Origin of the sequence: Xanthomonas sp. LF02-5 (assembly GCF_034105325.1) — a bacterium.
In the GTDB taxonomy this organism is placed as follows: domain Bacteria; phylum Pseudomonadota; class Gammaproteobacteria; order Xanthomonadales; family Xanthomonadaceae; genus Xanthomonas_A; species Xanthomonas_A sontii.
In genome coordinates this window covers 55403-112288 of the sequence record NZ_JAXGGF010000001.1, presented here as the reverse complement: position 1 = coordinate 112288, position 56886 = coordinate 55403, and the positions used below count along the sequence as shown (strand labels likewise).

At 69.3% G+C, this 56886-nt stretch carries 52 protein-coding genes and 1 pseudogene (2 of these 53 only partly in view); 20 read left to right on the top strand and 33 right to left on the bottom strand.

Annotated features, from left to right (window positions below; all coding sequences use genetic code 11):
• Positions 1-727 carry the 5' end (the start) of a glutamine--fructose-6-phosphate transaminase (isomerizing) gene (gene glmS / locus SLW52_RS00550; RefSeq protein ID WP_043093370.1) on the bottom strand. Its footprint begins 1106 nt before the window's first position, so 727 of the gene's 1833 nt are visible here — the first part of the coding sequence; its start codon is at positions 725-727; its stop codon lies beyond the left edge, outside the window.
• 242 nt (positions 728-969) lie between these two features.
• Here glmS and SLW52_RS00545 point away from each other — a divergent pair, with 242 nt between their 5' ends.
• The 15 genes and pseudogenes from SLW52_RS00545 (at position 970) to SLW52_RS00475 (ending at position 20188) form a co-directional block, all read left to right on the top strand.
• Positions 970-2238: an efflux RND transporter periplasmic adaptor subunit gene (locus tag SLW52_RS00545; RefSeq protein WP_267100547.1), complete on the top strand. Its 1269-nt coding sequence runs from the start codon at positions 970-972 to the stop codon at positions 2236-2238.
• A gap of 128 nt (positions 2239-2366) precedes the next feature.
• Positions 2367-3092: an ABC transporter ATP-binding protein gene (locus SLW52_RS00540; RefSeq protein ID WP_017910317.1), complete on the top strand. Its 726-nt coding sequence runs from the start codon at positions 2367-2369 to the stop codon at positions 3090-3092.
• Positions 3093-3105: 13 nt separating this feature from the next.
• Positions 3106-4434 (top strand): ABC transporter permease, encoded by a 1329-nt coding sequence (locus tag SLW52_RS00535; protein ID WP_267102679.1) that lies wholly within the window; start codon positions 3106-3108, stop codon positions 4432-4434.
• Between the two features lie 10 nt (positions 4435-4444).
• A complete protein-coding gene (locus SLW52_RS00530) occupies positions 4445-5680 on the top strand; it encodes an FtsX-like permease family protein (RefSeq protein ID WP_026144633.1) in 1236 nt (411 codons plus the stop codon).
• A gap of 12 nt (positions 5681-5692) precedes the next feature.
• Entirely contained in the window at positions 5693-7015 is a 1323-nt protein-coding gene (locus SLW52_RS00525; protein ID WP_320739673.1) for an ABC transporter permease, read from the top strand.
• 15 nt (positions 7016-7030) lie between these two features.
• Positions 7031-8245 carry an FtsX-like permease family protein gene (locus tag SLW52_RS00520; RefSeq protein WP_152236489.1) on the top strand — a complete coding sequence of 405 codons (1215 nt, stop codon included), beginning with the start codon at positions 7031-7033 and terminating at the stop codon, positions 8243-8245.
• Between the two features lie 12 nt (positions 8246-8257).
• Positions 8258-9568: an ABC transporter permease gene (locus SLW52_RS00515; protein WP_267102678.1), complete on the top strand. Its 1311-nt coding sequence runs from the start codon at positions 8258-8260 to the stop codon at positions 9566-9568.
• Complete coding sequence (locus SLW52_RS00510) at positions 9565-10806, top strand: FtsX-like permease family protein (protein WP_320739674.1); 1242 nt, start codon at positions 9565-9567, stop codon at positions 10804-10806. The genes SLW52_RS00515 and SLW52_RS00510 overlap by 4 nt, the downstream gene beginning before the upstream one ends.
• Positions 10807-10819: 13 nt before the next feature.
• Complete coding sequence (locus SLW52_RS00505) at positions 10820-12115, top strand: ABC transporter permease (RefSeq protein ID WP_320739676.1); 1296 nt, start codon at positions 10820-10822, stop codon at positions 12113-12115.
• 46 nt (positions 12116-12161) lie between these two features.
• Positions 12162-13388 (top strand): FtsX-like permease family protein, encoded by a 1227-nt coding sequence (locus tag SLW52_RS00500; RefSeq protein WP_295936511.1) that lies wholly within the window; start codon positions 12162-12164, stop codon positions 13386-13388.
• 170 nt (positions 13389-13558) lie between these two features.
• Entirely contained in the window at positions 13559-14788 is a 1230-nt protein-coding gene (locus SLW52_RS00495) for an FtsX-like permease family protein (RefSeq protein WP_320739677.1), read from the top strand.
• Between the two features lie 48 nt (positions 14789-14836).
• Positions 14837-16138: an ABC transporter permease gene (locus SLW52_RS00490; RefSeq protein ID WP_267121418.1), complete on the top strand. Its 1302-nt coding sequence runs from the start codon at positions 14837-14839 to the stop codon at positions 16136-16138.
• Between the two features lie 37 nt (positions 16139-16175).
• Positions 16176-17396, top strand: coding sequence for an FtsX-like permease family protein (locus SLW52_RS00485; RefSeq protein WP_267121419.1), 1221 nt, complete (start codon positions 16176-16178; stop codon positions 17394-17396).
• A 102-nt stretch (positions 17397-17498) separates the two neighbouring features.
• Positions 17499-18413, top strand: a pseudogene (locus tag SLW52_RS00480) (sigma 54-interacting transcriptional regulator); the annotation flags it as partial.
• 419 nt (positions 18414-18832) lie between these two features.
• Positions 18833-20188, top strand: a complete 1356-nt coding sequence (locus tag SLW52_RS00475; RefSeq protein WP_320739678.1) for a HAMP domain-containing sensor histidine kinase — start codon at positions 18833-18835, stop codon at positions 20186-20188.
• Positions 20189-20358: 170 nt separating this feature from the next.
• Here the strand turns inward: SLW52_RS00475 and SLW52_RS00470 are convergent, their stop codons facing one another.
• The 3 genes from SLW52_RS00470 to glmU form a co-directional block, all read right to left on the bottom strand.
• Positions 20359-20673 (bottom strand): hypothetical protein, encoded by a 315-nt coding sequence (locus tag SLW52_RS00470; RefSeq protein ID WP_153752204.1) that lies wholly within the window; start codon positions 20671-20673, stop codon positions 20359-20361.
• 100 nt (positions 20674-20773) lie between these two features.
• Positions 20774-21295: a GNAT family N-acetyltransferase gene (locus SLW52_RS00465; protein ID WP_295936500.1), complete on the bottom strand. Its 522-nt coding sequence runs from the start codon at positions 21293-21295 to the stop codon at positions 20774-20776.
• Positions 21296-21298: 3 nt separating this feature from the next.
• Positions 21299-22666: a bifunctional UDP-N-acetylglucosamine diphosphorylase/glucosamine-1-phosphate N-acetyltransferase GlmU gene (gene glmU / locus SLW52_RS00460; RefSeq protein WP_295936498.1), complete on the bottom strand. Its 1368-nt coding sequence runs from the start codon at positions 22664-22666 to the stop codon at positions 21299-21301.
• A gap of 140 nt (positions 22667-22806) precedes the next feature.
• Here glmU and SLW52_RS00455 point away from each other — a divergent pair, with 140 nt between their 5' ends.
• Positions 22807-23190, top strand: coding sequence for a GtrA family protein (locus SLW52_RS00455; RefSeq protein ID WP_254461474.1), 384 nt, complete (start codon positions 22807-22809; stop codon positions 23188-23190).
• A gap of 365 nt (positions 23191-23555) precedes the next feature.
• Here the strand turns inward: SLW52_RS00455 and SLW52_RS00450 are convergent, their stop codons facing one another.
• From SLW52_RS00450 to SLW52_RS00405, 10 genes are all read right to left on the bottom strand, one after another.
• Positions 23556-24101: a chorismate mutase gene (locus SLW52_RS00450; RefSeq protein ID WP_320739739.1), complete on the bottom strand. Its 546-nt coding sequence runs from the start codon at positions 24099-24101 to the stop codon at positions 23556-23558.
• Positions 24102-24515: 414 nt separating this feature from the next.
• Positions 24516-24938, bottom strand: coding sequence for a F0F1 ATP synthase subunit epsilon (locus SLW52_RS00445; protein ID WP_019796279.1), 423 nt, complete (start codon positions 24936-24938; stop codon positions 24516-24518).
• A gap of 144 nt (positions 24939-25082) precedes the next feature.
• Entirely contained in the window at positions 25083-26489 is a 1407-nt protein-coding gene (atpD, locus tag SLW52_RS00440; protein ID WP_160969252.1) for a F0F1 ATP synthase subunit beta, read from the bottom strand.
• A gap of 122 nt (positions 26490-26611) precedes the next feature.
• On the bottom strand, positions 26612-27475 hold the full coding sequence (gene atpG / locus SLW52_RS00435; RefSeq protein WP_267116817.1) for a F0F1 ATP synthase subunit gamma: 864 nt from the start codon (positions 27473-27475) through the stop codon (positions 26612-26614).
• Between the two features lie 185 nt (positions 27476-27660).
• The gene (atpA, locus tag SLW52_RS00430; RefSeq protein ID WP_320739679.1) at positions 27661-29208 is read right to left on the bottom strand and encodes a F0F1 ATP synthase subunit alpha; all 1548 of its coding nucleotides are present in this window, start codon (positions 29206-29208) and stop codon (positions 27661-27663) included.
• A 147-nt stretch (positions 29209-29355) separates the two neighbouring features.
• Complete coding sequence (locus tag SLW52_RS00425; RefSeq protein WP_017910292.1) at positions 29356-29883, bottom strand: F0F1 ATP synthase subunit delta; 528 nt, start codon at positions 29881-29883, stop codon at positions 29356-29358.
• Between the two features lies 1 nt (position 29884).
• Positions 29885-30355: a F0F1 ATP synthase subunit B gene (locus tag SLW52_RS00420; protein ID WP_017910291.1), complete on the bottom strand. Its 471-nt coding sequence runs from the start codon at positions 30353-30355 to the stop codon at positions 29885-29887.
• Between the two features lie 114 nt (positions 30356-30469).
• The gene (gene atpE, locus SLW52_RS00415; protein WP_010340497.1) at positions 30470-30769 is read right to left on the bottom strand and encodes a F0F1 ATP synthase subunit C; all 300 of its coding nucleotides are present in this window, start codon (positions 30767-30769) and stop codon (positions 30470-30472) included.
• Between the two features lie 77 nt (positions 30770-30846).
• Positions 30847-31641 (bottom strand): F0F1 ATP synthase subunit A, encoded by a 795-nt coding sequence (atpB, locus tag SLW52_RS00410; RefSeq protein WP_017910289.1) that lies wholly within the window; start codon positions 31639-31641, stop codon positions 30847-30849.
• Positions 31642-31667: 26 nt separating this feature from the next.
• On the bottom strand, positions 31668-32033 hold the full coding sequence (locus tag SLW52_RS00405) for an ATP synthase subunit I (RefSeq protein WP_267108048.1): 366 nt from the start codon (positions 32031-32033) through the stop codon (positions 31668-31670).
• A 445-nt stretch (positions 32034-32478) separates the two neighbouring features.
• Between SLW52_RS00405 and SLW52_RS00400 the strand changes: the two genes are divergently transcribed.
• On the top strand, positions 32479-33291 hold the full coding sequence (locus tag SLW52_RS00400) for a hypothetical protein (RefSeq protein WP_017911696.1): 813 nt from the start codon (positions 32479-32481) through the stop codon (positions 33289-33291).
• A gap of 128 nt (positions 33292-33419) precedes the next feature.
• On the opposite strand, the gene SLW52_RS00395 is transcribed toward SLW52_RS00400, so the two are convergent.
• From SLW52_RS00395 to aceF, 3 genes are all read right to left on the bottom strand, one after another.
• Entirely contained in the window at positions 33420-33707 is a 288-nt protein-coding gene (locus SLW52_RS00395) for a hypothetical protein (RefSeq protein ID WP_150411109.1), read from the bottom strand.
• Positions 33708-33768: 61 nt separating this feature from the next.
• A complete protein-coding gene (lpdA, locus tag SLW52_RS00390) occupies positions 33769-35565 on the bottom strand; it encodes a dihydrolipoyl dehydrogenase (protein ID WP_267121423.1) in 1797 nt (598 codons plus the stop codon).
• Between the two features lie 132 nt (positions 35566-35697).
• Positions 35698-37467 carry a dihydrolipoyllysine-residue acetyltransferase gene (aceF, locus tag SLW52_RS00385; protein WP_320739681.1) on the bottom strand — a complete coding sequence of 590 codons (1770 nt, stop codon included), beginning with the start codon at positions 37465-37467 and terminating at the stop codon, positions 35698-35700.
• Between the two features lie 211 nt (positions 37468-37678).
• Between aceF and SLW52_RS00380 the strand changes: the two genes are divergently transcribed.
• Positions 37679-38422, top strand: coding sequence for a hypothetical protein (locus tag SLW52_RS00380; RefSeq protein WP_320739682.1), 744 nt, complete (start codon positions 37679-37681; stop codon positions 38420-38422).
• A 158-nt stretch (positions 38423-38580) separates the two neighbouring features.
• On the opposite strand, the gene SLW52_RS00375 is transcribed toward SLW52_RS00380, so the two are convergent.
• Positions 38581-39120, bottom strand: coding sequence for a DNA-deoxyinosine glycosylase (locus tag SLW52_RS00375; RefSeq protein WP_320739684.1), 540 nt, complete (start codon positions 39118-39120; stop codon positions 38581-38583).
• Positions 39121-39302: 182 nt separating this feature from the next.
• Between SLW52_RS00375 and SLW52_RS00370 the strand changes: the two genes are divergently transcribed.
• Positions 39303-39932 carry an OmpW family outer membrane protein gene (locus SLW52_RS00370; RefSeq protein ID WP_017907486.1) on the top strand — a complete coding sequence of 210 codons (630 nt, stop codon included), beginning with the start codon at positions 39303-39305 and terminating at the stop codon, positions 39930-39932.
• 117 nt (positions 39933-40049) lie between these two features.
• Here the strand turns inward: SLW52_RS00370 and SLW52_RS00365 are convergent, their stop codons facing one another.
• The 5 genes from SLW52_RS00365 to SLW52_RS00345 form a co-directional block, all read right to left on the bottom strand.
• Positions 40050-40613, bottom strand: a complete 564-nt coding sequence (locus SLW52_RS00365) for a DUF1453 domain-containing protein (protein WP_320739685.1) — start codon at positions 40611-40613, stop codon at positions 40050-40052.
• A gap of 13 nt (positions 40614-40626) precedes the next feature.
• Positions 40627-41430 carry a MetQ/NlpA family ABC transporter substrate-binding protein gene (locus tag SLW52_RS00360; protein ID WP_017907484.1) on the bottom strand — a complete coding sequence of 268 codons (804 nt, stop codon included), beginning with the start codon at positions 41428-41430 and terminating at the stop codon, positions 40627-40629.
• 179 nt (positions 41431-41609) lie between these two features.
• On the bottom strand, positions 41610-42305 hold the full coding sequence (locus SLW52_RS00355; RefSeq protein WP_152236506.1) for a methionine ABC transporter permease: 696 nt from the start codon (positions 42303-42305) through the stop codon (positions 41610-41612).
• Positions 42302-43309, bottom strand: a complete 1008-nt coding sequence (locus SLW52_RS00350; RefSeq protein WP_320739686.1) for a methionine ABC transporter ATP-binding protein — start codon at positions 43307-43309, stop codon at positions 42302-42304. Before SLW52_RS00350 ends, SLW52_RS00355 begins: the two co-directional genes overlap by 4 nt.
• 97 nt (positions 43310-43406) lie before the next feature.
• The gene (locus tag SLW52_RS00345; RefSeq protein WP_320739687.1) at positions 43407-44303 is read right to left on the bottom strand and encodes a DMT family transporter; all 897 of its coding nucleotides are present in this window, start codon (positions 44301-44303) and stop codon (positions 43407-43409) included.
• Positions 44304-44603: 300 nt separating this feature from the next.
• On the opposite strand from SLW52_RS00345, the gene SLW52_RS00340 reads away from it, so the two are divergent.
• Positions 44604-45086 carry a YajQ family cyclic di-GMP-binding protein gene (locus SLW52_RS00340; RefSeq protein ID WP_017913076.1) on the top strand — a complete coding sequence of 161 codons (483 nt, stop codon included), beginning with the start codon at positions 44604-44606 and terminating at the stop codon, positions 45084-45086.
• A gap of 365 nt (positions 45087-45451) precedes the next feature.
• Here the strand turns inward: SLW52_RS00340 and salA are convergent, their stop codons facing one another.
• The 10 genes from salA to SLW52_RS00290 all read right to left on the bottom strand — a co-directional run.
• On the bottom strand, positions 45452-46738 hold the full coding sequence (salA, locus tag SLW52_RS00335; protein ID WP_152236510.1) for a salicylate 1-monooxygenase: 1287 nt from the start codon (positions 46736-46738) through the stop codon (positions 45452-45454).
• Positions 46739-46760: 22 nt separating this feature from the next.
• Positions 46761-47480 carry an alpha/beta hydrolase gene (locus tag SLW52_RS00330; protein ID WP_017915018.1) on the bottom strand — a complete coding sequence of 240 codons (720 nt, stop codon included), beginning with the start codon at positions 47478-47480 and terminating at the stop codon, positions 46761-46763.
• 19 nt (positions 47481-47499) lie between these two features.
• On the bottom strand, positions 47500-48693 hold the full coding sequence (locus SLW52_RS00325; RefSeq protein ID WP_267085763.1) for an outer membrane protein transport protein: 1194 nt from the start codon (positions 48691-48693) through the stop codon (positions 47500-47502).
• 895 nt (positions 48694-49588) lie between these two features.
• The gene (locus tag SLW52_RS00320; RefSeq protein WP_017913080.1) at positions 49589-50716 is read right to left on the bottom strand and encodes an NAD(P)-dependent alcohol dehydrogenase; all 1128 of its coding nucleotides are present in this window, start codon (positions 50714-50716) and stop codon (positions 49589-49591) included.
• Between the two features lie 18 nt (positions 50717-50734).
• Positions 50735-52198 carry a benzaldehyde dehydrogenase gene (locus tag SLW52_RS00315; protein ID WP_320739688.1) on the bottom strand — a complete coding sequence of 488 codons (1464 nt, stop codon included), beginning with the start codon at positions 52196-52198 and terminating at the stop codon, positions 50735-50737.
• A 32-nt stretch (positions 52199-52230) separates the two neighbouring features.
• Positions 52231-53193: an alpha/beta hydrolase gene (locus tag SLW52_RS00310; protein ID WP_017908782.1), complete on the bottom strand. Its 963-nt coding sequence runs from the start codon at positions 53191-53193 to the stop codon at positions 52231-52233.
• A 109-nt stretch (positions 53194-53302) separates the two neighbouring features.
• Positions 53303-54076: a 1,6-dihydroxycyclohexa-2,4-diene-1-carboxylate dehydrogenase gene (locus tag SLW52_RS00305; protein WP_152238512.1), complete on the bottom strand. Its 774-nt coding sequence runs from the start codon at positions 54074-54076 to the stop codon at positions 53303-53305.
• The gene (benC, locus tag SLW52_RS00300) at positions 54073-55104 is read right to left on the bottom strand and encodes a benzoate 1,2-dioxygenase electron transfer component BenC (RefSeq protein ID WP_320739689.1); all 1032 of its coding nucleotides are present in this window, start codon (positions 55102-55104) and stop codon (positions 54073-54075) included. The genes SLW52_RS00305 and benC overlap by 4 nt, the downstream gene beginning before the upstream one ends.
• A gap of 26 nt (positions 55105-55130) precedes the next feature.
• Positions 55131-55619 (bottom strand): benzoate 1,2-dioxygenase small subunit, encoded by a 489-nt coding sequence (gene benB / locus SLW52_RS00295; RefSeq protein WP_017908779.1) that lies wholly within the window; start codon positions 55617-55619, stop codon positions 55131-55133.
• On the bottom strand, positions 55616-56886 hold the 3' portion of the coding sequence (locus tag SLW52_RS00290; RefSeq protein ID WP_320739690.1) for a Rieske 2Fe-2S domain-containing protein. Its footprint extends 85 nt past the window's final position; only the last 1271 of its 1356 coding nucleotides appear in the window; its start codon lies off the right edge, out of view; the stop codon is at positions 55616-55618. Before SLW52_RS00290 ends, benB begins: the two co-directional genes overlap by 4 nt.

Sequence of the window (56886 nt, the reverse complement as noted above, 5' to 3'; positions counted from 1 at the left end):
AGGCCAGCGACACGTCGGACACGTGCGGCTCGCGCTGCACCGGCTGGTCCTGCGCGTCGTACACCTGCACGCCGTCGCGGCGCAGTTCGGCGGTGTCGCCTTCTTCCAGGAAGATCACCCGGCGCGTGGCCTGGATCACCGCCGAGACATCCGAGGCGATGAAGTTCTCGCCCTCGCCCAGGCCGATCAGCAGCGGGCAACCCATGCGCGCGCACACCAGCAGGTCCGGGCGCGACTTGCTCACCGCGGCCACGGCATAGGCGCCGGTCAGTTCCTTCACCGCCGCCTGCAGCGCGCCGAGCAGGTCGCGGCCCTGGGCGATGTAGTGGTGGATCAGGTGGGCGATGACCTCGGTATCGGTCTGCGATTCGAACACGTAGCCCAGCGCGGTCAGGCGCTCGCGCTGCTGCTCGTGGTTCTCGATGATGCCGTTGTGGACCAGCGCCAGGTCGCCATGACTGACGTGCGGGTGCGCATTGGCCTCGGTGACGCCGCCATGGGTCGCCCAGCGGGTGTGGCCGATGCCCAGCGGCGCGTGCAGGCCTTCGGCCAGCGCGGCGCTCTCGGTCTCGGACACGCGGCCGGTACGGCGCACGCGGCGGACCTGCCCGTCGGCGATGGCGGCGATGCCGGCCGAGTCGTAGCCCCGGTATTCCAGGCGCTTGAGCCCCTCGATCAGGACCGGAACCACATCGCGATCCGCGATCGCACCGACGATACCGCACATAGCCACGCCCTTCGCCGAAAAGTCCGCCATTCTAGCGAAGTCCGCTGAATGTCTCGCCGCTGTCCGCTGCCGGACACAGGGCGTGTCGCCCATTCCCGAGCATGCCCCCGCCCTGGTGTCCGCGAACGTGTCCGCGGACACCCGGACACCTGTCCGCGCCGTCCGCACCCATGCAATTCAATGACTTGCAGTTGGCACGCATCGTGCTGTGAAGTCCCCATCCTCACCGCTACGACCGTCCGATGATCCGTGACACCTCCGCCCAGGACCAGGTTCTCGCCCGCCCCCGCTCCGCGGCCTGGCGCCGCTGGCTGTGGCCCGGGCTGATCGCCGCGCTGGTGCTGCTGGGCATCGCCTTCGCCGCACGCGGCTGGATCGCCGGCAGCCGCTCGTTCGACGCGCAGCGGGTGCGCATCGCCACGGTGACCCGCGGCGACCTGGTCCGCGACATCTCCGCCGACGGCCGCCTGATCGCCGCCAACAGCCCCACCCTGTACGCGATCTCCGGCGGCACGGTGACCCTGAAGGTGGTCGCCGGCGACGTGGTCAAGCAGGGCCAGGAGCTGGCCGAGATCGACAGCCCGGAACTGCGCAGCAAGCTCGCCCAGGAAGAAGCCACCCTGGCCGGCCTGCAGGCCGAGGCCGGTCGTGCCGACCTGGACGCGACCCTGGCCCGCGCCAACGCCAGCAAGCTGATCGACCAGGCACAGATCGAGCGGCAGGCGGCCAGCCGCGACCTGGAGCGCTACCAGCGCGGCTATGAAGGCGGCGCGGTGCCGGCGGTGGAGCTGGCCAAGGCCCAGGACACCCTGAAGAAGGCCGACATCGCGATGAGCCATGCGCAGAAGGATTCGGGCCTGCAGGCGCAGGGCGCCTCGCTGGACGCGCGCAACAAGCGCCTGCTCGCCGAGCGCCAGCGCGCGGTGGTGGCCGAGGTGCAGCGCCAGGTCGACCTGCTGACCCTGCGCTCGCCGTTCGACGGCCAGGTCGGCCAGGTGCAGGTCTCGCAGCACACCAACGTCGCCGCCAACGCACCGGTGCTGAGCGTGGTCGACCTGTCCAAGTTCGAACTGGAGATCAAGGTGCCGGAAAGCTTCGCCCGCGACCTGGCGATCGGCATGCCGGCGCAGTTGACCAGCGGTGCCGGCGAACCCTTCGCCGGCGCGATCTCGGCGGTGTCGCCGGAGGTAGTCAACGGCGAGGTCAACGCGCGCATCCGCTTCACCGACAAGCAGCCGCCGGGCCTGCGCCAGAGCCAGCGCATGAGCGCGCGGGTGCTGCTGGATACCCGCAAGAACGTGCTCAAGCTCGAGCGCGGCCCGTTCGTCGAACAGTCCGGCGGCCGCTACGCCTACGTCATGGACGGCGACTCGGCGGTGCGCCGCCCGATCGAACTCGGCGTCACCAGCCTGGGCGAAGTCGAAGTGCGCTCGGGCCTGCAGCCGGGCGACCGGGTCGTGGTCTCCGGCAGCGACCTGTTCGGCGATGCGCCGCAGGTGACGGTGCATTAGAAGCCGGGATTGGGGATTCGGGATTGGGGATTCGCAAGCCTCTCTCGTTTTCCTTTCCTGGCCACTGATTCCGAATCCCGACATCCCTAATCCCCAATCCCCGCTCCACCACCACAGGAACTCACGCCATGCTCGAAATGCGCTCCGTCTCCAAGGTCTTCCGCACCGAACAGGTCGAGACGCATGCGTTGCGCTCGCTGGACCTGCATGTCCGCGAGGGCGAGTTCGTCGCCGTCACCGGGCCGTCGGGGTCGGGCAAGACCACCTTCCTCAACATCGCCGGGTTGCTGGAAACCTTCACCAGCGGCCAGTACCTGCTCGACGGCCAGGACGTCAGCAACCTCAACGACGATGCGCGCTCGCGCATGCGCAACCAGAAGATCGGCTTCATCTTCCAGGGCTTCAACCTGATCCCCGACCTCAACCTGTTCGACAACGTCGACGTGCCGCTGCGCTACCGCGGCATGGGCGCGGCCGAGCGCAAGCAGCGCATCGAGGAGGCGCTGAGCCGGGTCGGGCTGGGCTCGCGCATGAAGCACTATCCGTCCGAACTTTCGGGCGGCCAGCAGCAGCGCGCGGCGATCGCCCGCGCCCTGGCCGGCAGCCCGCGCCTGCTGCTGGCCGACGAACCGACCGGCAACCTCGACTCGCAGATGGCGCGCGGGGTGATGGAACTGCTGGAGGAGATCAACGCGCAGGGCTCGACCATCGTCATGGTCACCCACGACCCGGAACTGGCCGCGCGCGCGCAGCGCAACGTGCACATCGTCGACGGCCAGGCCACCGACCTGCAGCGCGAACCGGTGCTGGTGCAGGGCGGCGCGGCGGCGGCGTCCGCCAACGATCACCGCTGAGACAGGCCCTGCCATGTCGCTGCCGTATGCCGTGGAACTGGGATTGCGTGGAATGCGTCGGCATCCGCGCACGGTGTTGCTCGCCGTGCTCACGCTCGCCCTGGGCCTGGCATCGGTGATGACGATGCTGACCTTGCAGGCGATGCTGTCCGCCGATCCACTGCCCGGCCTCAGCCAGCAGCTGTACCTGGGCTGGGTGGACTCGCGGCAGATCGCCCGCCAGGACGACCCCGACGCTGGCGAGCCGCCTCAGGCGCTGTGGAAGCTGGACGATGCCACGGCATTCATGGCTACGCTGCCGCAGGTGCGGCAGGCGGCGCTGACGCTGAGCACGTTCGACGTGAGCGACCAGGCACGCACGCGCCACCAGCAGGCCTACGCGATCAGCGCGCTGGGACCGATGCCGGCGCTGTTCGGCCTGCCGCTGCGGTCCGGCCGCTACTGGACGGACGCAGAAGAACGCAACCGTGCGCCGGTGGCCATCATCAGCCACGCGCTCAGCCTGAAGCTGCTGGGCAGCGAGAACGGCGTCGGCCGGCAGATCCGACTGGGCAAGCAGCTGTTCCAGGTCGTCGGCATCAGCGACGACTGGAGACCGCGCCCGGCCTTCTACTTCCTCAATGGGCCGGAAGCGGCCTGGCAGCAGTATCCGCTGGAGGTGTTCGTTCCGGCACGGGCGGCCCTGGACGCGGACGCCAAGCCGGGATTCGTCCAGGACTGCGACGACACCGGCCACGCCGGCGTGCGCTTCAACGAACTCGACCTCGGTGCCTGCCGCTGGCTGATGCTCTGGGCGCAGTTGTCCACCCCCGTGCAGGTAAACGCCTACCGCGATGCGCTGTCCGCGTTCGCACAAGCGCGCCATGCCGATGGGGTTTTCCAGCGCGCGCCGCAGGTCGCCTTGTACGGCGTGGCCGAGTGGCTTGCGCGCAACCGCGTGGTCCCGGACAGCGTGCGCCTGAACGTCTGGCTGGCGCTCGCGCTGCTCGGGCTGTGCATCGTCAATGTCGCCGGCCTGCTGGCCGCACGTTTCCTGCGCCGCTCCGCCGAAATCGGCGTGCACCGGGTCCTGGGCGCCCCGCGCGCGGCGGTGTTCGTCCGCTGCCTGACCGAAGCCGGCGCGATCGGCCTGTTGGGCGGCGTGCTGGCATTGCCGGCCACGCTGTTCGCCCTGTGGATCGTGCGCATGCAGGCGGAGGCCTACAGCGACCTGGCACGCTTCCAGCCCAGCCTGTTCCTGGCGATGGTGGCGCTGGCGATCGGCACCGGCCTGCTGGTCGGCCTGCTCCCGGCGTGGCGTGCAGCGTTGCTGCAACCGGCGCTGCAAGTGAAAAGCCTCTGAGGGCCCGTCGATGCCACTGCGCCCCTATCTCTCACCCCTGTTGCGGCATCCGCTGATGCCGCTGCTGGTGATCGTGCAGACCGTCCTGGCCTGCGCGATCCTGACCAACGTGCTGTTCCTGCTGTGGCAGAAGCTGGCGCCGATGCTGGTCCCGGACGGCATCGCCCGCGATGAGGTCATTTTGGTCGACCAGGTGATCAATGGCCAAGGCGGCTGGAAAGCGCCGCAGATCCGCGCCGGCACCGACACGCTGCGCCGCATCCCCGGAGTCACCGCGGTCTCGCCGACGATCGGCCTGCCAATGAGTTCCTCCATGGTCATGGTCGGCCGCGTCGCCGGCCCTGCGGCGACCGAGCGCGTGAGCCTGCTGGTCGGCGACGACCTGATCGATGCGTTGGGCCTGGACCTGGTGGCCGGACGCAACTTCAGCGCCGACGAAATGCGGGTCGGCGACCTGCCCGCCGCGACCGCGTCCGACCGCACCACCGCGGTCATCCTCACCCAGGCGCTGGCGCAGCGGCTGTTCGGCTCGCGCCCGGCGCTGGGCGGCGTGCTCACCAACGGACAGGCGAACGCGACCAAGCGTTTCGTCGTGGTCGGCATCGTCCGCCACCTGCTGCGCTACCAGCTCGACGCGCTGGACGACGGCAAGGCCGAGTACACGATGCTGACGGCGGGCACAGTCACCGGGACGCCGATCCTGACCTACGCGGTGAGGACCGCGCCGGAGCGGCGCGCGGCCGTGATGGCCGAGATCCCGCAACGTCTGCAGCAGTTGTTCGGCGACGCGCTGCTGCGCGGGATCACGATCCGTGCGAACGACTACGAATCCCAGCGCAACGAACGGCTCCAGCCGCGCCGCGCCGCAGTGTGGCTGTTCGGCACCGCCAGTGCGGTGGTCACCCTCATCACCCTGATCGGCATCGCCAGTCTCAGCGGTTTCTGGATCCAGCAGCGGACCCGGCAGATCGGCATCCGCCGCGCCCTGGGCGCCAGCCGCGGCCAGATCCTGCGGCATTTCCTGCTGGAAAACCTGGTGGTCATCGGCAGCGGCGTGGTCCTGGGCATGCCATTGGCCTACATCGCCAATCTCTGGTTGATGCAGCACTACGAGCTGCCGCGGCTGCCCGCCGCCTGCCTGCCGATCGGCTTGCTCGCCCTGTTGCTGCTAGGCCAATGCGCGGTGTTGTCGCCGGCGCGGCGCGCCGCCGCGATCCCGCCCGCCACCGCCACCCGCAGCGCCTGAGCCAAGGACCCCATGTTCCGTTACTACATCCAACTGGCAGTACGCAGCCTGCGCCGCAGCCCGGTGCTCACCGCGCTGATGGTGCTGTCCATCGCCGTGGGCATCGGCGCGGCGATGACCACGCTGACGGTGATGCGGTTGCTGTCCGGCGATCCCTTGCCCGGGCGCAGCCAGCAGATCTTCTTCGCGCAACTCGATCCGCGCCCCAGCAACGGCGCCAACCAGAAGCCGTACGACAAGCTCGACTACCCCTCGGCCATGGACCTGTGGACGCGCGGGCGCGCCGATCGCCAGGCCATGGTCGCCGAGAGCGAGATCAAGGTGCACGCGGCGGACGGCGCCACCCCGCCGTTCATGACCCAGTTGCTGATGACCCAGGCCGATTTCTTCCCGATGTTCCAGGTGCCGTTCGCCTACGGCAGCGGCTGGCGCGCGCGCGACGACCAGGACCGGGCGCGGGTGGCGGTGATCTCGTCCGACCTCAACGCCAAGCTGTTCCAGGGCCGCAACAGCGTCGGCCGCAGCCTGCTGGTGCGCGGCACGGCGGTGCGCATCGTCGGCGTGCTGGCGCCGTGGCGGCCGTCGCCGCTGTTCTACACGCTGGCCGGCGGCAGCTTCGCCCATGGCGATACCGCCAGCTTCTACGGACGGCCGCAGGACGTGTTCATGCCGCTGTCCAGCAGCCTGGAGGTCAACGACGGCCACATCCAGCCGTGGACCTGTTTCAGCAAGCCCGAGGCCAACCTGGACCTGCGCAGCGCGCCGTGCGTGTGGCTGCAGTTGTGGGTGCAGTTGGACACGCCGGCGAAGGTCGCCGACTACCGCCGGCTGCTGGCCGACTACGCCGCGCAGCAGCACGCCGCCGGGCGCATCGGCCGCGCCGACACCGCGCGCCTGCTGTCGCTGCCGCAATGGCTGGACCATAACCGCGTGGTGCCGGGCGACGTGCGCCTGCAGAGTTGGCTGGCGCTGGCGTTTCTGGGCCTGTGCCTGTTCAACAGCGTCGGCCTGCTGCTGGCCAAGTTCCTGCGCCGCGGCGGCGAGATCGGTGTGCGTCGCGCGCTGGGGGCGTCGCGCCGCGCGATCTTCGCGCAGTGCCTGACCGAGGCCAGCGTGATCGGCCTGCTCGGCGGCGCCGGCGGCTGGCTGCTGACCCTGCTGGGCCTGTGGAGCGTGCGCCAGCAGCCCACCGCCTACGCCGACCTGGCGCATCTGGACCCGACGACGTTCGCCGGCACCTTCACCCTGGCGATCGCCTGCAGCCTCGCCGCCGGCCTGTTCCCCGCCCTGCGCGCCAGCCGTATCGCGCCGGCCATGCAACTCAAGAGTCTGTAACCGGGGCCCGCGACCATGCAGATCACGCCCATCCTCAGCGCGCTGTCGCGCCATCGCATCGCCGCCGCGCTGATCGCGCTGGAAGTGGCGCTTGCCTGCGCCGTGCTGTGCAACGCCTTCTTCCTGATCGGCAATCGTCTGGAGCTGGTGCACCTGCGCAGCGGCATCGACGAGACCGCGCTGGGCCTGGTGTCGCTGTCCGGCTGCGACGGCTGCAACGCCGCCGACGTCAACGCCCGCGCGCTGGATGCGGTGCGCCGCACGCCCGGCGTGCGCGCGGCAGGTGCCATCAACACCGTCCCGTTCGCGCCGCCGGTGTTCAACAACGGGCTTTGCCTGGACCAGGACTGCACCCGGGTCGGCGGCGTGCCGCACTTCTACATGGTCAGCCCGGGCGCCGTCGCGGCACTGGCGCTGCAGCCGGACAGCGGCCGCGCGTTCGGCGACGCGGACTACCAGCCGCTCGACAACGGCATCCCGACCGCGGCCGGTGTGTGGATCACGCGGGCGCTGGCCGCGCACCTGTGGCCGGGCCAGGATCCGCTGGGCAAGGAATTCTGGTCCGGCGGCCATTTCCGGGTGATCGGCACGCTGGAGCACCTGGCGCGCCCCGATCCGGGCCGCAGCGAGGATGGCGTGATCGGCAGCGACTGGTCGGTGGTGATCCCGGTGCGCGAGGCCGCGCAGTCCGGCACCTATGTGCTGCGTGCCGATCCGCGCGACTTGCCACGGGTGTTGGCGCAGGCGCGCGCCGCAGTGGCACGGGCGGTGCCCGAGGCGGTGCTGGACAACGCCAACAGCAAGCCGCTGGACGACCTGCGCCAGACGTATTTCCAGAGCGACCGGGCGATGACCGGGCTGCTGGTGGCGATCATCGTCGCGATGCTGCTGGTGACCGCGCTGGGCATCGTCGGCCTGGCCAGCTTCTGGGTGCAGCAGCGCACCAAGCAGATCGGCATCCGCCGCGCGCTCGGTGCCACCCGCCGCGACATCCTGCGTTATTTCCAGACCGAGAATCTGCTGCTGGTCGGCGCCGGCGTGGCCCTGGGCATGTTGCTGGCCTACGGCGGCAACGTGCTGCTGATGCGGGTCTTCGAACTGGAACGGTTGCCGGCCAGCTACCTGCCGGTCGGCGCGCTGCTGCTGTGCGCGCTGGGCCAGCTGGCCGTCCTCGGCCCGGCGCTGCGCGCGGCCGCCGTCGCCCCCGCCATCGCCACCCGCAGCGCCTGACCCGGAGCCCGCATGTTCGCTTACTACCTTCGCCTGGCGCTGCGCAGCTTCGGCCGCAACCGCATCCTCACCGGGCTGATGGTGCTGGCCGTGGCGCTGGGCATCGGCGCGTCGATGACCATGCTGACCGTGCTGCACACGCTCTCCGGCGACCCGCTGCCCGGGCGCAGCGCCACGCTGTTCCATCCGCAGCTGGATCCGCGTCCGCGCAACCTGCCCAGCGCCGACCCCGAGCCGCCGGACGAGCTGACCTGGCAGGACGCCACCGCGCTGTACCGGGCGCAGGCGGCGCCGGCGCAGACCATGACCAGCGCGAACTGGCTGCCGGTGCGCCAGACCGTGCCCAACAGCCCCTTGCGCATGCTCACCACCCGCGCCGCCACCGCCGACCTGTTCGGCATGTTCGGCATGCGCTTCCTCTACGGCAGCGGCTGGAGCCATCGCGACGATACCCAGCGCGCGCCGGTGGTGGTGCTGAGCCGCAAGCTCAACGACGCGTTGTTCGGCGGCGCCGACAGCGTCGGCGAGACCCTCACCATCGCCACCCGCCCGTTCCGGGTGATCGGGGTGATCGACGCCTGGGATGCGCAACCGCGCTTCTACGACCTCAACTCCGGCGCGTACACGCCGCCGGAAGCGCTGTACATGCCGTTCGAGACCTGGCTGGACCTGCCGCAGGACTACGGCTACGGGCCGATGCAGTGCTGGGGCAAGGACGGCGAGGCCGGCCTGCACGATCCCAAGGCCGCGCAGTGCACCTGGGTGCAGTACTGGGTGCGGCTGGACACGCCGGAGCAGGCGCGGCGCTATCGCGCGGCGCTGGACGCCTACAGCGCGCAGCAGCGCCAGCTCGGCCGCTTCGAACGCGCCCCCAACACCCGCCTGCGCAGCCTGGTCGACTGGCTGGACTACAAGCGGGTGGTGCCGGCCACGGTGCGCATGCAGACCTGGATCGCCTTCGGCGTGCTGCTGGTATGCCTGCTCAATGCAGTGGGCCTGCTGGTCGCCAAGTTCATGCGCAAGGCCGGCGAGATCGGCGTGCGCCGCGCGCTCGGCGCCAGCCGCCGCGCGGTGTTCGCACAGTGCCTGGCCGAATCGGCGCTGATCGGCTGCCTGGGCGGCCTGCTCGGCATCCCGCTGACCTGGATCGGCCTGTGGCTGGTGCGCCAGCAACCGGTGGCGTACGCGCAGCAGGCGCATGCCGATCCCGCGATCCTCGGCATCGCCCTGGCCGTGGCCACGCTCTCGGCGCTGGCCGCCGGCCTGTGGCCGGCCTGGCGCGCCTCGCGCATCGCCCCCGCCCTGCAGGTGAAATCGCTATGACCCCGCTGCCTCCCGTGCGTCCCATCCTGTCCGCATTGGGCAGCCATCGCGCCGCGGTGGTGCTGATGGCCCTGCAGATCGCCCTGACCCTGGCGGTGCTGTGCAACTTGGTGTTCATCATCGCCCGCACCTACCAGCGCGTGCAGACCCCGACCGGGGTGATGGAACAGGACATCGGCCTGATCCAGAGCATCAGCGTGGTCGGCGAGCCGGGCAGCGTCAGCAGCGTCGGCCGCAGCCTGGACATCCTGCATGCGGTGCCCGGCGTCGAAGCGGCGGCGTTCGGCACGCCGCCGCTGTGGGGCCCGACGCAGGCGCAATTGTTCCTGCAGCCGCAGGCCACGCAAGCGGTCGCCCGTGCGCGCCTGTTCCTCGGCAGCCAGGGCCTGAACCGCACGCTGGGCATCCGCATCGTCGCCGGCCGCGACCTGCGCGACGCGGAACTGACCGGCGCCTCGGACCTGTTCGGCGCGCCACCGGAGATCGAGCGGCGCCTGCCGGCCCTGATCACGCCCTCGCTGGGGGCCAAACTGTTCCCCGGCACGTCGCCGCTGGGGCGCACCCTCTACACCAGCACCTTCAACCAGCCGGTGCGCCTGGACATCGTCGGGGTGATGGCGCCGGTGCGCGGCGACATCACCGGCCACGACGACGATGCCGATGCACTGCTCACCGAGATCCGCATCGGCAGCGAAGGCTGGGGCGGCGGCTACCTGATCCGCAGCACGCCCGGGCAACTGGCGCAGGTGCTGCCGCGCGCGGCGGCGGCGATGCAGCGCGCCAACCCCACCTATGTGCAGCAGCGCGTGGCCACCATGCAGGAACTGCGGACCGAGTACTTCAAGAGCGACAGCGCGGTGGCGCGGATGCTGCTGGCGATCATCCTGATCCTGCTCACCGTCACCGCGCTGGGCATTGGTGGGCTGGCCAGCTTCTGGGTGCAGCAGCGCACCCGGCAGATCGGCATCCGCCGCGCGCTCGGCGCCACCCGCGGCGACATCCTGCGCTACTTCCAGCTGGAAAACCTGCTGATCGTCGGCGGCGGCGCGTTGCTCGGCGCCGTGCTCGCCTACGTCATGAACCAGTGGTTGATGCAGCGCTTCGAACTGGAGCGGCTGTCCTCGCCCACCGTCCTGACCGGCATCGTCGCGGTGTGGCTGCTCGGCCAGTGCGCCGTGCTCGGCCCCGCCTTGCGCGCCGCCGCCGTCCCGCCCGCCACCGCCACCCGCAGCGCCTGACCCCGGAGTTCCCATGTTCGGCTACTACGTCCGCCTCGCCTTGCGCAGCTTCCGCCGCAACACCGTCCTCACCGCACTGATGGTGCTGGCCATCGCCCTGGGGATCGGCGCCAGCATGACCACGCTGACCGTGTTCTACGTGCTCTCCGGCGACCCGATCCCGCAGAAGAGCGACCGCCTGTTCTACGTGCAGGTGGATGCGCAGCCCAAATCCGGCTACCAGCCGGGCGAGGAACCGGATTCGCAGAACACCCGTTTCGATGCCGAGGCCCTGCTGCGCGAGAAGCGCGCCAAGCGCCAGGCGCTGATGACCGGTGGCAGCGTGGCGATCGAACCGACCAAGAGCGGCCTGAAACCGTTCAAGTCGGAAGTGCGCTTCACCTCCGCGGATTTCTTCCCGATGTTCGACACGCCGTTCCTGTACGGCCACGGCTGGACCGGCACCGAAGACGAGCGCCACGACCGCGTGGCGGTCATCAGCCGGAAGCTCAACGAGAAGCTGTTCGACGGCGCCGACAGCGTCGGCCGCGAACTGCGCATGGACCAGAACACCTTCCGCATCGTCGGCGTGCTCGACGCCTGGGAGGTCAAGCCGCGCTTCTACGACGTCACCAACACCTACGGGTCGGACGAACAGGCCTACCTGCCGTTCTCGGTGGCGATGGACCTGAAGATGGACCGCAACGGCAGCATGAACTGCTTCGGCGACAGCAACGGCGACCAGACCGCGCTCAATGCGCCCTGCACCTGGGTGCAGTACTGGGTGGAACTGGAAAGCCCGGCGCAGGCCGCCGACTACAAGGCCTACCTGGAGAACTATTCGGCCCAGCAGCGCGCCGCCGGCCGCTTCCAGCGCCCCAACAACGTGCGCCTGCGCAACGTCATGCAGTGGCTGGACCACAACGAAGTGGTGCCCGGCGACGTGCGCCTGCAGCTGTGGCTGGCGATGGGCTTCCTGCTGGTGTGCCTGCTCAACACCGTCGGCCTGCTGCTGGCCAAGTTCCTGCGCCGCAGCGGCGAGATCGGCGTGCGTCGTGCGCTCGGCGCCTCGCGCGGGGCGATCTTCGCGCAATGCCTGGTGGAGGCCGGCGCCATCGGCCTGGCCGGCGGCGTGGCCGGCCTGGGACTGGCCACGCTCGGGCTGTGGGCCGTGCGCCAGCAGCCGGCCAGCTACGCCAAGCTGGCGCATCTGGATCCGAGCATGCTGGCGCTGACCTTCGCCATGGCGGTGGGCGCCAGCCTGCTCGCCGGCCTGCTGCCGTCGTGGCGCGCCATCCAGGTGGCCCCCGCTCTGCAGCTCAAGTCCTGATCCTGCGCGCCCTGCGCCTTCCACGCATTCTCACAAGGTCATCGCCATGGATATCCGCCCCATCCTGTCCACCCTGCGCCGGCACAAGACCGCCGCCGCGCTGATCGTGCTGGAGATCGCCCTGGCCTGCGCGATCGTGTGCAACGCGCTGTTCCTGATCGGCAACCGCATCGAGACCCTGCACCGGCCCAGCGGCATCGCCGAGTCGGAACTGGTGACGATCTCGCTGGGCGGCATCGGCCAGCAGGTCAACGCCGCTGCGCGCACCCGCGAGGACCTGGCCGCGTTGCGCGCGCTGCCCGGGGTGCGCAACGCCACCGTGCTCAACCAGGTGCCGTTCGTGCACTACTCCTGGAACACCAGCCTGTCGCTGACCCCGGACCAGGAGCGTCCCACCCTGAACGCGGCGCAGTACATGGCCGAGGAGGGCACGCTGAAGACCCTGGGCCTGAAGCTGGTGGCCGGTCGCGATTTCGCGCCCGACGAGTACATGGATCTGGAAGCGGCGCAGACCGACAAGCGGATCCAGGAGAAAGGCACCGCCATCATCCTCAACCGCGCCACCGCGGAAAAGATGTTCCCGGGGCAGAACGCGCTGGGCAAGACCGTGTACACCGGGCCGGTGGGCGCCCGCGTGGTCGGCATCGTCGAGACCCTGGCACGGCCCACCGCCGCCAGCGGCCTGGCCGAGATCGACTACGCGATGCTGCTGCCGTTTCGCCTGAGCTACACCGACGGCCTGTACGTGCTGCGCGTCACCGACCCGGCGCGGCGCCAGGAAGTGCTGAACGCGGCGACCGCGGCCTTGATGAAGGTCGACAGCAGCCGGCTGGTGCTCAAGCAGCAGACCTACAGCGAGATCCGCGACGCCTACTTCCAGGGCGACCGCGCGATGGTGTGGCTGCTCGGCGCGGTGTGCGTGGCGCTGCTGGTGGTCACCGCGCTGGGCATCGTCGGCCTGGCCAGCTTCTGGGTGCAGCAGCGCACCAAGCAGATCGGCATCCGCCGCGCGCTCGGCGCCACCCGCGGGCAGATCCTGCGCTACTTCCAGACCGAGAACTTCCTGCTGGCCAGCACCGGCATCGTGCTCGGCATGCTGCTGGCCTACGCCATCAACCAGTGGCTGATGGGCAAGTACGAATTGCCGCGGCTGCCGCTGTCCTACCTGCCGATCGGCGCGGTGGCGCTGTGGCTGCTCGGCCAGCTGGCGGTGTTCGCGCCGGCGCGCCGCGCCGCCGACGTGCCGCCGGCCGTCGCCACCCGCAGCACCTGATCCATCCCCTTGGCCGGCTCCGGCCGGCCTTTTTTCATCGAGCGCGCCATGCCCCGCAACCATCGCCCACTGCCGTCCTCCGGTCTCCTGCGCCACGCGCCTGCGTGGCCGCAGCCGTGCCCGATCGGCCCGGCGGCGTCGGTGCGGCGCGACCGTTGAGCGTCGCCGCCATGGCACTGGGCCCGATGCTCTCGACGCTGTCCCGGCACCGCACCGCGGCGACGCTGATCGTGCTGGAGATCGCGCTGGCCTGCGCGATCGTCTGCAACGCGCTGTTCCTGATCGGCAACCGCATCGCGACCCTGCGCAGCGCCAGCGGCGTCGCCGAAGCGGAACTGGTGACGATCGCCCTCGGCGGCATCGGCCGGCAGGTCGACGCGGCGGCACGCACCCGCGAAGACCTGGCCGCGTTGCGCGCGCTGCCCGGCGTGCGCAACGCCACCGTCGTCAACCAGATTCCCTTCGGGGACGCCGCCTGGAACGTCGGCCTGAATCTGACCCCCGACCAGGAATGGCCCACGCTCAATGCCGCGCAGTACAAGGCCGAGGACGCCACGCTGCGCACGCTGGGCCTGCGCCTGATCGCCGGGCGCGATTTCCGCGCCGACGAATACCTGGACCTGGACGCACTGCGCAACGACGAGCGCCTGCGCAACGCCGGCGGCGCGGTCATCCTCAACCGGGCGGCGGCGGAGAAGATGTTCCCCGGACAGAACGCGCTGGGCAGGACCGTCTACCGCGGCACCGTGCCGGCGCAGGTGGTCGGCATCGTCGACGCCCTGGCCCGCCCCAACCCGGACCTGGTCGGCCCGGCGCAGGCGCCCTACGCATTGCTGATTCCGCTGCGCATGCCCTACACCGACGGGCTGTACGTGCTGCGCGTGCGCGACCCGGCGCAACGCCAGGCCGTGCTCGCCGCGGCGACCGCGGCGCTGATGCAGGTGGACAGCAGCCGGCTGGTGCTCGATCAGCAGACCTACAGCGAGATCCGCGACGCCTATTTCCAGGGCGACCGCATCATGGTGTGGCTGCTCGGCGCGGTGTGCGTGTTGTTGCTGGTGGTCACCGCGCTGGGCATCGTCGGCCTGGCCAGTTTCTGGGTGCAGCAGCGCACCCGGCAGATCGGCATCCGCCGTGCCCTCGGCGCCACCCGCAGCCAGATCCTGCGCGACTTCCAGGCCGAGAATTTCCTGCTGACCAGCGCCGGCATCGCGCTGGGCATGCTGCTGGCGTACGCGATCAACCAGTGGCTGATGGGCCGGTACGAACTGCCGCGGCTGCCGCTGTCCTACCTGCCGCTCGGCGCGGCGACGCTGTGGCTGCTCGGCCAGTGCGCGGTGCTCGCGCCGGCGCGGCGCGCGGCGGCGGTGCCGCCGGCCGTGGCCACCCGCAGCCTCTGATCCCGTCCTTCCATCGCCCGCCACCGCCCCCTTCTCCAGGACACCACGATGTTCGGCTACTACTGCAAACTGGCGCTGCACAGCTTCGGTCGCAACCGCCTGCTGACCGCCCTGATGGTGCTGGCGATCGCGGTCGGCATCGGCGCGTCGATGACCACGCTGACCGTGTTCCACGTGCTGGCGGCCGATCCCATTCCCGGCAAAAGTGCGCAGCTGTTCAATGTCGAACTCAATCTTCAGCCGGACGACCACTACGATCCGAACGACACCGATCCGCAGCAACTGAGCCGGCACGATGCCGAGACGTTGCTGCGCGACCGGCGCGGCGACCGCCAGGCGATGATGTCGGCCGGCGGCGTGACCGTGATCCCTGCGCAAGCGGCGCAGACCCCGTTCGGCGCCGAAGCGCGCTACACCAGCGCCGATTTCTTCCCCATGTTCGCGGTGCCGATGCGCTACGGCCACGCCTGGACCGCGGACGACGATGCCCGGCGCGCGCGCGTGGTGGTCATCTCGCAACGCCTCAACGCGCAACTGTTCGGCGACGTGGACAGCGTCGGCCGCGAACTGCAGCTCGGCGATAGCGTGCTGCGGGTGGTCGGGGTGATGGGCGACTGGAACATGAATCCGCGCTTCTACGACCTGACCAATACCGAGTACGGCAACAGCGAGGACGTTTTCGTGCCGTTCTCCACCGCACGCGACCTGGACCTGGACGTCAGCGGCTCGATGTCCTGCTGGGGCGACACGGCCGATGGCAAGACCAGCGAAAACGCCCCCTGTGCCTGGATCCAGTACTGGGTGGAACTGGACAGCCCCGGCAAACGCGTCGCCTACCTGGACGCCCTGCAAGCGTATGCGCAACAGCAGCGCGACGCCGGCCGCTTCAGCCATCCGCCGGACATCCGCCTCAGCGACGTGATGACCTGGTTGGACCGCAACCACGCGGTGCCCTCCGACGTGCGTCTGCAGGTGGGGCTGGCGCTGGCGTTCCTGGGCATCTGCCTGCTCAACACCGCCGGGCTGATGCTGGCCAAGTTTCTGCGCCACAGCGGCGAGATCGGCGTGCGCCGCGCGCTCGGCGCCTCGCGCCGGGCGATCTTCGCCCAGCACCTGGTCGAGGTGGCGGCGATCGGCGTGGCCGGCGGCAGCGCCGGCCTGCTGCTGGCCTGGATCGGCACCTGGCTGGTGCGGCAGCAGCCGGCCGACTACGCGTCGCTGGCGCACCTGGATGGCCGCATGCTGCTGCTCGCGCTGGGCCTGAGCTTGGGCAGCAGCCTGCTGGCCGGCCTGCTGCCGGCCTGGCAGGCGATGCGCGTGCCCACCGCCCTTCAACTCAAGTCGCAATGACGCGCCGCGTGCGCCCCTCTCAGCCAGGACTCCCACCGTGTCCCTTCATCCCATTCTCTCCAGCCTGCGCAAGCACCGCGTCGCGGCCAGCCTGATCGTGCTGGAAATCGCCTTCAGCTGCGCCGTGGTCTGCAATGCGCTGTTCCTGATCGATCAGCGGCTCGAGCGCATGCACCGGCCCAGCGGCGTCGCCGAGCAGGAGCTGGTGCAGCTGCGCACCCGCAGCGTGGTCAAGGACGGCAACAGCGCCGCATTGACCCAGTCCGATCTGGATGCGCTGCGGCGCATTCCCGGCGTACGCGATGCCAGCAGCATCAACATGGCGCTGTTCGGCGATTCGATTGGCTACAGCGGCGTGTCGCTGCAGCCGGACCAGGAGCGCAGCACCCTGCATGCCGTGCACTACTTCGGCGATGCGCATCTGCTCGACACCTTGGGGCTGCGCCTGATCGCCGGACGCGGTTTCCGCGCCGACGAGTTCGTGGACGAAGCGCAGTTGACCAGCACCGTCGACAAGCGCGCGCCGCCAGCGGTGATTCTCAGCCAGGCGCTGGCGGAGCGCCTGTTCCCCGGCCGGGACGCGGTCGGCCGCAGCCTCTATGTGTTCGGCGAACATCGCGTGGTCGGCGTGGTCGAGCGCCTGGTGCAGCCGCGCGACATGGGCGCCGAGTCCCAGTACGACTTCGCCATGCTGTTCCCGGTGAACGTGGCCTCCTCCAGGAGTACCTACCTGCTGCGCGTGCGCGACCCGGCGCAACGCGAAGCGGTGCTGCGGCAGGCCAAGGCGGTGCTGCAGCACCAGGGTCCACGGCGCATGATCAGGAGCGCCAAGACCCTGGAGCAGGCGCGCGCGGACTACTACCGCAGCGACCAGGCGATGGCCTGGCTGCTGGTCGGCGTGAGCGCGGCGCTGCTGCTGGTCACCGCGCTGGGCATCGTCGGCCTGACCAGTTTCTGGGTGCAGCAGCGCACCAAGCAGATCGGCATCCGCCGTGCGCTCGGCGCCACCTGCGGGCAGATCCTGCGGCATTTCCAGTTGGAGAACTTCCTGCTCGCCAGCACCGGCATCGTGCTCGGCATGTTGCTGGCCTACGCCGCCAACCTGTACCTGATGAGCGCCTACGAGCTGCCGCGGCTGCCGCTGTGGTACCTGCCGGTCGGTGCGCTGGTGCTGTGGCTGCTCGGCCAGCTCGCCGTACTGCCGCCCGCACGCCGCGCCGCCGCGGTGCCACCGGCGGTGGCCACGCGCAGTGTCTGAGATGCCGATGCGGACAGGCACGACAAGCCGCGCGCGGGCTGCGATGATGCCGCCTGGTCCGTTTTTCTCCGCCGGCGTGTCCCGCCGCGCCCAAGGTGCACGATGCCCTGCCTGCTGATCATCGACGACAACCCCGCGGTCGCCACCGCGCTGGAAGTGCTGTTCTCCCTGCACGACATCGACACCGTCCATGCCGACAGCCCGCAGGCGGGCCTGCAGCGCCTGGGCGAGGGCGACATCGACCTGGTCCTGCAGGACATGAACTTCACCGCCGACACCACCTCCGGCGAGGAAGGCGTGGCCCTGTTCGAGGCGATCCGCACGCGCCATCCTGACCTGCCGGTGATCCTGCTGACCGCCTGGACCCAGCTCAGCAGTGCGGTGGAGCTGGTCAAGGCCGGCGCCGCCGACTACCTGGCCAAGCCCTGGGACGACCGCAAGCTGCTGACCACGGTCAACAACCTGCTGGAACTGTCGGAGACACGACGCGAACTGGAACGCCGCCGCGACGGCGAGCGCCGCCATCGCCAGCAATTGGCGCAGCGCTACGACCTGTGCGGCGCAGTGTTCGCCGACCCTGCCAGCGAGCGCGCGATCGCCCTGGCCTGCCAGGTGGCGCGCTCGGAACTGCCGGTGCTGATCACCGGCCCCAACGGCAGCGGCAAGGAGAAGATCGCGCAGATCATCCAGGCCAACTCCTCGGTACGGCGCGGCCCGTTCGTGGCGCTCAATTGCGGCGCGATCCCGGCCGAACTGATCGAGGCCGAGCTGTTCGGCGCCGAGGCCGGCGCCTACACCGGCGCCAACAAGGTGCGCGAAGGCAAGTTCGAGGCCGCCGACGGCGGCACCCTGTTCCTCGACGAAATCGGCAACCTGTCGCTGGCCGGGCAGATGAAGCTGCTGCGGGTGCTGGAGACCGGCCGGTTCGAGCGACTCGGCTCCAACCGCGAGCGGCAGGTCAAGGTGCGGGTGATCAGCGCCACCAATGCCGACCTGACCGCGATGATCCGCGACGGCAGCTTCCGCGAGGACCTGTACTACCGGCTCAACGCGGTGGAACTGTCGCTGCCGGCGCTGGCCGAGCGCCCCGGCGACATCGTGCCGCTGGCCGAACACTTCCTCTCCGGCGACAAGCCGCTGTCGGCCGGCGCCTGCCAGGCGCTGCAGCGCCACGCGTGGCCCGGCAACGTGCGCGAACTGCGCAACGTGGTGCAGCGCGCCGAACTGCTGGCCGGCGGTGAGCAGATCGAGTCCGCCGACCTCAACCTGCCGAAGCCGGCGGCCCCGCGCACGGCCGCCGCTGCCGAACCCGACCGCGAGCGCATCGTGGCCGAGCTGAGCCGTGCGCACGGCGTCATCGCCCAGGCCGCCGCGGAACTGGGCATGAGCCGGCAGGCGCTGTACCGGCGCATGGACCGCTACGGCATCCCCCGCGAATGAAACTGCGCCGCTCCTTCACCGTCATGCTGTTCCTGCGCCTGCTGCCGGTGCTGGCACTGGCCGCCGCCCTGCCGTGGCTGCTGGCTTACTGGATGGACCGCGGCTGGGAAGTGGTGACCGCCTCGGCGCTGGCCCTGCTGCTGTTGATGTGGTGGACCCTGCGCCGCGCCACTGCGCCGATGCGCTCGCTGTTCCGCGCCCTGGCCGGCACCGTCAGCAGCTACCGCGACGGCGAATACAACTTCGGCGTGCACTGGCGCGGTGACGACGAACTCGGCGAGATGGTCGCCGCGCACGCGCAACTGGGCGAGATCCTGCGCGAACAGCGCCAGGGCTTGGCGCAGCGCGAGCTGATGCTCGACACCATGGTGCAGAACACCCCGGTGGCGATGCTGCTCACCTCCAAGGGCGGCGACGGCCTGCGCCGCGTGGTGTTCTCCAACCTGGCCGCGCGCAAGCTGCTGCACAGCGGCTGGAAGCTGGAAGGACAGCGCCTGGACGACCTGCTGCTGGGCGTGCCGGCGCCGCTGCGCGAGGCGATCTCGCGCGGTGGCGACAGCCTGTTCGCCATCGAAGGCAGCGACGAGGATCCGGAGGAGGAGCAGATCTACCACCTGTCGCAGCGCCGCTTCCATCTCAACGGCCGCCCGCACGAACTGCTGTTGATCCGCCTGCTCACCGCCGAACTGCGCCGCCAGGAAGTGCACACCTGGAAGAAGGTGATCCGGGTGATCAGCCACGAGCTCAACAACTCGCTGGCGCCGATCGCCTCGCTGGCGCACTCCGGCGCCGAGCTGGTGCGGCGGCAGAAGGTGGAGCGGCTGGAAGAGGTGTTCGGCACCATCGAGGAACGCGCGCGGCACCTGGAAGGCTTCATCCGCGGCTACGCGCGCTTCGCCAAGCTGCCGCAGCCGCAACTGCAGACGGTGCACTGGGCGCAGTTCCTGGCCGGGCTGCAGCAGCAGATTCCGTTCGCGCTGGACCTGGAGTCGCCGGAGCTGCACAGCCGGGTCGATCCGGCGCAACTGCAGCAGGCCCTGCTCAACCTGGTCAAGAACGCCCACGAATCCCTGCCGGAAGGGCAGCCCCCGGCCGATGGCGTGCGCGTGCGCGTGTCCACCCGCCCGGACTGGCTGCGCCTGGAAGTGCTGGACCGCGGCAGCGGCATGAACGAGGCGGTGCTGCACAACGCGTTGATGCCGTTCTACTCGACCAAGCGCAACGGCACCGGCCTGGGCCTGGCCCTGACCCGCGAGATCGTCGAAGCCCACGGCGGCCGCCTGTCGCTGCACAACCGCGACGAAGGCGGACTGTGCGTGACGGTGCAGTTGCCGCAGGGCGAGCGCGGCTGATTTTTTGGGGCCGGGATTGGGGATTCGGGATTCGGGATTCGGGATCCGGGATCCGGGACCCGAAGAGCATGAGCGCACCTAGCCAAGCCGTGACCGTCGCGCTACGTTCCGCTCAAGCAAAAGCGCTGCTGTTCAGCGGCGCGCACCCAGGACACGTCGGGCGCAGTGGCTCAGTAGATCGCCATGTGGTCGATCACGGCGCGATCGACGTCGGCGCAGCCCTTGACTACGATCTCGACATTTGCCTTGCTGGTGAACGCAGCCAGGGCGAGCGAATACAGTTCCTTGAAGTGGGGAGTCGCTTCGTCGCGGTAGACCTCATAGAACACACCGCCGCATTGCTGCGGAATGTCGCTATCGGCGACGACGAGGGTGAATCGATTGGATTCCGAATATAACTTGCTGACCTTTGCATGCACGCGCTCAAACGCCGGCGCCTGAAAACTCAGCAGCGTCAGCACTGACGCCACGACAAGTCGCTTCATGATCCCCCCTGGATTGGACCGTCGCGGCATCATTGCCGCGCTTCCATCTGTATACAGTATCAGCGCTACCCCGGCAGCATCGACGACCCGGCCGCGAGGCTCAGCGCGACGGCAGCGGACAACGCATCGCCACCCGCAGGTGCATCGGGAAGCCGAGTGCGGCTTCCTGTCGCCAGGTCGCGCGCAACTGCGGGCCCCACTGCGCAGGCGGCATCTCGACGAAGCCCTCGCTGGCGTAGAACGGGGCATTCCACGGCACGTCGCGCAAGGTGGTCAGCAGCATGCATTGGAAACCAGCAACTGCCGCGGCGGCGCGCGCATGCCGCAGCAGCGCACGACCGTGGCCGCGGCGCCCGTAGCACGGATCCACGTCCATCTGTTGCACGTGGAAGCCGTCGTCCAGGCGCCCGCCGAGCAGATAGCCGACGCAACGTTCGTCCTCGTCCAACGCGACCCATAACTGCTCGCGCGTCAGTCCGGCGCGCAGCGCCTCCGCATCCAGTCCGTGCGTCGCGAACACGGCCTGCGCCGGATGCCCTTGCAGCAGGGCACCGGCGCGCCGTTCGATCTCCTGCAACCGCGCCAACTCCTGCTCGCGCGCCAGACGAATGCGCCCGGCCATGCCTCAGTCGCGCTTGTCTGGGCGTTTCCAGCCTTCGACGGTTTCCTGCCGCACCCGTGCCACGCTCAGCTTGCCGGCCGGCGCGCTGCGGGTGATCACCGAGCCGGCGCCGATGGTGGCGCCGTCGCCGATCTCCAGCGGCGCCACCAGCGCGCTGTTGGAGCCGACGAACACGCCATCGCCGATCACCGTCTGCGACTTGTTGACGCCGTCGTAGTTGCAGGTGATCACCCCGGCACCGACGTTGACTCCGCTGCCGATGGTCGCGTCGCCGAGGTAGGTCAGGTGATTGGCTTTGCTGCCGACGCCGAGCACCGCCTTCTTGGTCTCGACGAAGTTGCCGATGTGCACGCCGTCGGCCAGCACCGTGCCCGGGCGCAGCCGCGCGAACGGGCCGATCTGCACCGCACCCTCGGCGACCACGCCTTCCAGGTCGCAATGCGCACGCACCTCGGTGCCCGGCCCCAGCACCACGTCCTTCAAGCGCACGAACGGGCCGATGCTGACGCCGTCGCCCAGTTCCACCTCGCCTTCCAGGATCACGTTGGCGTCGATGCGCACGTCGTGGCCGGCGCGCACGCGGCCGCGCTGGTCCAGGCGGTTCGGGTCGATCAGTTGCACGCCCTGCTCGCACAACGCACGCGCCGCGCGCAACTGCCAGGCACGTTCCAGTTGCGCCAGTTGCCAGGGATCGTTGGCGCCCTCGGCCTCGATCGGATCGGCCACCAGCACCATCTCCGCCGGGGTGAACTCGGCGGCGGCGGCGGCGAACACGTCGGTGAGGTAATACTCGCCCTGCGCGTTGTCGTTGCGCAGTTGCGCCAGCCAACGCTTCAGCGCGGTGGATTCGGCGGTGACGATGCCGGTGTTGATGGTGCGGATGCGCCGCTGCTCGTCGTCGGCATCCTTCTGCTCGACGATCGCCGCGACCTTGCCGGCAGCGTCGCGCACGATGCGGCCGTAGCCAGTGGGATCCTCCGGTTCGGCGACCAGCACCGCGACGCGGCCAGGGGCATGCAGCAGGCGCATCAGGGTCTCGGCGCGGATCAGCGGCACGTCGCCGTACAGCACCAGCACCGTGGCCGCGTCGGGCACGGCCGCCATCGCCTGCTGCACCGCGTGGCCCGTGCCCAACTGTTGCGCCTGCTCGGCCCACAGCAGGTCCGGCTGGTCGGCGAAAGCCGCCAGCACCGCCTCGCCGCCGTGGCCATGGACGATGTGGATCGCATCGGGCTGCAGGTGGCGCGCGGTCTCGATCACATGCGCCAGCATCGGCCGGCCGGCGATCGGCTGCAGCACCTTGGGCTTGACCGATTTCATCCGCTTGCCCGCGCCGGCGGCGAGGATCACGACGTGCAGGGGCAGGCTCATGGGGCGGTTCCGTTGCGGATGGACGACGAATTCTAGAGGCTGTCGGCCACGCCTGCCGTCACGACCACCGCACACGCGGCGGGCTGCACATCGGCGCCGCAGGCGCTAGCATGCGCGATCGTCTTCTCCTGCGGATGTTCATGGGTCTCCTGCGCCAGGGCAGCCAGTTCCTGCTGATCGGCCTACTGCAATTGCTGGTCGACTGGAGCGTGTTCGTCGCCGCGACCGCGGCCGGCATGCCGACAGTCCCGGGCAACGTGCTGGGCCGCGTCTGCGGCGCCCTGCTCGGGTTCTGGCTCAACGGCCGCATCACCTTCGCCAACGGCGACGATGCGCGCCTGGGCTGGCGCCGCTTCGGCCGCTTCATGGCCATGTGGATCGTGCTCACCGCGCTCAGCACCTGGCTGGTGGCGTTGTGCGCCCACGCGCTGGGCCTGCGCCTGGCCTGGCTGGCCAAACCGCTGGTCGAGGGCATGCTGGCGGTGGTGTCGTTCTTCCTGGGTCGGCAGTTGGTGTATCGCTAGCGCTGGCACGCGTGGCGGCAATCGGGCATGACCGATCTACGCGGTCGGCGCCCATCGCGACGGCGGCTTAAAGCGGCTCCCACACGGGTCCGGCGGATGCTGGGTGGGTCGCCTGTCATGCGGCGGCGGCGCGCGAAGTGGCCTGCTTTTGATGGCGCAATGCGTCGGAACTGAAGTCCCTCCCACAGTGCATCCGGCGCGTTCGCCGCACGTTCTTGTGGGAGCGACTCTTGTCCTCTTTTGTGGGATCAGTTGCGACGAGCGCAGCCTGGACGGCCAGCATGCTCGGGCCTGCAGAGCGCCCGAACGGCTCCGGTGCCGCTTCGGGCGCCGCCAGCGCGCCGCTGGCGCTGGCGGCTGACGACTCAATGGCAGAAATCGCCCAGGCTGCGCACCAGCGCGGTGCGGTGCAGTTGGTCGAGCTGCCAGCGCAGCGCATAGGCCTCGGCCGCGCGCGCGGTCGTGGCCGGGCAATCCGGGGCCTGGCGCAGCGTGGCGCTGGCCTGCAACGCGTCCAGCATCTCGCCCTGCAGCTGGTCCAGGCGCGCGCGCAGTCCGGTCAGGTCCGGGCGCGGGCTGTTGGGCGCGCGGCCGCGCAGGTGCCAGCGCGACAGCAATTCGTACTGCACCAGCTTGTTGGATTCGATCTGCATGCCGAAGAAACGCGCCGCATCGTCCGGATCCACGCCGTGGGCCTGCGCCTGATCGCGCACGCTCGCCAGCACCGCGGCCTCGCGCGTGGCATCCAGCACCGGCTTGCCGCTGTCCCACTTGCTCAGCGCCACCTGGTCGCCGATCGCGTTGCGCTCGGCGATGCGATCCAGCAGCGGCTCCAGTGGGGTGGCACTGCGTGCGGGCAATGCGCATCCCATCAACAGGGCGCCGGCCAGCACGGCGGTCAGCGCGTGCATGCAGGGACGAGGAACGGCAGCGGACAGGCTCATCTCGGTTCTCCGGTAACCGTCTGCGGGTGGGGGATGAACCGCAGATCGGGCGGCCATCTTGCCGCAGTCCACCGACCGCACGATGACCGCACCCGCGTCTTGTCGCATGCCAGCGCGGCCGAGTCAGCGACCAGCAAGCCAGCGCCGTGCGCTGCGTCGCAGTCCAGCTCGATCTCGAGCTGCGCCGCAGGAATGCGATCTTCACGGCGATCCAATGCGCCTGCGCGTCACAGAGTGCGGCAAGCCGGATCCGCGAGGTGATCCCCCACATGCACGCGGAGGCGGCGTGCGAAGGAGACCCCCATCTCCCAGACACGACAACGCCGGCAAACGCCGGCGTCGTCGTCGCGCATGCGGCCATCAGGCCGCGGGGCGGTGAACTCAGTGCTTGAGGTTCTTGCGCAGACGCTCCAGCGCCTGCAGCTGCGCGGTGACCTCGGCCAGCTTGGCCTGCGCCTCGGCCACGTCCATGCCTTCGCCGCGGTTGGCGAGCAGGCGCTCGGCTTCTTCCTTGGCCTTGCGCACCGACGCCTCGTCGATGTCCTGCGCGCGGATCGCGGTGTCGGCCAGGATCGTCACCACCTGCGGCTGCACCTCGAGGATGCCGCCGGAAATGGCGAAATCCAGCTGCTCGCCGCTCGGGGTGGTCACCACCACCTTGCCGGGCTTGAGCCGGGTGATCAACGGCGCGTGCTTGGGCGCGATGCCCAGCTCGCCCAGCTCGCCGGTCGCGACCACCAGGGTGGCGTCGCCGTGGTAGATCTCATGCTCGGCGCTGACGATGTCGCAACGGATGGTGCTCATGGTTACCTCGCTGGCGCGAGGCGGGATTGGGGATCGGGGATTGGGGATTGGGCAAAGCAGTCGCGCCGCCTTGTCCTCACACCCAATCCCTCGTCCTCGATGCCGCCTTGCGAATCCCTAATCCCGAATGCCGAATCCCGGCTCTTACGCCTTCTCGGCCATCTTCTTGGCCTTCTCGACCGCTTCCTCGATGCCGCCGACCATGTAGAACGCCTGCTCCGGCAGGTGGTCGTACTCGCCGTCGACGATGGCCTTGAAGCCGCGGATGGTGTCCTTCAGCGACACGTACTTGCCCGGCGAGCCGGTGAACACTTCGGCCACGTGGAACGGCTGGCTGAAGAAGCGCTCGATCTTGCGCGCGCGCGACACGGCCTGCTTGTCCTCTTCGGACAGTTCGTCCATGCCCAGGATCGCGATGATGTCCTTCAGTTCCTTGTACTTCTGCAAGGTGGACTGCACGCGGCGGGCGGTGTCGTAGTGCTCGTGGCCGATCACGTTCGGATCCAGCTGGCGGCTGGTCGAATCGAGCGGATCCACCGCCGGGTAGATACCCAGCGAAGCGATGTTACGCGACAGCACGACGGTGGCGTCGAGGTGGGCGAAGGTGGTCGCTGGCGACGGGTCGGTCAGGTCGTCCGCGGGCACGTACACGGCCTGGATCGAGGTGATCGAGCCGGACTTGGTCGAGGTGATGCGCTCCTGCAGCACGCCCATTTCCTCGGCCAGGGTCGGCTGGTAGCCCACCGCCGACGGCATGCGGCCCAGCAGCGCCGACACTTCGGTACCGGCCAGGGTGTAACGGTAGATGTTGTCGACGAACAGCAGCACGTCCTTGCCCTTGCCCGAGGCGTCCTTCTCGTCGCGGAAGTACTCGGCCATGGTCAGGCCGGTCAGCGCGACGCGCAGGCGGTTGCCCGGCGGCTCGTTCATCTGGCCGTACACCATCGCCACCTTGTCCAGGACGTTGGAGTCCTTCATCTCGTGGTAGAAGTCGTTGCCCTCGCGGGTACGCTCGCCCACGCCGGCGAACACGGACAGACCCGAGTGCGCCTTGGCGATGTTGTTGATCAGTTCCATCATGTTGACGGTCTTGCCGACGCCGGCGCCGCCGAACAGGCCGACCTTGCCGCCCTTGGCGAACGGGCACATCAGGTCGATGACCTTGATGCCGGTTTCCAGCAGCTCGGTGGCCGAGGACTGGTCTTCGTAGGTCGGCGCCGCGCGGTGGATTTCCCAGTGATCGCTGGCCTGCACGTCGCCGGCTTCGTCGATCGGACGGCCCAGCACGTCCATGATGCGGCCCAGCGTGCCGGCACCGACCGGCACCGAGATCGCGCGGCCGGTGTTGGTGGCGATCAGGTTGCGCTTGAGGCCGTCGGTGGAACCGAGGGCGATGGTGCGCACGATGCCGTCGCCCAGCTGCTGCTGCACTTCCAGCGTGATGGCGGTGCCTTCGACCTTCAGTGCGTCGTAAATCTTCGGCACATCGGCCCGCGCGAATTCGACGTCGACGACCGCGCCGATGATCTGAACGATCTTGCCCTGACTCATTTGGATAGCTCCACTAATGTCTATGCGAATCTGGTGTCGGGAATGGGGAAAGGGGAATCGGGAGTGGGAAGATCAAGCGCTGCTGCTTCGACCAGTCCCGTTTCTCCACTCCCCATTCCCGGCTACACAGCGGCTGCGCCGCCGACGATTTCGGAAATTTCCTGGGTGATCGCGGCCTGACGCGCCTTGTTGTAGACCAACTGCAAGGTGCTGATCAGCTTGCTGGCGTTGTCGCTGGCCGCCTTCATCGCGACCATGCGCGCCGCATGCTCGGACGCCACGTTCTCCAGCACCGCCTGGTACACCAGCGACTCGATGTAGCGCGTCATCACGTGTTCGAGCACGGTCGCGGCATCGGGTTCGTACAGGTAGTCCCAGTCGTGGTGCGCGACCTGGCTCTCGGCCGCCGGCAGCGGCAGCAGCTGGTCGAAGCTGGCCTTCTGCGTCATCGTGTTGACGAAGCGGTTGTAGACCAGATACACGCGGTCCAGCTTGCCTTCGGTGAACGCATCCAGCATCACCTTGATCACGCCGATCAGCTGCTCCACGCGCGGCAGGTCGCCCAGGTGGCTGACGCTGCCGACCATGTCCACCTTGATCCGGCGGAAGAACACCGAGGCCTTCTGGCCGATGGTGACCACGTCCACGCCCGCGCCCTGGTCCTGCCACTGGCGCACTTCGCCCAGCATCTTGCGGAACAGGTTGTTGTTCAGGCCGCCGGCCAGACCGCGATCGGAGGAGATCACGATGTAGCCGACGCGCTTGACCGACTCGCGCTGCACCAGGAACGGATGCGTGTAATCGGTGCTGGCCTGCGCCAGATGCCCGATCACCTGCTTCATCGCCTGCGCGTACGGACGCGAGGTCTTCATCCGATCCTGCGCCTTGCGGATCTTGGAGGCCGAGACCATCTCGAGCGCACGCGTCACCTTGCGGGTGTTCTGCACGCTCTTGATCTTGGATTTGATTTCGCGTCCGCCTGCCATTACTCGCTCGCTCCGCTCGTGGGATTCGGGATTGGGGATTGGGGATTCGCTAAAGCTCCCAAACCCACCTCACCTACAAACCCAAATACCTGACTCTTGAGATCCGGACGATGACCGGGGATCGGCAGATCCCCTGTACCACCGCTCTTACGAATCCCGAATGCCCAATCCCGAATCCCGGCTCTTTACCAGCTACCCGTGCTCTTGAACTCGCCGATGCCCTTCTTGAACGCGGCCTCGATGTCGCCGTTCCAGTCGCCGGTGTCGTTGACCTTGGCGATCAGCTCGCCCTGGGTGTTGGCGAAGTGGGCGTGCAGGCCCTCTTCGAACGCCAGCAGCTTGTTGACCGGCACGTCGTCGAGGTAGCCCTCGTTGACCGCGTAGATCGACAGCGCCTGGTTGGCGATGGACATCGGCATGTATTGCTTCTGCTTCATCAGCTCGGTGACGCGCTGGCCGCGCTCGAGCTGCTTGCGGGTGGCTTCGTCCAGGTCCGAGGCGAACTGCGCGAACGCCGCCAGCTCGCGGTACTGCGCCAGCGAGATGCGGATGCCGCCGGAGAGCTTCTTGATGATCTTGGTCTGCGCGGCGCCGCCGACGCGCGACACCGAGATACCGGCGTTCACCGCCGGGCGGATGCCGGCGTTGAACAGGTCGGTTTCCAGGAAGATCTGGCCGTCGGTGATCGAGATCACGTTGGTCGGCACGAACGCGGACACGTCGCCGGCCTGGGTCTCGATGATCGGCAGCGCGGTCAGCGAACCGGTCTTGCCCTTGACCTCGCCCTTGGTGAACTGCTCCACGTACTCCTCGGACACGCGCGCGGCGCGCTCCAGCAGGCGGCTGTGCAGGTAGAACACGTCGCCCGGGTAGGCTTCGCGGCCCGGCGGGCGCTTCAGCAGCAGCGAGATCTGGCGGTAGGCCACGGCCTGCTTGGACAGATCGTCGTACACGATCAGCGCGTCTTCGCCGCGGTCCATGAAGTACTCGCCCATGGTGCAGCCGGCGTAGGCGCTGATGTACTGCATCGCCGCCGACTCGGAGGCGGTCGCGGCGACCACGATGGTGTGCGCCAGCGCGCCGTTCTCTTCCAGCTTGCGCACGATGTTGGCGACGGTCGAGGCCTTCTGCCCGATCGCCACGTACACGCACTTGATGCCGGTGTTCTTCTGGTTGATCACCGCGTCGATGGCCAGCGCGGTCTTGCCGGTCTGGCGGTCGCCGATGACCAGCTCGCGCTGGCCGCGGCCGATCGGGATCATGGCGTCGACCGACTTGTAGCCGGTCTGCACCGGCTGGTCGACCGACTTGCGCCAGATCACGCCCGGCGCCACGCGCTCCACCGGCGCGGTCTGGCTGGTGCCCAGCGGGCCCTTGCCGTCGATCGGCTCGCCCAGCGCGTTGACCACGCGGCCCAGCAGTTCCTTGCCGACCGGCACTTCCAGGATGCGACCGGTGGTCTTGGCCACGTCGCCTTCGCGCAGGTTCTCGTAGTCGCCGAGCACCACGGCGCCGACCGAGTCGCGCTCCAGGTTCAGCGCCAGGGCGTAGGTGTCGTTCGGCAGTTCGATCATTTCGCCCTGCATCACGTCGGCCAGGCCGAAGATGCGCACGATGCCGTCGGACACGCTGGTGACCGTGCCTTCGTTGCGCGACTCCGCGGCCAGCTTGACCTGCTCGATGCGGTTCTTGATCAGTTCGCTGATTTCGGAGGGGTTGAGCGTGGTTGCCATCTTGGTTTCCTTCGGATCGTCCATCGCGCAGCGGCGGATGGCGACGTGTGGTTAGCTTCTTTGAGAATCGGGAATGGGGAATCGGGAATCGCGGGTGGCGTCGCCGCCGGGCCGGGTTCTCTCCTCTCTATTCGCCATTCCCGTTTCTTAGTGGGCCAGTGCGGATTGCAGACGCGACAGCTTGCCTTTCAACGAACCGTCGATGACCACGTCGCCGGCATCGATCACCGCGCCGCCGATCAGCGAAGCGTCCACCGCCGTGGTGATCTCGACCTCGCGGCCGAAGCGCTGCTTGAGCGCCACCTTCAGCGAGGCCACCTCGGCATCGCTCAGCGCCGTCGCGGAGGTCACGTTGGCCTGCACCACGCGCTCGGCCTCGGCCCGCAGCTGGTCGTACAGCCCGGCGATCTCCGGCAGCAACGGCAGCCGCTGGCCTTCGGCCAGCAGGCTCAGGAAGCGCTGGTACTGCTCGTCGGCCGCTTCCGGCGCCAGCAGCGACACCGCCTGCTCCCGCTGCAGCAGCGGGTTGTGCAGCAGCGCGGCCACGCGCGGGTCGGCGGCGACCTGGGCGGAGAACGCCAGCGCCTGCGACCAGGGCGCGAGCTTGCCGGCGTCGCTGGCCGCGGCGAACGCGGCGCGAGCGTAGGGACGCGCCAGTGTGAGGGCCTGGCTCATCTCAGATCTCCGCCGCCAGCTCGTCGAGCAGCGCCTTGTGGGCGTTGGCGTCGATTTCGCGCTTGAGCAGCTTCTCGGCGCCGCTCACCGCCAGCAGCGACACCTGGCGACGCAGGTCTTCGCGCGCGCGGTTGGCCGCGGCGTCGATCTCGGCCTGGGCCAGTTCCTTCTGCCGGTTGGCTTCGACGATCGCCTCGTGCTTGGCCGCCTCGACGATCTGGTTGGCGCGCGCATGGGCCTGATCGATGATCTCGTTGGCCTTGATGCGGGCATCCTTCAACGCTTCGTTGACCTTTTCCTGCGCCTGCGCCAGATCCTTCTGACTGCGATCGGCGGCGGCCAGGCCTTCGGCGATCTTCTGTTGGCGCTCTTCGATGGCCTGCATCAGCGGCGGCCAGATCTTGGTCGCGACGATCCAGATCAGACCGGCGAACGCCAGCGCCTGGGCAAAGAGGGTGAGACCGATATTCATGGGGTACGCTCAGCCAATGGTGACGGGGTGGACGCGCCGCCAGCACGGCGACGCGTCCGAACCTTCATCCGTAGCGGCGGCCGCCGATGGCGACCGCACGCCGGTACGACGGGATCAACCGCCCTGCGGCAGACGCGCGACGAACTCGCCGATCATCGGGTTGGCGAACGCGAACAGCAGGCCGACCGCGACGCTGATGATGAACGCGGCGTCGATCAGGCCGGCGGTGATGAACATGCGGACCTGCAGCACCGGGATCAGTTCCGGCTGGCGCGCGGCCGATTCCAGGAACTTGCCGGCCATGATGGCCAGACCGAGGCCGGCGCCCAGCGCGGCCAGGCCGATCATGATGCCGACGGCGAGGACGGTGGAGCTCTGGACTTGGGCGAGGTTGGTCAGGACGGCGAAGTACATGGTTTTCTCCAGGAACAAAGTTGCTTGAGGATGGTGAATCGAACGAAGGGTTGCTTAGAACGCGTGAAACAGAAACGTCAGTGGCTGTCTTCCGCCAGGCTCAGGTACACGATGGACAGCATCATGAAAATGAACGCCTGCAGCGGAATCACCAGCAGGTGGAACAGCATCCAGCCGAAGCCGAACGCGCCGCCGGCCAGCGCACCGAGGATGCCGGCACCGCCCAGCACCCAGATCAGCAGGAACACGATCTCGCCGCCGAACATGTTGCCGAACAGTCGCATCGCCAGCGACACCGGCTTGCTCAGCCATTCGACGATATTGAGGATCAGGTTGAACGGCAGCATCCACTTGCCGAACGGCGCGGTGAGGAATTCCTTGGTCATCCCGCCCACGCCCTTGGAGCGCAGCGAGAAGAACAGCATCAGGAAGAACACGCTGATCGACATGCCCAGGGTGGCATTGACGTCGGCGGTGGGCACCGGCTTCCAGTAGTGCACGCCGACCCAGCCCAGCGGGATCGCGAGGAAGTCCGCCGGGATCATCTTGATGAGGTTCATCAACAGGATCCAGAAGAACAGGGTGATCGCGATCGGGGTCACCAGCTTGCTGGTGCCGTGGTAGGTGTCCTTGGCCTGGCGGTCGACGAACTCCAGCATGATTTCCACGAATGCCTGCCACTTGCCGGGCACGCCCGCGGTGGCCTTGCGCGTGGCCAGCCAGAAGCCGAACACCATCAGCAGGCCCATCAGCAGCGACATCACCAGGGTGTCGACATGCAATTGCCAGAACCCGCCTTCCTGCACCTGGAAGGTGAGGTTGTGCAGATGGTGCTGGATGTAGGAGGTAGGGGTTTCTGCCTCGCCCGCCATGAGTCCTGAGCCTTTTCTTGATTCGATCAACGCCTGGCCAGAGCCAGAACCTGGAACATCAGCCCGACGGCGATACCCGCCAACAGGGCCAGAGGAGGCAACCGCCACCAGGCAAAGCCCAGCGCCAGCACCGCGAACACCAACACCCACTTCAGCACCATGGCCGCGATCAACCGCGCCAGCGCCGAACCCGCCGCCTGCACGCCGCCATTGAGCGCGGTGCGTGCGGCCAGCCATCCCCCTGCCACGGTCGCCAGCCCGGTTGCGGCGGCGCCCATCGCGTATTTCGGTCCCAGCAGCAGGAACAGCAGGGACACCACGGCCACCGCCACCAGCGGGTAAATCGCTGCGCGCAGCATCAGCCGCCGACCCGCATCAACGGAGTTCAGCACAGAAAATCCTGCAATTGGTGGTGGATTGAGGACGTCTTCGCGTCCGTCGAGCCGCGGAATTATAGCAATGGGACAATTTGCGAGACAACCGCCAGGGGTCCTGGCCGCGTCCGAATGCCCATCCGCCCGTAGACGATAACACGGCCACCGCCCGCCGCCGGCGCCGAATGCGGCATTGCAGCACGCCTTTGCGGAGGAACTTTCTGTCCACTGCGCTGTCTGATCGGACAGGGACTGCGCTCATCCTCGTCGGCCCACAGCGCAGACCCACCGAGCCCCGGTCCTCCCGGGGCTCTTTTCGTTGCGCGTTCTGGGACGGGCGTGGCGGCCCGGGCCACCATACTTTCACGAATGGTGGACGCAAATTTAAGGATAGTGACGGCACGCGGTGGCCCAGCCATCGACGCCTCATCAAAAAACCCCAAGACGACGGAGCTTGTCCCCCATGAAACACTTGCTTGCCCTGGCGCTGCCGTGCGCGCTCGCCGCCGCTTACGCCCTGCCCGCCCACGCCGAAGACGGCGACGACCGCTTCACCCTGCGCCTGGGCGCAATGAACGTCGACAACAACAACACCCTTCGCGGCAACACCGTCATCAACGGCAATGCCATCTCCGGGTCGCAGGACTTCAAGCTGGGCGGCAAGGAGTGGGAGCCGCGCGTGGACGGCGTGTTCCGCATCAGCACCCGCCAGCGCCTGATCTTCGACTACTTCAAGTACGACAAGGACCGCCGCGAGGAGCTGGGCCAGGACGTCAGCTATGGCGGCGTCACCGTGCCGTCGGGCAGCTTCGTCAAGGGCCAACTGAAATATCAGGTCGCCAGCCTGGTGTACGACTACTCAGTGATCGATACGCCGCAGTTCAGCATGGGCCTGCAGCTCGGTGCCGAGTGGGCCAAGGTCAACGGCAAGGCCTATGCCGACCTGGGCCCGCTGTACACCGGCACCTTCGTCGACGAAAGCGACGACGGCGCCGCGCCGGTGGTCGGCCTGCGCTTCACCGCGCACCCGAACGAACACTGGCTGTTCAATGTGCAGGGGCAGTACGTCAACACCAAGTGGGGCGATTTCAAGAAATACGACGGCGACCTGAGCCGCGCCAACGCCATCGCCGAGTATCGCTTCACCCGCAACTTCGGCATCTTTGCCGGCTACGACTGGTTCAAGCTCGACGTGGACCGCAAGGGCGGCAACGCCGCGATCGGCCTGAAGCAGGAGTTCAAGGGTCCGGTCGCGGGCGTGACCTTCGCGTTCTGATCTTTCGGGACCCGGGACCCGCGAGCAGTTCCATGCAAAACCCCGCAGCGATGCGGGGTTTTGTCGTTCAACGGGGTGCGCGGCAGATCGCAGACGCGGTGGCAGCGACTGCGGCAGCCGACACAGGCTCACGGCGGCTTGGTCGCTCCCGCCACCAGCAGATGCTGGTGCGTCGAGCAGTAGCACTCGTCGTGCCAGCCGTAGTGCGGATCGGTGCAGATCGCATGCTGCACCGTCGCCGGCAGCGCCGCCACGTCGCTGCGCAGGTCGCGCTTCAGCGACACGAAGACCGAGCCCGGATGCGGCCAGTCGGTCCGGCGCGGCGGCTCGGCGATGCGGTTGCCGCTGGCCAGTTCGCGCTGCAGCAGCGCCTGCAGTTCGGGACATAGGGTGCCCTGCCCCACGGCGACCTCCATGCGTGGATTCACCACGGCCGCGACCGCACCGCACGCAGCGGCACGGTCGCGCCAGGCGGCGTCACTTCTTCTTCGGGATGTACAGGTCGGTGATGGTGCCGTCGTAGACCTCGGCGCTCATGCCGACGGATTCGCTCAGGGTCGGATGCGCGTGGATGGTGTGGCCGATGTCCTCGGCCTCCGCGCCCATCTCGATCGCCAGGCCGATCTCGGCCAGCAGGTCGCCGGCGTGCACGCCGACGATCGCGCCGCCGATGATGCGGTGCGTCTCCTCGTCGAAGATCAGCTTGGTGAAGCCCTCGGTGCGGCCGATGCCGATGGCGCGGCCGCTGGCCGCCCACGGGAACTTGGCCACGCCGACCTTCAGGCCCTTGGCCTTGGCCTCGGTCTCGGTGACGCCGACCCAGGCGATTTCCGGGTTGGTGTAGGCCACCGACGGGATCACCCGCGCCACCCACTCCTTCTTCTCGCCGGCGGCCACTTCCGCGGCCAGCTTGCCCTCGTGGGTGGCCTTGTGCGCCAGCATCGGGTTACCGACGATGTCGCCGATGGCGAAGATATGCGGCACGTTGGTGCGCATCTGCCGGTCGACCGGGATGAAACCGCGCTCGGTGACGTTGATGCCGGCCTTGTCGGCGCCGATCTTCTTGCCGTTGGGTGCGCGCCCCACCGCGACCAGCACGCGGTCGTAGGTGGTGGCGGCCAGCGCCGGGGTCTCGCCCGCGGTGGCGGCTTCGAAGGTCACGGTGATGCCCTTCTTGTCGGCCTTGACCTCGGCCGCCTTGGTCTTGAGATGGACCTCCACGCCCTGCTTCTTCAAGCGGTCGGCCAGCGGCTTGACCAGGTCCTTGTCGGCGCCCGGCATCAGCTGGTCCATGAACTCGACCACGGTGACCTTGCTGCCCAGCGCGCTGTACACGGTGGCCATTTCCAGGCCGATGATGCCGCCGCCGACCACCAGCAGGGTCTTGGGGATCTCCTGCAGTTCCAGCGCGTCGGTGGAGTCCATCACCCGCTTGTCGTCCCACGGGAAATTCGGCAGCTTCACCGCCTGCGAGCCGGCGGCGACGATGCAGTGCTCGAAGCGCAGCAACTGGGTCTTGCCGTCGGCGCCGACGATCTCCAGCTCGTTCGGCGACACGAACGACGCCACGCCGGTGACGGTGCGCACCTTGCGCTGCTTGGCCATGCTGGCGAGGCCGCCGGTGAGCTTGCCGACCACCTTTTCCTTGTACTCGCGCAGCTTGTCCAGGGTGATCTTGGGCTTGCCGAAGTCCACGCCGAAGTCGCCGGCATGGGCGACCTCGTCGATCACCGCGGCCGCATGCAGCAGCGCCTTGGAGGGGATGCAGCCGACGTTGAGGCAGACGCCGCCGAGGCTGGCGTAGCGCTCGATCAGCACCGTGTCCAGGCCCAGATCGGCGGCGCGGAACGCGGCGGTGTAGCCGCCGGGGCCGGCGCCGAGCACCACCATCTTGCATTCGATGTCGGCGGGCTTGCCGCTGGCCAGCGCCGGCTTGGGCGCCGGCGGCTCGGCCGGTGCGCGGTGCGACGGCGCCACCGGCGGCTTGCTGGCCGGCACCTCGGCCGGGGCCGCGACGGGCGCCGCAGCGGCGCCGTCGGCGGTCTCCAGCAGCGCGATCACCGCGCCCTCGGACAGGGTGTCGCCGAGCTTGACCTTCAGTTCCTTGATCACGCCGGCGGCCGCGGACGGCACTTCCAGCGTGGCCTTGTCCGACTCCAGCGTCACCAGGCCCTGGTCCTTCTTCACCGTGTCGCCGACGGCGACCAGCACCTCGATGACCGGAACGTCGCTGTAGTCGCCGATATCCGGGACCTTGACCTCAATGACCGCCATGCAGCTTCTCCTGTGGCCCCTCGCCGCGGCGGTGGGCGTTTGCAGTTCGTCGGCGCGACCGCGCAAACAGGCGGCGCGCGCAGGTGGGGGAAAACCGGCACCGCGACGGACGCGGCACCGTGACGACAGGGCTTACAGCAGCACGCGGCGCATGTCCGCCAGCACCTGGCTCAGGTAGGTGGTGAAGCGCGCGGCGGCGGCGCCATCGATGACGCGGTGGTCGTAGCTCAGCGACAGCGGCAGCATCAGCTTGGGCGCGAATTCCTTGCCGTTCCAGACCGGCTGGATCGACGACTTGGACACGCCCAGGATCGCCACTTCCGGCGCATTGACGATCGGGGTGAAGGCGGTACCGCCGATGCCGCCGAGCGAGCTGATCGAGAAGCAGCCGCCGCTCATGTCGGCCGGGCCCAGCTTGCCGTCGCGCGCCTTCTTGGCCAGCTCGCCGCTCTCGCGCGCCAGCTCGACCACGCCCTTCTTGTCCACGTCGCGGATCACCGGCACCACCAGCCCGTTCGGGGTGTCGGCGGCGAAGCCGATGTGGAAGTACTTCTTCAGGGTCAGGTTCTCGCCGCTGGCATCGAGCGAGGCGTTGAACTCGGGGAACTGCTTCAGCGCCGCGGCGCTGGCCTTGAGCAGGAAGGCGAGCATGGTCAGCTTGATGCCGGCCTTCTCGTTCTCCTTGTTCAACGCCACACGCAGGGCTTCCAGGTCGGTGATGTCGGCCTGCTCGAACTGGGTGACGTGCGGGATCATCGCCCAGTTGCGCGCCAGATTGGCGCCGGAAATCTTCTTGATCCGCGACAGCGGCTTGACCTCGACCTCGCCGAACTTGGCGAAGTCCACCTTCGGCCACGGCAGCAGGTTCAGGCCATTGCCGCCCGCGGCGGGCGCGGCACCGGCAGCGGCCGGCGCGGCGCCGGCAGCGGCCGGCGCGGCGCCGGACAGCGCCGCCTTGACGTAGCGCTGCACGTCGTCCTTGGTGATGCGGCCACCCTGCTCCGAGCCGCTGACCTGGAACAGGTCCACGCCGAGCTCGCGGGCGAATACGCGCACCGCCGGGCTGGCGTAGGGCACCTTCTGCGGCAGCACGCTGTCGGCGTCGAACGCCACCGGCGGGCTGCTCTGGGTGGCGGACGGCGCGGCGGCCTTGGCCGGCGCCGTGGCCTGGACCTGGGCGATCTCGCGCTGGGCCAGCTTGTCCGGCGCGGACGAGGCCGGCACCGGCTCCACGCCGCCGCCGGTCTCGGCGCTGGGCTGCACCGCGGACGCGGCCGGCGCGTCGGCATCGCTGCCGGCCACTTCGATCAGCGCCACCAGCTTGCCCTCGGACAGGCTGTCGCCGACCTTGACCTTGAGTTCCTTGACCACGCCGGCCACCGACGAGGGCACTTCCATCGTCGCCTTGTCCGACTCCAGGGTGACCAGGCCCTGGTCCTTCTTGACCGTGTCGCCGACCGCGACCAGCACCTCGATCACCGGCACGTCGCTGTAGTCGCCGATGTCCGGCACCCGCGCCTCGACCACGCCGGCGGGCGCGGCCGCGGCCGGCTTGATCGCGTTCTGCGCAGGTGCGGCGGCCGGGGCGGCAGCCTGCTGGGCCGGCGCGGGCGTGGCCTTGGCGGCCGCAGGTGCGGCAGGTGCGGCACTGGCGCCGCCCTCGGCCACTTCGATCAGCGCCACTACCTTGCCCTCGGACAGGCTGTCGCCGACCTTGACCTTGATCTCCTTGACCACGCCGGCGAACGGCGACGGCACTTCCATCGTCGCCTTGTCCGATTCCAGGGTGACCAGGCTCTGGTCCTTCTTCACCGTGTCGCCGACGGCCACCAGCACTTCGATTACCGGGACGTCGCTGTAGTCACCGATATCGGGGACAAGTGCTTCCTTGATTTCGGCCATGCGGGGAACTCCGGCAACTAATGAGGGGGAAACCCCTATTGTGGCGGCCCGCAGCCGCAGCGCCAACCTTTGGCGGGCAAAAAAGCCCGATCGCCTGCAGGGAGCGCCACTGCCGGCGGACAGTACGCCGGCGCATGTTGCGCAGCCATCGCCGGTGCACCGCCTTCACGGCGCCACGGCTAGGCTCGCCGCAGATTTCCGGAGGGCAGGCATGCGGATCCTGGTGCTGTTGATGGCGTTGGCGATGCCGTTGGTCGCCTGGTTCTCGCAACGTGGCGTGTTCGGCCCGAGCAACGGCGCCATCTCCGACCGCTACCCGACCCTGATCGTCGCCGCCGGCTACGCCTTCGCGATCTGGGGTGTGATCTTCCTGCTCGACCTGGCCTTCGGCCTGTGGCAATCCAGCGCGCGGCGCCGTCGCGTCAGCGCGCTGGCGCAGGTGCGGGCGCCGGCGGCGCTGGGCTTCGCGCTGACGGCGGCGTGGATGCCGGTGTTCTCGCAGCAGCACTTCCTGTTGGCGCTGGCGGTGATCTGGACCGCGCTGGCGGCGATGCTGCTGGCCGCGCTGCGGCTGTCGCGCGACCCCGCCCCCGAATCCGGCCAGACCCTGTGGGCCTGGCTGCCGCTGTCGCTGCACGCCGGCTGGCTGTCGCTGGCGGCATTCCTGAACACCGCGCAGGTGATCGTGGCCTACCGCTGGCTCTCGACCGAGCGGATGCTGCCGTGGAGCCTGGTGCTGTTCGCGCTGGCGGCGGTGCTGCTGCTGGGCATGAACCGGGCCATGCGCGGCAACCTCGCCTACGCGGCGGCGGCGCTGTGGGCGCTGGCCGCGGTCTACGCCAAACAGGCCGCCAGCACGCTGGCCGGTGCGCAGAGCGCGGCGTGGGTGGCCTTGCTGCTGGCCGCGGTGCTGGCGCTGCAGACGCTGTGGCTGCGCCTGCGCGCGCGGCGCTGATCCATGGACGCAACGCCAGCGCGCCGCCAATCGCCTGTTTTTGCCACATCGCGCTGTCTCGTAAGAGTGGCTTCGGCCGGGCCAGCGCTGTCGGGATAGCCGCGTCGCGGCTGAAGCCGCCCCTGCGCGTGTGCCTCGCGCGTGATTGGAGGCACCCGTCAATCGCCAGCCATCGGCACCCGCAGCCATTGTTGCAGCGGCGACCACGCCTGCAGCAGCCGCGGCCAGGCGAACGCGGCATTGGCCGGGCTGCTGGACGGCAGCGCCAGCAGCACCAGCGGCGGCTCGCGCAGCGGCAGGTGCGGCTGCACGAAGCGCGCGAACGCCTGCGCCGCCGCCGCGCCATTGCAGGCGATGGCGCGCAGCTGCGGCAACTGCGCGATGCGCTCGGGCAAGGCATTGGGAATTTCGCTGCCGCGCACGATCGCCGCGTCCAGGCTGCCGCGGCGTCGGCACTGGCCGATCACATCCCACAGGCCCACGCCGGCCGCGTGCAGCGCCTGCATCCGCGCTTCGGCGTCCAGTGCCGCATCGAAGCCGCACAGCGCCGCCATCAGCGGCCAGAACCGGTTGCGCGGATGCGCGTAGTAACGCGCCTGCTGCAACGACGCCGCACCGGGCATGGAGCCGAGCACAAGCACGCGGCAATCGTCGCGAATCCGCGCGGGCAGGCCCTGCAACAGCGGCTGCGTCGTCACGTCGCGCGCACCTGGATGAACAGCCAAAAGCCTTAAAACCTCGTTATTTCAAGCATCGGGCGCAAGTGCCTGAACGTCGCCTGCATTCGTCCGGCGAGGGTCGGCGCCGATTCATCTTCTCATCGATACGGTGTGCGCGCCCACTCCCGTGGCCCCACAAGAAAAAGATGAGGAGATACCCCATGCGGTCCATTCAGATCCTGAGCCTGGCTGTCGTGTCCGCCCTTGCGTTTGCGCCCGCCGCATTCGCACAGGATGCCGATACCGCTTCCGGCAAGCACTTCTCCGTCGTCGGCAGCGCGACCCTGCTCGACCCGCATTCCAAGCCGGCGGCCGGCCTCGACGTCGATGGCGGCCCTGCGCCGACCATCAGCGCCAGCTGGCTGATCGACGACAACTGGGCGGTCGAACTGTGGGGCGCTGCCGACAAGTTCAACCACCGCGTCAAGGCCGACGGCATCGGCAAGGTCGGTACCGTCGAGCAGCAGCCGATCGCGCTGAGCGGTCAGTACCACTTCGGCCAGGCGGACAACGTGTTCCGTCCGTTCGTCGGCGTCGGTTACTACGAGTCCAACTTCAGCAACGAGAAGCTCGCTGGCCTGAACCCGGACCAGCACATCAGCCTGGACACCGCCAAGGGCGCCATCGGCACCGTCGGCGTGGACATGAACATCAACTCCACCTGGTTCGCCCGTGCCGATGCGCGCTACATGCACTCGCGTCCGGAGCTGAAGGTGGCCGGCGAAGGCACCGGCGAAGACCTGAAGCTGGATCCGTGGCTGTTCAGCTTCGGCGTCGGCGCGCGCTTCTAAGCGTTCCGTCTCCAGCGTTTGCGCAAACGGGCCCGCAAGGGCCCGTTTGTTTTTGTGCGTGCGCCGGATCGCGCGCGCGACCAGCGCAAACCGCATTGCGCGTGCACGCGGGCGCCTTCAGCGCGGCGAGCGATCGAAACCGCGGTAGCGGTCGAACCGGCGCAGGCGCCGCCGCAGCAGCCAGGCGTAGGCGCAGGCATAGCCGAGCAGCAAGGCCGCTGCGGCCAGCAGACTGGCATGACTCATCCAGCCCTCGGTCGGCCACGCCGCACCATCGGCCAGACTGCGCCAGCCCTGCCACAGCCCGGCACCGATGCGTACCGCCACCAGCGCGGTCAGGCCCAAGACCAGCCACAGATTCGGCGTGTAGTGCAGCCCGTGCGGCAACGGCTCGAAGCGGGTGGCGACGATGCCGAGCGCCCCCAGCGGTACGCCGATGCCCCAGCCGGCCAGCGCATGCGTGGCCGCACCGGGCCACCAGTGCGCGGCGATCAGGGCGAAGACCAGCACCACCACGCTGGACAGCAGCGCCGACCCCAGTTGCACCGCGACCAGCCAACCGCGCGCTTGACGCCGCGCCGTGCCCACGCGAAACCGCTGCAGCAGCGACAGCGGCAAGAACACGGCGGTCACCGCCAGCGCGATCACGATCGCCAGCGGAATGGCCAGCAGCAGCGGCATGCGCGTGGCCCGATCAGAACGCCGGCAGCACCGCGCCCTGGTACTTGCGCTGGATGAAGGCCTTCACTTCCGGGCTGGTCAGCGCCTTGGCCAGCTTCTGCACGCGCGGATCGTCCTTGTTGTCGCGACGCGCGACCAGGAAGTTCACGTACGGCGAATCCTTGCTTTCGATCGCCAGCGCGTCGCGGGTCGGGTTGAGGCCGGCGTCGAGCGCGTAGTTGGTGTTGATCAGCGCCAGGTCGACCTGGTCCAGCACCCGCGGCAGCATCGCCGAATCCAGCTCGCGGAACTTCAGCTGCTTGGGATTGGCGACGATGTCGCGCTGGGTGGACAGCGCATTGCTCGGGTCCTTGAGCTTGATGACCCCGGCCTTGTCCAGCAGGATCAGCGCGCGGCTGTTGTTGCTGGGATCGTTGGGGATCACCACGTCGGCGCCCTGCGGCAGCGCGTCCAGCGACTTGTAGCGGCGCGAGTAGGCGCCGAACGGCTCGATGTGCACGCCGACCACGGTCACCAGGTCGCTCTTGCGGTCGCGGTTGTAGGCCTGCAGGTAGGGCTCGGTCTGGAAGTAGTTCACGTCGATCTGCTTCTGCACCACCTGGTCGTTGGGCTGCACGTAGTCGTTGAACACGCGCACGTCCAGGGTCAGGCCCTGCTGCTCCAGCATCGGCTTGACCACCTCCAGGATCTCGGCGTGCGGCACCGCAGTGGCGGCGACGCTGAGATGGTCGCCGGCGGCGCCGGCATCGGGCTTGCCGCAGCCGCCGAGCACGAGCACGGCGCTGGCGAGCAGGAGGCGGAACGGGAATCGGGTCATGGCAGGTATCCGGGAAAACGGGGGGGAGTGGAGGAGCGCGACCCGCGGCCGCGATGCGTGCACGCTAGCAGACGGCCGTGCAGGCGGGGCGATCCATGCGCGCAGGAGCGGCTTCAGCCGCGACCGCTCCACCGGTCGGGGTCGCGGCTGACGCCGCTGCTACCGCGGTACGCAGGACATCAGCGCCGGCTGTAGTGCGCGACCAGGCGGTCGCCGAGCATCTGCAACGCCTGCACCAGCAGCAACAGGATCACCACCGTCACCAGGGCCACGTCGGCATGCGAGCGCTGGTAGCCGTCGCGGTAGGCCAGGTCGCCGAGGCCGCCCGACCCGATGGCGCCGCCCATCGCGGTGAAGCCGATCAGGGCGATGGTGGTCACCGTGGCGCCGGCGATCAGGCCCGGCCGCGCTTCCGGCAGCAGCACCCGCGTCACCAGTTGCCAGGTGGTCGCACCCATAGCCAGGCTGGCCTCGACCACGCCGCGGTCCACTTCGCGCAGCGCGGTCTCCACCAGCCGCGCGTAGAACGGCGCTGCGCCGACCACCAGCGGCAGGATCGCGCCGCGCACGCCCAGCGAGGTGCCCATCGCCCACAGCGTCAGCGGGATCATCGCGATCATCAAAATGATGAAGGGCACCGAGCGCAGCACGTTGATAACCAGCGCCAGGCCGCCGTACAGCAGCGGCTTCTGGTGGGTCTGGCGCGGGCCGGTGAGGAACAGCAGCACGCCCAGCGGCAGGCCGATCAGCAGGGTCAGCGGCAGCGAGCCGCCGAGCATCAGCAGCGTATCGACGGTGGCGCGACCGATCTCGCTCCACTTGCCGGCATCGAGATTGCGGAAGAAGCCGGTGGCGGCGGTGGCGATCGGACTCATCGGCGCAGCTCCTGCACATGCACGCCGGCCGCGACGAAGGCGGCCTGCGCCGCATCCATGTCGCCGCCGACCAGGGCCACGGTCAGCTGGCCGTAGGGGGTGTCCTTGATCCGGTCGATGCGCCCGGACAGGATGTTGTAGTCCACCGCGGTGGCGCGGGCGATGCGCCCGAGCAGCGGCGCGTAGGTGTCGGTGCCGAGGAAGGTCAGCCGCAGGATGCGCCCGTCCACGGCGGTGAAATCGCGGTACAGCTCGGCCTCGTCGACGTGCTCGGCCTCGGACACGAAGCGCTTGGTGGTCGGATGCTGCGGATGCAGGAACACCTCGGTGACCGGCCCACTCTCGACCAGGTGCCCGGCATCGAGCACCGCCACGCGATCGCAGACCCGGCGGATCACCTCCATCTCGTGGGTGATCAGCACGATGGTCAGGCCCAGCTCGCGGTTGATCTGCGCCAGCAGCGCCAGCACCGAGGCGGTGGTCTGCGGGTCCAGCGCACTGGTGGCCTCGTCGCACAGCAGGATCCGTGGGCGCGTGGCCAGGGCGCGGGCGATGCCGACGCGCTGCTTCTGCCCGCCCGACAGCTGCGCCGGGTACTTGCCGGCATGCGCGGCCAGCCCGACCCGCTCCAGCAACTCGGCCACCCGCGCGTCGATCTTCGCGCGCGGCGTGCCGGCCAGTTCCAGCGGGAAGGCGACATTGCCGGCGACCGTGCGCGAAGACAGCAGGTTGAAGTGCTGGAAGATCATGCCCACGCGCTGGCGCAGCGTGCGCAGCCCGGCGCGGTCCAGCGCGGTGACGTCCTCGCCGTCGATGATCAGGCGACCGCCGCTGGGCTCTTCGAGCCGATTGATCAACCGGATCAGGGTCGACTTGCCGGCGCCGGAATGGCCGATGATGCCGAACACCTCGCCGGCCTCGATGCGCAGGTCGAGCGGATGCAGCGCCACGACCGGCTGGCCGGCGACGGAATAGGACTTGTGCAGGCGCTCGAACTGGATCAACGCGCGGGACCGGCAGCGACGGGGGGCGCAAAGCCTAGCAGGCCAGGATGGCGTGCGTTATTCCATTCGATTCTAACGTAGGCGCGCATCGCGGGGCCTAGGGGCGTGCCTGCGGCGGCGGATGCGCCACCGCGCGGATCCGCTCGCGGTGCAGCAGGTACAGGCCGCTGGCGACGATGATCGCCCCGCCCACCCAGGTCCAGACATCGGGCAGCTTGCGCCACAGCAGCCAGTCCCAGGGAATCACCCACAACAGGCCGCTGTACTCCAGCGGCGCAACCAGCGAGGCGTCGCCGCGGCGGAACGCCTGGGTCAGCGCCACCTGGCCCAGCGCCCCGGCCAGGCCCATGCCGGCGATCCAGCCGGTGTCGGCCGGGCGCAGCGGGGTCCACTCCGGCAACGCCAGCGCACCGGCGCCCAGCGCCATGATCAGCAGGAACCACACCACCAGCGACTGCGACGTGTCGGTGCGCGCCAGCAGGCTGACCAGCACCGAGGCGACCGCGTAGGCGATGGCCGCCAGCAGCACCATCAGCCCCGGCAGCGAGACGAACCCGTCCATACCCGGGCGCAGCACCACCAGCACGCCGACCAGGCCGACGCCGATCGCCGCCCAGCGCCGCGGGCCCACGTATTCGCCGAGCAGCGGCACCGACAGCGCCGCCACCAGCAGCGGCGCGACGAAGTAGATGGTGTAGGCGGTGGACAGCGGCAGGCTGCGCAAGGCCCAGGCGAAGCAGCCGATCATGGCGATGCCGAGCACGCCGCGCAGCAGATGCAAGCCCCAGCGCACCGGCCAGATCGCGCGCGGCCCGGCGCTGGCCAGCACCCATACCAGCACGAACGGCAGCGAAGCCCCACCGCGCAATGCCGCGACCTGCAGCGCCGGATAATGCGTGCTGAGCTGCTTCATCGACGCATCCATCAGCGAAAAGAACGCGACCGCGGCGATCATCCACGCGGCGGCGGCGGCATTGGAACGGGAGTTGGGCATCGGCGCATTATCGCCGCGATCGGCGATGCGCGTGGTGCCGGGGCTCATCGCGTCGGGACTGAAGTCCCTCCCACATGGCTCCAGCCGGCGCACCGGCCGATGCCGCTTCTTGTGGGAGCGACTTCAGTCGCGACGCGCGGCGCCCACCAACGCACGACATTGCGCAACGCGCCGGAACCGACATCCATCCCACCCTGCACGTGCCAGCCCCTGCGACACCGGCGCTGCCACTTCCCACCTGCCGCGCCCCACTCCTCGCCCGCACGTCTTACGATAGGCATCTTTGCCGAGGACTTGCCCATGCCTTCCTTCGATATCGTGTCCGAAGTCGACAAGCACGAACTGACCAATGCCGTCGACCAGGCCAACCGCGAGCTGTCGACGCGCTTCGACTTCAAGGGCGTCGACGCCAAGTTCGCGCTCGACGACCAGGTCATCACGCAATCGGCGCCCAGCGATTTCCAGGTCAAGCAGATGACCGACATCCTGCGCGCGCGCCTGCTGGCCCGCGGCATCGACGTACGTTGCCTGGAGTTCGGCGACGTGGAGACCAACCTCGCCGGCGCGCGGCAGAAGATCACCGTCAAGCAGGGCATCGAGCAGAAGCTGGGCAAGAAGATCGTGGCCACGCTCAAGGAAGCCAAGCTCAAGGTGGAAGCCCAGATCAACGGCGACAAGCTGCGGGTCAGCGGCAAGAAGCGCGACGACCTGCAGGACGCGATCGCGCTGCTGAAGAAGAGCGATTTCGAGCTGCCGCTGCAGTTCGACAATTTCCGCGACTGAAGCCGCCGCGCAAACGCCTCGCGCGTCATCGCCATGCCGGTGCAAGGGTGCAGGACGACCACCGCGTGGCGATGGTCGTTCTGCAGTCGACCGCGCGATATCGTCGCCACGCTGCGTGAGTGCACACGGCTGCGCATCGCCTCGCCTTGCAGGGCGGCACGGCAGACAGGCGATACGCCCATGTCGCGACCTGCGCATGCCGTCCGGCCTGCGCAAGCAGGCATGCCGGCATGACCACGCGAGCGCATCCCGGCCATTGCAGCCCATGCGAAAGCGACGCACTCCGCATCGGAACGAGACGACACCACGCAACGGCACTCCCGCCTCCGCGCCGGGACGCGGACGCCTAGCGCCGCAATTTCTTGCTAGGCACCCGCGGTGACGCCCGCGGCCAGCATTCTCCGCCCCTGCGCCACTTCGGCTTCCAGGTCGTGCGTCCAGATCCAGTCGAAGCGCTGCGCCAGCGTCTGCGCCAGCCGCGTATCGTCGGCGCCGGCCTGCGGATCGCGCAGTTCGTACAGCTCGCCGGCCTCGCGCGAGGTGCGCTGCACGCGGCAGGCGCGCGGCAGGCGCAGGCGCTCGTAGACCTGCAGCAGGGCCGGCAGATCGCCGCGCGTCAGGCCAGGCGTGGCCAGCAGTTGCGCCAGCAGATAGGCATCCTCCAGGCCCTGCCCGGCGCCGGCGCCCTGGTGCGGCAACATCGCGTGCGCGGCATCGCCGATCAGCGCCAGCCGCCCATGCACATAGCCGGGCAGCTCGGCCAGATCGTGCAGCGCCCAGTGCGTGGGCGTGTCGATGCACTCCAGCAGCGTACGCGCCGCCTCGCCCCAGTGCGCGAACGCCTCCAGCATCTCGCGGCGGCTGGCCTCGCGTACCCAGGCCTGGCCAGCGCGCCATTGCGGCGCCGGCTCGCTGCGGTCGGAGACGAAGGCAACCACGTTGATCAGCCTTCCCTGCTTCACCGGGAAGGTCAGGATGTGCGCGTCCAGGCCCAGCAACATCTGCGGCACGTCGACCAGGTGCGCGTCCACGCCGCGGGCGGCGAAAGCGGCACGCAGCCGCGCGGCGTCGATCAGGCCGCGATAGGCGCAGGTGCCGGTGAAACGCGGTTCGGCCGGTGCATGGCCGAGCGCACGCAGCACTTCGCCGCGCATGGCGGACTTGATGCCGTCGGCGGCGATCAGCACGTCGCCTTCGTACTGGCTGCCGTCGGCGAAGCGCACGCGCGCCACGTCGGCGTCCTGGTCCACGGCGACTGCGCGTTTGCCGAACCTGGCCAGCCCGAACGGCAGGCGGGTGGCCAACGCATCGAGGAAGTCGGCGCGGTGCACCGACGACTGGCCGACGCCGGGCGCCAGGGTCTGGCCCAGCAGCCGCGCGTCCTCGCCGCGGCGCCATTCGAACCAGACGTCCTGCCATGGGGCGGGGGTGCGGTCGGCGAGTTCGGCATAGGGCTCGCCCATGCCCAGGCCGGCCAGCGCGCGTACCGCATTGGGGCCGAACGAGACGCCGGCGCCGATTTCGCCGAAGGCCGGCGCCGATTCGAACAGTTGCACGTCGAGATGGCGGTGCCGGCACAGGCCCAGGGCCAGACCGACGCCGGCGATGCCGCCGCCGACGATGCCGATGCGCAGGGGGGATGCAGGATTCATCTGGAGTCTCCGGTGGGGAATGTCAGTCGCGGCCAGCCAGCAGGATTTTCTCGGCCAGCAGCGCAGGCGCGCTGAAACACACTTCGTGGCTGCCCGGCAGGCTGACCAGACGGTAACCGCCCAGGCGCGCGCTCAGCCGCGGATGCCAGCCGTACTCGCCCGGCGGCAGTGCCACATCGTCGGTGGCATAGAGCCAGCTGCGCGGGATCTGCAGCTCGTGGAAACGCTTGAGCGGTACCGCGTCGAAATGGCTGCGCGCGGGGGTCGGACTCAACTGCGCGTACGCCTGCTGCGCCTGCGCCAGGTCGGCGTCGCCGATGAAGCCGTCGCGCCAGATCGGAAACGGCAGCATGATGCCGCCGTCGGCATCGACCGCGTTCTTCCACAGCGCCTGATAGTGCGGCGGCAACAGATCGAACAGCGCCTCGCCGTCGCGCAGCACGAAGGCGTTGTGGAAGATCAGCCGCTTGCAGCGCTCCGGCTCCTCCTCGGCCAGGCGTTGCACGATGCTGCCGCCCCAGCTGTGGCCGAGCACGACCAGGTCGCGTAGGTCGTGGCGGCGCACGTAGTCCACCACCGAGGCCACGCAGTCGGCGTGCGAGACGCGCTTGTCGGCGCCCACGCCATGCCCGGCGATGGTCGGTGCGTGCACCTGCACGCCGTGCGCGCGCAGATGGGCGGCGACGCCGTCCCAGGCGTGGCCGTCGTGCCAGGAACCGTGCAGCAACAGATAGGTTTGCATGGGGTCGTCTCCGTGTGGCTCAGCGGAAGGTCCAGCCGAGGCCGAAAGTGAGATAGGTGAGGTCGCGGGTCCCGGCCTGCACGCCGCCGCTGGCGACCGAACCGCCCGGTGCGTGGGTGACGCTGCCGGTCAGCGACAGCTGCGGCGACAGCCGCCAGGTCGCGCCAAGCGCGTAGTGGCGGTACTGCGCCAACGGCGCCAGCACCGCGAGTTGCGCCTGGCTGTCGGGGATCAGGCGGCTGCCGCGGGAATAGCCGGCCCGCAGCGACCAGGCATCGTTGAGGCGGTAGTCGGCACCCAGGCGGAACACGCGCTGGCTACGCCAGCCGAAGCCCGGACCGTTCGGATCGCCGAACGCGCCGCCCTCATCGACGCGATTGCCGTAGGAGCGCTCGCCGGCCCAGTCGATCCACAGCCAGTCGGCCGCCACGGTCAGCGCATCGCTGGCCTGCCAGGCCAGACCGACACCGGCCTGCTGCGGCATGTTCAGACGGCCTTCCGGCAGCAGCGCACGGTAGCGCTGCATCTGGCCGAAGCGGATGCGGCTGGACCAGGTGACGCCGGCGCTCAGGCGCGGCGCGAGCTGGCCGTACCAGCCCACGGCGACACCGTATCCGTAGGCCGCATCGGCCCCGGCCGACTGGAAGCCGACCCCCTCCAGGCCGGCGACGTGCAAGCGCTGGTAGGCCAGCCGCGGCGAGATGCCCAGGTACTGGTGCTCGCCCACGCGCCAGGCCAGGGTCGGCGCGAATACCACCTGCTGCAGCTTGGACAGGGTGTTGTGGCTGCCATACACCGGAGCGCCGTAGTCCAGCGCGACGCCGTGGCCGAACACCGACACCCCCAGGCTCAGGTCGTCGTTGAGTTGATGGTTGTAGCCGGCGGTGGGCACCGGAACCAGCGCATCGTCGCCGTAGCGGTTGGGGCCGACCTGCGCGCGCACCGGCGCCGCGATCAAGGTGAGGTCGGCGTCCATGCGGTCGCCGACCGCGCCCATGCCGGCCGGGTTGTTGGCGGACGCCGCCGCGTCCAGCGGCAACGCGATCGAGGTGCCGGCCAGGCCCTGGGTCTGTGCGCCGTAGCCGGGCAGGGCCACGCCGTTGTTGGCGGCTGCGCCGCCGGACACCGCCGCCATGGTCCACAGCAGCGTGGTCCACGGCCGTGCGCGGTGCTGGTGCTTCTTGCGACGCGATGAATGGTGCAACTGTTGCATGATCGAGCCCTCCCTCCGAGCCGATGCGTGGGTGCGGCCGCCGACCGGCGGCACGCGGGGTCCGCACTGCCGTCGTGACGACCGGCAGCGCGGGATGTTGGAAACAGCACTCATCCTTTGTGCACGCGTCGGCCGACACGGCGACGCGGTACGACGCGAACGCAAGACCGTGCGCGCGACCGGTACGGACGCTCGCGACGATCAAAGCAGGAGACGACTGACCTCGGCGATGCATCCATGCGTCCGACACTGCCCCGCATCACACCAGGCGTCCAAGACCATGTCAGTCTCGTTTCATACCCTGCTGGTATGTTCATCGCGCGATGCGCGCTAGCACTGGATCTTCCGCGATGCAACATGCGCGTTCGATGGCGTGCATGCCGACGCAGCGGCAGCGTCGCCGCAGGCGCACGCCCGCATCGCTTGCGCAAACGCCAACGCCTGGACGCGCACGCACACGCGCTCTGCGCCGCCTCGGCAAGGTTGCGCATGCCAGTGTCTGCATGCCACTGGACACCCCGCGCGCCGCAGCGCGCAGACAGCCACGCACGCGCAGCGCAGCGGCGCGCGGCGCGCGGCGCTACACGGCACGGGCTTCATCGGGCGGCGGCGCGCCGCCATCGCACGCGCGCTGCGGCGGTGCGGTCCGGCAACGCAAGGTGGGCAACGCAGACACCGCTCAGGCGCTGCACTGCGGCGCAGCCTGGCACGCGCGCCGGCCTCCCGCGTCTCGGCCGAGGCAGGCAGGATGCCGGCGAACGCGCACGGCGAGGGCCCGATCAAAAAAACGGCACCGGCATCGCCCACGGCAGCGTGTGGCGACGTCGGTGCCGAGGCAGGCGCGACGCCTGCTGCGGGGACACGCGCGACGGCAGCGCCGTCGCCAGCGCAAGGCTCAGCTGGCCATGCGCAGGATCGGCTTGAGGGTGATGCCGCTGCTGCTGTCGGCGGCGGCCTGGTTGATGTCGCTCAACGGATAGAACTTCACCAGCTTGTCGAACGGGAAGCGGCCCTGCTGGTACAGCGTCACCAGTTGCGGAATGAACACCTGCGGCACGCTGTCGCCCTCGACGATGCCGCGGATGCTGCGTCCGCCCAGCAGCAGGTTGTTGACGTCGAAACCGGCCATGGTGCCGAGCTTGGGTGCGCCGACCACGCCGATCGTGCCCAGGCTGGCCAACGCTTCGATGCCCGCCTCCAGCAACTGCGGACGCCCGGTGGATTCGAGCGCGAAGTCGGCGCCGCCGCCGGTGATCGCGCGCACCGCTTCCACCAGATCGCCTTCGCGGTTGTCGATCACGTGCGTGGCGCCCAGTTCCTTGGCCAGCGCCAGCCGCGACGGCACCACGTCCACGGCGATGATGCAGGCGGCGCCGGCCACGTGCGCGGCCATCACCGCGCTGAGTCCGACCGCACCGGCGCCGATCGCCACGAAGCTGCTGCCAGGACGCACCTTCAGCGCATTGATCACCGCGCCGGCTCCGGTCTGGATGCCGCAGCCCAGCGGGCCGAGCAGTTCCAGCGGCGCCTCGCGCGACACCCTGATCGCATTGTTCTCGCGCGCCAGCGCATAGGTGGCGAACGAGGACTGGGCGAAGAAGTGGTCGTGCAGCGGCTGCCCGTGCAGATCCTCGATGGCGGTATGGCCATGCGCGTCGGCACCGCCGAAGTTGCGCGGGAAGAACTCCTGGCAATACGCGGCATGCCCGCCATCGCAGGGATTGCAGTGGCCGCAGGCGCCATAGGTGAGCACCACGTGGTCGCCGACCTGCAGGCTCTTGACGTTGGGACCCAGCGCTTCGACCACGCCGGCGCCCTCATGGCCGAGCACCGCCGGCAGCGGCACCGGATAGTACTGATCGCGCACGATCAGGTCGGTGTGGCACAGGCCGGTGGCCACCACCCGCACCAGCACCTCGTCGTCCTGCGGCGCGCGGATGCGCGCCTGCTCGATGGTGAAGGGCTGTTGCGGCGCGTGCGCGACCGCCACGGTGATCTCGCGCTTATCGGTTGCTGCGTTCATCGCACTGTCTCCTGGGGTTCAAAGCGGATAGGCGGGCGCTGCGCCCTTGACGGTCAACCACTGCCACTGGGTGAACTCTTCCAGGTTCGCCGGGCCGCCGATGCTGCTGCCGTTGCCGGAGGCGCCGACGCCGCCGAACGGATTGACCACCTCGTCGTTGACGGTCTGGTCGTTGATGTGCAGCAGGCCGGTGCGCAACTGCTCGCCCAGCGCCATTGCGCGGCCGACGTCGGCCGACAGCACCGCCATCGACAGCCCGTACTCGGTGTCGTTGGCCAGGGCGACGGCCTCGGCATCGGTGTCGAACGGCACCACCACCGCCACCGGAGCGAAGATCTCCTCGCGGAAGGCCGGGTTGTCGGGGGTGACGTCGCTGAGCACGGTGGGCTCGAAGAACAGGTCGCGGTAGCCGCCGCCGGCGGCGACGGTGGCACCGGCCTCGCGCGCGGCCGCGACCAGGCGCGCGGCGTGATCGCGCTGGGTCGCATCGATCAACGGGCCGAGCGCGACCTCGCCGCTGGCCGGGTCGCCGACGCTCAGGCTCCTGGCCTTGGCCGCCAGCCGCTCGACGAACTGCGGGTAGAGTGCGCGCTGCACCAGCACGCGGCCGGCGGACATGCAGATCTGGCCCTGGTGCAGATACGCGCCCCAGGCGGTGTTGGCGATCGCCAGATCCAGGTCGGCATCGTCGAGCACGATCAGCGAGTTCTTGCCGCCCAGCTCCAGCGACACCTTCTTCAGATGACGGCTGGCCGCCTCGCCGACCTTGCGCCCGGCCGCGGTGGAACCGGTGAACTGGATCATCGCCACGTACGGATCGGCGGTCAGTGCGGCGCCGGCGCCGCCATCGCCGGGCAGCACGTGCAGCACGCCGGCCGGCAGGCCGGCCAGTTCGAACAGCCGCGCGATGACCGCGCCGCCGCAGATCGCGGTGCGCGGATCGGGCTTGAGCACCACCGCGTTGCCCAGCGCCAGCGCCGGCGCCACCGCGCGCATGGCCAGGTACAGCGGGAAATTGAACGGCGCGATGACGCCAACCACGCCCAGCGGACGGCGCCGCGCCAGACTCAGGCGCCCCGCCGCGGAGGGCAGCACCTCGCCGGCGCTGCGCGACGGCAGCGCCGCCGCTTCGTGCAGGGCGGTGGCGCACAGGGCCGCTTCGAAGCCGGCCTTGCCTTGGGTGGAACCGCTCTCGCGCACCAGCCAATCGGCGATCTCCTGCTGGAACCGCTCGGCCAGTTGCGCGGCCTGGCGCAGTACCTGCGCGCGTTGCGCATACGGCGCCGCGGCCCAGCCGCGTTGCGCCTGCGCAGCGGCGGCGGCCGAGACCGCGACCTGCGCCGGGCCAGCCAGGCCGACGCGGCCGAGCTGCTCTCCGCTGGCCGGCGCGATCGCCTCCGCGCTCTCGGTGGCGGCCTGCCACTGACCGGTGAAAAGCGCTCCGTGCCAGAAATCGTGCTGCAGCAAAAGCGTATCGTTCATGCGGGTGTTCTCCTGGGAATCGGGGTTGCCGGTCATGCCAGTCGCGCGCTCAGGAAGGCGGCGGCATGTTCGATGGCGCGCACGGCGGCCGGCAGCACGCCGGCCATTTCGACGAAGCCGTGCACCATGCCCGGCAGTTCGACGTACTCCACCGCCACCCCGGCCGTGCGCAGGGCATCGGCGTAGTGGCGGCCGTCGTCGCGCAGCACGTCGCAGGCGGCGGTGTAGATCAAGGCCGGTGGCAGTCCGCGCAGATCGGCCGCGCGCAGCGGCGACAGCCGGCTGTCGCTGGGGTCGTACTCGGCCACGAACGGCGCCGACATCGCCTGCATCACCGCCAGCGTCAGCGGCGGCACATGCGCGTTCTCGTGGCGCGCCGCAAAGTCCTGCGATGCCGGCGACAGATCCGTACTCGGATAGAACAGCGCCTGCGCGCGCAGCGCCACCGCACTGCCGCGCAACTGCTGACAGGCCACCGCCGCCAGACTGCCGCCGGCGCTGTCGCCGGCCACGGCCAGGCGGCCGGCATCCAGGCCCAGCTCGCCGGCATGCGCCGCCAGCCAGGCGATCGCCGCGACCACGTCCTGCGGGCCGGCCGGGGCCGGATGTTCCGGCGCCAGCCGGTAGTCCACCGCCACCACCGCGCACGCGGCCGCCTGCGCCAGGCGCCGGCAGACCGGATCGTGGGTGTCCAGATCGCCGGCACTCCAGCCGCCGCCGTGCAGATAGACGATGGCCGCGGTGGCCTGCGGCGCGCTGACCGGCCGATACAGGCGCAGCGGGATCGGACCGGCCGGCCCCGTGGCGGTCAGCGCACGGACCTCGGCCACCGGCAACGGCGTGCCGCCGAGCAGCGCGCCGATCTGACCGTAGGCCTGGCGCAGCTGCGGGATCGGCAGGGTCTCCAGCGGGGGCGCGCCGCTGGCGGCCATGCCTTGCAACACCGCCAGCACGTCCGGCGCCAGCCGCGAAGGGTCGAAGAGAGGGGACTGCATGGCGTTCGCTCCAGGAAAGGACAGAGGTGAGGACACGGGGGTCAGTGGGCGCCGCCGGTGCGCGGCGGCAGGCCGCGGCGACGCGCGCACGGCGGGCCGGGCGGGTGGATCATCCCTGGTCGCCGCCGCCCACCGGCAGCACCGTCCCGGTGATGTAGGAAGCCTCGTCCGAGGCCAGGAACAGGATCGCCGCGGCCTGCTCGTCGAGCGTGCCGTAGCGTTTCATCAGGCTCGATTCCACGGTCTGCGCGACGATCTGCTGATACCAGGCCTGCGCCTGCGCGCTCTGCGCATCGGCATTGCGCGGCACCCGCCGCGGCGGCGCCTCGGTACCGCCCGGGGCGACCGCGTTGACGCGGATGCCATGCGCGGCGTGCTCGAACGCCAGGCACGCGGTCAGCGCGTTGACCCCGCCCTTGGCCGCGCCGTACGGCACGCGATGGATGCTGCGGGTGGCGATGGAGGAGACGTTGACGATCGCCCCGCCACCCTGCGCGATCATGTACGGCAGCGCCGCGCGGCATCCCCACAGCGCCGGGAACAACGAGCGCCGCACCTCGGCCTCGATCTGCGCCGGGGTGTATTCCTGGTACGGCTGCGCCCAGATGGTGCCGCCGACGTTGTTCACCAGCACGTCGATGCGGCCCATCTGCGCCTGCGCGAACTGCATCGCCCGCGCGTTTTCCTCGTAGTGTTCCAGGTCGGCCACCAGCGTGGCGACTTCGGCCGGCGCCAGTGCCTGGGACAGTTCGGCGACATGGTCGGCGCGGTCCACCAGCACCAGCCGTGCGCCCTCGGCGGCGGCACGCTCGGCCACGCGCAGGCCGATGCCCTGCGCCGCGCCGGTAATCACCACCACCTTGCCGGCGAAACGCGCGCTCATGCGGCCCGTTCCTGCACCGGCGCCACGGCGCTGGGGGTGAACTTCTCGTAGTGGAAGGCGGCCGGAACCAGCCCGATGCCGGAAAAATGCGTGCGCACCGCTTCGACCATCGGCGGCGGTCCGCACAGGTACACGTCCACGTCGCCGCCGTGCAGGGCGTGCGCCGGCAGGTGCTCGGTGACGTAGCCGGTGCGCGGATGCGCCGCCGCCGGATCGACCACGCAGGTATCGAACGTGAACCAGTCGGCCTGCTCGGCCAGCGCCTGCAGGCGCTCCAGCAGCACCAGATCGGCGCCGCGGGTCACGCCGTACATCAGATGCACCGGATGCGCGCAGCCGCTGGCCTGCAATTGCGCCAGCATCGACAGGAACGGCGCCAGGCCGGTGCCGCCGGCCAGCAACAGCAGCGGCCGGGTGATCTCGCGCAGGTAGAAGCTGCCCAGCGGGCCGTTGAGGTCCAGGACCTGTCCCGGCGTGGCCGTGTCCAGGTAGGCGCTCATCAGGCCACCGGGGACGCGCCGGATGAGGAAGGTCAGCGTGGACGCGCCCGGCGCGGAACTGAAGGAATACGCGCGCAAATGGCCGCTGCCGGGCACGGCGATGTTGACGTACTGGCCGGGCAGGAAGGCCGGCGCCGGGCCGATCGTTTCCAGGGTCAGTTCCAGCGCGGCGTCGGCATGCGCGACCACCGCCGCCACCGTGGCCTGGAAGTGCACGCTCCCGGTCTTGCAGGCGAGCGAGGTCGCCGGCACCGCCACGGCGCAGTCCGACTGCGGCCGCATCTGGCAGGTCAGGACCATGCCGGCGGCGGCTTCATCGGCGCTGAGCGCGTCCTCGATGTAGTCCTCGCCCAGATCGTAGCGCCCACGTTCGGCGCGGCACTTGCAGGTGCCGCACACGCCGTCGGCGCAATCCATCGGCAGGTTGATGCGCTGGCGGAAGGCGGCGTCGAGCACCGTCTCGCCGTCGTTGCAGTCGATGAAGCGGGTGATGCCGTCTTCGAAATTCAGCGCGATGCGATAGGACATGGCGGTTGCTCGCAGGTACGTGCCGATCAGACGTGGTAGACGTCGACGACCTGGCGGATGTAATCGTTCTTCAGCACGATGGTCTTGCGCGCGATGCGCAGCGCGTCGTCCTGCCGGCGCAGGGTCAGCGTCACCGTGCCAAAGAACTGGTCGGTGACCTTGTAGCGATGGCTGAGCGTGTGGAAATTGTGCCGCACCTCGATGTCCTGCCCGTGCTCGGACAGCACCTCGATGTTGCTCAGGTTGTGGCTGGTGCGCGGCTCCGGCGTGGAGGCCCCGGAGCGCTCGGTCTTGATGCGGAACACGCGGTCTTCCAGCCCGGAGCGATCGGCGTAGTAGATCAGCGAGATCTGCGACTGCGGATCGTCGGTGAGGCGGTCGTCGTCGTCCCAGGCCGGCATCCAGTACACCGCGTCCTCGGCGTACAGGGTCAGCCACTCGTCCCACTGGCGGTCGTCGAGCAGGCGCGCCTCGCGGTACAGGAAGGCGCAGATGGTCTGGTAGTCGGTGCTCATGCCGTACCCTCGCGTTCGCGTGCGATCGCCTCGCGCATCGCCTCCGCCCAGTACGCGTGCTGGCGCACGAACAGGCCTTCGTCCTCGCTGCGCTCGCCCGACAGCAGCGGCGCCAGTCCCATCCGCCGCGCATTCTCGTCGGGGCCGTCGATCCACAACGGCGCGCCGCGGCTGAGATCGTTCCACGGCGCCGCGCCGGCGGCGTAGCCGGCCTGGCACGCGCGGAACTCCTCCAGGTCGTCGGCGGTGCCCATCCCCGAGACGTTGAAGAAATCCTCGTACTGGCGGATGCGCAGCGCACGGTCGCGCGCGCTTTCGCCCTTGGGCGCGAAGCAGAAGATGCTGACCTCGGTCTTGTCCACGTCCAGCGGCCTGACCACGCGGATCTGCGTGGAGAACTGGTCCATCAGGAACAGGTTCGGATACAGACACAGGTTGCGCGTCTGCTCGACGATGAACGCGGCGCGGTCGGCGCCCAGGCGCTGCGCCAGTTCCTCGCGCTGCGCGTACACCGGGCGCACTTCCGGGTTCATGGTCTTGGTCCACAGCAGGATGTGGCCGTTCTCGAAGCCGTACACGCCGGCGACGCTCTTGCTCCAGCTGCCGGCATCGACCGCCGGGGTGCCTTCCTGCTTGCGCCGGCTCATGGTGGCGGCGTAATTCCAGTGCACGGTGCTGACGTGGTAGCCGTCGCAGCCGTTCTCCATCTGCAGCTTCCAGTTGCCGTCGTAGACATAGGACGAGTTGCCGCGCAGCACTTCCAGCCCCTGCGGCGCCTGATCGACGATCTGGTCGATGATGATCCGGGTCTGCCCCAGGAACTCGTGCAGTGGCGCCACGTCCTCGCGCAGGCTGCCGAACAGGAAGCCGCGGTAGCTCTCGAAGCGCGGCACGCGCTTGAGATCGTGGCTGCCGTCCTGGCCGAACTGCGGCGGGTACTGGGTGGTCTTCTCGTCCTTGACCTTGAGCAGCTTGCCGGTATTGGAGAAGGTCCAGCCATGGAACGGACAGGTGAAGCTGCCCTTGTTGCCGTGCTTGCGCCGGCACAGCATCGCGCCGCGATGCGCGCAGGCGTTGATGACCGCGTGCAGTTCGCCGTGCTTGTCGCGGGTGATCACCACCGGCTGACGGCCGATGTAGGTGCTGTAGTAGTCGTTCGGCGCGGGGATCTGGCTCTCGTGCGCCAGATAGACCCAGTTGCTCTCGAAGATGTGCTTCATCTCCAGCTCGAACAGGTCGGCGTTGGTGAAGATGTCGCGGCGGCAGC

Coding starts and splice junctions, on each gene's coding strand:
- SLW52_RS00545 (WP_267100547.1), top strand. CDS start 970: ATGATCCGTGACACCTCCGCCCAGGACCAGGTTCTCGCCCGCCCCCGC.
- SLW52_RS00540 (WP_017910317.1), top strand. CDS start 2,367: ATGCTCGAAATGCGCTCCGTCTCCAAGGTCTTCCGCACCGAACAGGTC.
- SLW52_RS00535 (WP_267102679.1), top strand. CDS start 3,106: ATGTCGCTGCCGTATGCCGTGGAACTGGGATTGCGTGGAATGCGTCGG.
- SLW52_RS00530 (WP_026144633.1), top strand. CDS start 4,445: ATGCCACTGCGCCCCTATCTCTCACCCCTGTTGCGGCATCCGCTGATG.
- SLW52_RS00525 (WP_320739673.1), top strand. CDS start 5,693: ATGTTCCGTTACTACATCCAACTGGCAGTACGCAGCCTGCGCCGCAGC.
- SLW52_RS00520 (WP_152236489.1), top strand. CDS start 7,031: ATGCAGATCACGCCCATCCTCAGCGCGCTGTCGCGCCATCGCATCGCC.
- SLW52_RS00515 (WP_267102678.1), top strand. CDS start 8,258: ATGTTCGCTTACTACCTTCGCCTGGCGCTGCGCAGCTTCGGCCGCAAC.
- SLW52_RS00510 (WP_320739674.1), top strand. CDS start 9,565: ATGACCCCGCTGCCTCCCGTGCGTCCCATCCTGTCCGCATTGGGCAGC.
- SLW52_RS00505 (WP_320739676.1), top strand. CDS start 10,820: ATGTTCGGCTACTACGTCCGCCTCGCCTTGCGCAGCTTCCGCCGCAAC.
- SLW52_RS00500 (WP_295936511.1), top strand. CDS start 12,162: ATGGATATCCGCCCCATCCTGTCCACCCTGCGCCGGCACAAGACCGCC.
- SLW52_RS00495 (WP_320739677.1), top strand. CDS start 13,559: ATGGCACTGGGCCCGATGCTCTCGACGCTGTCCCGGCACCGCACCGCG.
- SLW52_RS00490 (WP_267121418.1), top strand. CDS start 14,837: ATGTTCGGCTACTACTGCAAACTGGCGCTGCACAGCTTCGGTCGCAAC.
- SLW52_RS00475 (WP_320739678.1), top strand. CDS start 18,833: ATGAAACTGCGCCGCTCCTTCACCGTCATGCTGTTCCTGCGCCTGCTG.
- SLW52_RS00470 (WP_153752204.1), bottom strand. CDS start 20,673: ATGAAGCGACTTGTCGTGGCGTCAGTGCTGACGCTGCTGAGTTTTCAG.
- SLW52_RS00465 (WP_295936500.1), bottom strand. CDS start 21,295: ATGGCCGGGCGCATTCGTCTGGCGCGCGAGCAGGAGTTGGCGCGGTTG.
- glmU (WP_295936498.1), bottom strand. CDS start 22,666: ATGAGCCTGCCCCTGCACGTCGTGATCCTCGCCGCCGGCGCGGGCAAG.
- SLW52_RS00455 (WP_254461474.1), top strand. CDS start 22,807: ATGGGTCTCCTGCGCCAGGGCAGCCAGTTCCTGCTGATCGGCCTACTG.
- SLW52_RS00450 (WP_320739739.1), bottom strand. CDS start 24,101: ATGCACGCGCTGACCGCCGTGCTGGCCGGCGCCCTGTTGATGGGATGC.
- SLW52_RS00445 (WP_019796279.1), bottom strand. CDS start 24,938: ATGAGCACCATCCGTTGCGACATCGTCAGCGCCGAGCATGAGATCTAC.
- atpD (WP_160969252.1), bottom strand. CDS start 26,489: ATGAGTCAGGGCAAGATCGTTCAGATCATCGGCGCGGTCGTCGACGTC.
- atpG (WP_267116817.1), bottom strand. CDS start 27,475: ATGGCAGGCGGACGCGAAATCAAATCCAAGATCAAGAGCGTGCAGAAC.
- atpA (WP_320739679.1), bottom strand. CDS start 29,208: ATGGCAACCACGCTCAACCCCTCCGAAATCAGCGAACTGATCAAGAAC.
- SLW52_RS00425 (WP_017910292.1), bottom strand. CDS start 29,883: ATGAGCCAGGCCCTCACACTGGCGCGTCCCTACGCTCGCGCCGCGTTC.
- SLW52_RS00420 (WP_017910291.1), bottom strand. CDS start 30,355: ATGAATATCGGTCTCACCCTCTTTGCCCAGGCGCTGGCGTTCGCCGGT.
- atpE (WP_010340497.1), bottom strand. CDS start 30,769: ATGTACTTCGCCGTCCTGACCAACCTCGCCCAAGTCCAGAGCTCCACC.
- atpB (WP_017910289.1), bottom strand. CDS start 31,641: ATGGCGGGCGAGGCAGAAACCCCTACCTCCTACATCCAGCACCATCTG.
- SLW52_RS00400 (WP_017911696.1), top strand. CDS start 32,479: ATGAAACACTTGCTTGCCCTGGCGCTGCCGTGCGCGCTCGCCGCCGCT.
- SLW52_RS00395 (WP_150411109.1), bottom strand. CDS start 33,707: ATGGAGGTCGCCGTGGGGCAGGGCACCCTATGTCCCGAACTGCAGGCG.
- lpdA (WP_267121423.1), bottom strand. CDS start 35,565: ATGGCGGTCATTGAGGTCAAGGTCCCGGATATCGGCGACTACAGCGAC.
- aceF (WP_320739681.1), bottom strand. CDS start 37,467: ATGGCCGAAATCAAGGAAGCACTTGTCCCCGATATCGGTGACTACAGC.
- SLW52_RS00380 (WP_320739682.1), top strand. CDS start 37,679: ATGCGGATCCTGGTGCTGTTGATGGCGTTGGCGATGCCGTTGGTCGCC.
- SLW52_RS00370 (WP_017907486.1), top strand. CDS start 39,303: ATGCGGTCCATTCAGATCCTGAGCCTGGCTGTCGTGTCCGCCCTTGCG.
- SLW52_RS00365 (WP_320739685.1), bottom strand. CDS start 40,613: ATGCCGCTGCTGCTGGCCATTCCGCTGGCGATCGTGATCGCGCTGGCG.
- SLW52_RS00360 (WP_017907484.1), bottom strand. CDS start 41,430: ATGACCCGATTCCCGTTCCGCCTCCTGCTCGCCAGCGCCGTGCTCGTG.
- SLW52_RS00355 (WP_152236506.1), bottom strand. CDS start 42,305: ATGAGTCCGATCGCCACCGCCGCCACCGGCTTCTTCCGCAATCTCGAT.
- SLW52_RS00345 (WP_320739687.1), bottom strand. CDS start 44,303: ATGCCCAACTCCCGTTCCAATGCCGCCGCCGCCGCGTGGATGATCGCC.
- SLW52_RS00340 (WP_017913076.1), top strand. CDS start 44,604: ATGCCTTCCTTCGATATCGTGTCCGAAGTCGACAAGCACGAACTGACC.
- salA (WP_152236510.1), bottom strand. CDS start 46,738: ATGAATCCTGCATCCCCCCTGCGCATCGGCATCGTCGGCGGCGGCATC.
- SLW52_RS00330 (WP_017915018.1), bottom strand. CDS start 47,480: ATGCAAACCTATCTGTTGCTGCACGGTTCCTGGCACGACGGCCACGCC.
- SLW52_RS00325 (WP_267085763.1), bottom strand. CDS start 48,693: ATGCAACAGTTGCACCATTCATCGCGTCGCAAGAAGCACCAGCACCGC.
- SLW52_RS00320 (WP_017913080.1), bottom strand. CDS start 50,716: ATGAACGCAGCAACCGATAAGCGCGAGATCACCGTGGCGGTCGCGCAC.
- SLW52_RS00315 (WP_320739688.1), bottom strand. CDS start 52,198: ATGAACGATACGCTTTTGCTGCAGCACGATTTCTGGCACGGAGCGCTT.
- SLW52_RS00310 (WP_017908782.1), bottom strand. CDS start 53,193: ATGCAGTCCCCTCTCTTCGACCCTTCGCGGCTGGCGCCGGACGTGCTG.
- SLW52_RS00305 (WP_152238512.1), bottom strand. CDS start 54,076: ATGAGCGCGCGTTTCGCCGGCAAGGTGGTGGTGATTACCGGCGCGGCG.
- benC (WP_320739689.1), bottom strand. CDS start 55,104: ATGTCCTATCGCATCGCGCTGAATTTCGAAGACGGCATCACCCGCTTC.
- benB (WP_017908779.1), bottom strand. CDS start 55,619: ATGAGCACCGACTACCAGACCATCTGCGCCTTCCTGTACCGCGAGGCG.